Source organism: Thioalkalivibrio sp. ALJ12, from assembly GCF_000378305.1.
Classification (GTDB): Bacteria; Pseudomonadota; Gammaproteobacteria; order Ectothiorhodospirales; family Ectothiorhodospiraceae; genus Thioalkalivibrio.
The window spans coordinates 509,129-563,615 of the sequence record NZ_KB899538.1; the positions used below are offsets into that span (position 1 = coordinate 509,129).

Sequence of the window (54,487 nt, forward strand, 5' to 3'; positions counted from 1 at the left end):
CGCTCCTGTGGCTGTTGCCCCGTCAGTCATCGGTTCCCTGGGACTGGGCGTGTGCCCTCAGGGTCTCGACCAGATCGGCCGCGCTGGTCCCGTGAGGGTGAATCTCCAGCAAGTCGCCTTCGGGCCCGATCAGATAGGTCGATGAACTGTGGTCGATGATGTCGCCCATCGCCGAATCCGTTGCGCGGCGTTCGTAGAAGACACCATAGCGCTTAGCGGCGGGCTTCAAGTCTTCTTCGGATCCGGTGGCCGCGTGAATGTCGGCATGAAAATGGGCCACGTAATCGGCCAGGCGGTCCTCGGTATCTCGTTCCGGATCGACGCTGATAAACACACCGTTCACCTGGCCCTGCAACTCTTCCGGCAAGCGGTTCAGCGCCCCGCCAATCCACCCCAGGCTGGTCGGGCAGGCATCCGGGCAGCTCGTATAGCCGAAATACAGCCAGACGTACTGGTCCGTGTAATCGCCCAGGTCGAAGCGCTCCGCGTGCGTGGCGACCGGCAGCTCGATCGGTCCGCCCTGTACCTCGTCGGCGATGGGCAGTTGCGCATGACCTGCAAGATCGCGCGGCGGCGGCTCGCCCGGCTCCAGAGTGACATACACCAGCAGAGCACCTGCGGCGACCACCGCGAAGGCCCAGAAGAGACTGCTGACGGGGATACGGTTCATAAGGGGTTCATCAGTGATCGCGGGCAGTGACAAAGCGGAATTGTACGAAGGCGGCCTCGGATTTGCCTGCCGGCATCGCGGTGGCTGCCCAGGTCATGGATTCGGTGGTACAGAGCGGCAGCGTGGTCGTGCCGCGGTAGCGGCCATCACCCGTGTGTTCCAGGCGCGGGCGCTGGTAGCCCATATACATTTCGACTCCGGCCAGGTCCAGGTCCAGGGCCTCAGGGTTGTTCAGCGCGGTCTGCGCCGCGGCATCCAGCTGCAGGTCCAGCGTCAGCTCCCGCAGCATCGGTACCGGGCGCGGCGTGATCTCCAGGCGCACCTCGCCGCCCTGTGCCAGGGCGGTGCTGCAGGGGCCGGCATTCAGGTCGCAGGCCTGTGGCTGGACGATCGGCACCTCGGCGGCGCCACTGTCCAGGTAGCGTTCGGCCAGCATCCAGGCGCTCGCGAGTAGCAGCAGCGCGACCAGCCAGGCGGCGATTCGGTTGAAGCGATGGGCCAGCATGGGGGCTAGTGGGCGTCGTCCCAGTTGGCGCCGACGCCGACGTCTACGACCAGTTCCACGTCCAGGTCGGCGGCCCCGCTCATGGCCTTGCGCACCAGCGTGTTCAGGTCCTCCACCGCCGCGTCGGCCACCTCGAACACCAGTTCGTCGTGCACCTGCATGATCATGCGCGCGTCAATCCCGGTGTCCTCGAGGTCGTGCGCGACCCGTACCATCGCGCGCTTGATGATGTCGGCGGCCGTGCCCTGCATCGGGGCGTTGATCGCGACACGCTCGGACTGCTGGCGCCGCGCCCCGTTGCGGCTGTTGATCTCCGGCAGGTACAGGCGGCGGCCGAACAGGGTCTCGACGTAGCCGTTCTCGCGCCCGGAGGCGCGCGCCCGTTCCATGTAGTCGTGCACGCCGGGATAGCGGCTGAAGTAGCGGTCGATGTATTCGCGCGCCTCGCCCTGCTCGATGCCGAGGTTGCGCGCCAGGCCCCAGGCGGACATGCCGTAGATCAGGCCGAAGTTGATCGCCTTGGCCGCGCGGCGCTGATCGCCGGAGACCTGCTCCGGGTCCAGCCCGAAGACCTCGGCGGCGGTTGCGCGGTGGATGTCCTGACCCTCGGCAAAGGCCTTCAGCAGGCCGGCATCCTGCGACAGGTGAGCCATGATGCGCAGCTCGATCTGCGAGTAGTCTGCCGCCAGTAGCTGGTGGCCCTCATCCGCGATGAACGCGCGGCGGATGCGCCGGCCGGCCTCGGTGCGCACCGGGATGTTCTGCAGGTTCGGCTCCGAGGATGACAGCCGCCCGGTGGCCGCCCCCGCCTGGTGATAGGAAGTGTGCACCCGACCGGTCTCCGGGTGGATGCGCCGGGGCAGGGTCTCGGTGTAGGTGCTGCGCAGCTTGGACAGGCCGCGGTGCTCGAGGATCAGGCGCGGCAGGGCGTAGTCGTCCGCCATCTGCTCCAGCACGTCCTCGGCGGTGGAGGGCTGGCCCTTGGGTGTGCGCCGCAGTACCGGCAGGCCCAGGCGTTCGAACAGGATCTCCTGGATCTGTTTGGGCGAGCCGAGGTTGAACTCGCCGCCGGCCTCCTCGAAGGCCTCGCGCTCGATGCGCTCCATCTCGGCCAGCAGCTCCTGGCTCTGCTCGCCGAGCCGATCCGGGTCCACCTTTACGCCGACGCGTTCGATATCCGCCAGCACCGGGACCAGCGGCATCTCGATCTCGCGGTAGACAAACGCGGGGCCTTCGGCCGCCTGCAGACGTGGCTGGAACACCGCATCCAGCTGCAGGCAGATATCAGCGTCCTCGCCGGCGTAATCGGTGGCGATGCCGATATCCACCTCGGCGAACGGGATCTGCTTCGCCCCCTTGCCGGCCACGTCCTCGTAGTGCGTGGTCTTGTAGTCCAGGTGGCGCTCGGCCAGGGAGTCGAGGTCGTGGCGGTTGGCCCCGGCGTCCAGGCAGAACGACTCGAGCAGGGTGTCGTCGACGATCCCGCGCAGGGTGATGTCGTGATTGCCCAGCACGTTGCGGTCGTACTTCAGGTGATGGCCCAGCTTGCCGTGGCGCTCCGACTCCAGCCACGGTTTCAGGCGCTCGAGCGTCTCCGAGCGCGGCAGCTGCGGCTCGGCATCCGGCCCGGTGTGTGCCAGCGGCAGGTAGTACGCGGTGCCCGGCTCGAAGGCGAAGGACATGCCGACGATCTCGGCGCGCATCGCATCCAGGCTGGTGGTCTCGGTGTCGAAGGCGACTCGGTCGGCCTTGTCCAGACGCTCCAGCAGCTCGGCCAGTTCGGCCTCCTCGCGCAGCGTCCGGTAGTCGCCCTTCGCCTGCGACGGGCCCGGATTGCCGTCAGCGGCCTCGTCCTCGCTACCCTCCAGCTCCGCGCGCCAGCGGGTGAAGCCGTAGCGGCGCACCATCTCCAGCAGGCGCTCGTGATCCGGCTCGCGGATGTTCAGGTCGTTGGGGCCGGCATCCAGCTCGACATCGCGCTTGACCGTGATCAGTTCGCGCGAGGTGGGCAGGCGCTCGGCCGCGGCGCGCAGGTTCTCGCCGATCTTGCCGCCGATGTCGTCGGCCTGCTCGAGGATGGTGTCGAGATCGCCGTACTTCGCGATCCACTTGGCCGCGGTCTTGGGGCCGACCTTGTCCACGCCCGGGATGTTGTCGACGCTGTCGCCCATCAGCGCGAGGTAGTCGACGATCTGCTCCGGGGCCACGCCGAATTTTTCCTGTACGCCCTCGCGGTCCAGCGTGACCCCGCTCATGGTGTTGACCAGGGTGATGCGGTCATTCACCAGCTGGGCGAGGTCCTTGTCGCCGGTGGAGATCACCACGTCATGCCCGGCTGCGGCGGCCTGATCGGCCAGGGTCGCGATCACGTCGTCGGCCTCCACGCCCTCGACGCACAAAAGTGGCAGGCCCATCGCCCGCACGAGTTCGTGCAGCGGCTCGATCTGGGCGGCCAGCTCGTCCGGCATCGGCGGGCGGGTGGCCTTGTATTCCGGGTAGATGTCGTCGCGGAAGGTCTTGCCCTTCGCGTCGAACACCACCGCCATGTGTTCCGGGCCGTAGTCCGCGCGCAGCTTGCGCAGCATGTTCGCCACACCAATCATCGCCCCGGTCGGGGCGCCATCCGGCGCGGTCAGCGGCGGCAGGGCATGGAAGGCCCGAAACAGATACGACGAACCGTCGACCAGAACGAGGGGGGCTTGTGACATCAATGCGGTATCCGTGCGGAAGGTGCGCGCCATTCTACAGCCCCGTTTTGTGCCGCGACCATTTGTACCGACCCGGGGCGCCCGTTACGCTTGGCCTTCGACACGAGGAACCCTCCGCATGAACGACCGCGAACGCGCCGAACACCCCGGCCTGCGCCCGATTGACGACTCCGCTCTGACCCGCGAAAGCTGGAAGATCTTCCAGATCATGGCGGAGTTCGTGGAGGGCTTCGAGCGCCTGGCGCACATCAAGCCATCCGTGAGCATCTTTGGCTCCGCGCGCTTTCCACCCGGACATCCGCATTACCAGCTGGGCGAAGAAGTCGCCCGCCAGCTGTCGGATGCCGGCTTCGCGGTGGTGAGTGGCGGCGGCCCGGGCATCATGGAGGCTGCCAACAAGGGCGCCTTCGCCGGGCGCTCCCCCAGCATCGGCCTGAATATCCAGCTCCCCCACGAGCAAAGCGCCAACCCGTATCAGGACATCAGCCTGGGGTTTCGCCACTTCTTCTCGCGCAAGGTGATGTTCGTGAAATACGCCTCCGCCTATGTGGTCCTGCCGGGCGGTTTTGGCACGCTGGACGAACTGGCGGAGATTCTGACGCTGGTGCAGACCGGCAAGACCCGGCGCATCCCGATCGTGCTGGTCGGCTCCGAATTCTGGAAGGGGCTGCTGCACTGGTTCGACGACACTCTTGTGTCCGAAGGCACAATCGATGCCGAGGACCTGAAGCTATACTCGTTGGTGGATGCCCCGGAAGACGTGGTGGACGTGATCTTCGAGCATTACGAGGCGCGCAGCTTCGAGCCTTCCGCGGAAGAAAAGAAACGCATGATGGAGCTGTGAGCATGGCCGCTAAGTGCACCCATTATCCCGCCGCCCTCCTGGTCGGTCTGCTTCTCGCGCCGGCTCTGGCCATTGCCCAGCAGGAGCGCGAGTGGGACGATGCCCCGCCGCCGCCCGAGATGCCGGACGAGGCCGAGGCCGACCCCGCGCCGCCCGTGCTCGACGAACGCGCGCGCGAGCAGCGGGGCCTGGAAGAGGCTGACATTGTGATCATCGAACGCGACGGGGAGACCCGGCGCGAGTACCGCATGGGCGGGCAACTGGTGATGGTGGAGGTGATCCCCGCGGCCGGTCCCTCCTACTACCTGATCGACAGCACCGGCGACGGCCTGCTCGATCGCCGTCAGCGTGAGCTGGAACCCGATTTCGTACCGCCGTCCTGGGTGATTTTCCAATGGTAATGAACGAACACGACTGCCAGGCCTGTGCCGAGGCCTGCGGGGTGAGCATCGAGTTTCGCGAGGGCGAGGCCTTGCTGGCGGGGCAGCCCGTGCAGTGCCTGCGTCTGTCGGCGGATGCCGCCTCCGGTATCGAGGCGGCCCTGAAGGGTGCAGGCATCAGCCCGCTGGCCACCGCTGATGCCGACGGGACGCGGATTCTTTTCCTGGATCAAGGTCAGGCATTGCGCGAACCCCTGTCGGCCGAGGGCCCCGGAAGCCTCAACGCCCTGGGGGAGCGGGCCGCGAGCTGGCAGGCCCTGCACCCGGCGAGTGCGATGCCGGAGGCCACGGGCTATCGCCGCGGGGTGCTGCAGCAGCTATTGCGCGAACGCGCCGATGCCCTGGGCCAGACGCTGTTGGCCGACGAGCGGGAGACGCTGGACGCCGAACTCCACCACCAGAGCCTCTATCGTTTCGAGGATCTGCCGCTGGCCGGGAGCTACTGGCACTCGGTGCGGGTCTATTCGGAAGGGGCCGGGCTCGCGGATCTGGTGATGCCGCCGGCGCCGGTGCCCGCTTTCTGGCAGCTCGCGCGCATCGCATTGGCGATTGCGGTGGACGAGGCCGGCGAGATTCGAGCCGATGCCTACCGCGCGTTGCTTGCGGGCTACCATGCCAGACGCCCGTTGGCCGCGATCGAGCGCGGGGCCGCACCGACATTGCTGCGCCTGGCCGCACTGGACGACTGGATCGGTCGTCGCGAATCCGGCGCGACGGGCGAGGCCGAACGCCAGCGGCTCGTTGCGCTGCAGGGGCACGCCGCCCGTGTGCAGGGCATGTGGGTACGTGCCGCGTAGGTGGCTCGGGGGTTTCGGCCCAAGGAGATCGACGATGAACAAGGTCTGGGTGCTGTTTCTAGTCGCGATGTGCCTGCCGGCGCTCACCCAGGCCGAGGTCTATCGCTGGACTGACGACCAGGGCAATGTGCACTTTGGCGACCGTCCTCCCGAGGGCAGCGCCAGCGAGTCGGTCGATGTACGTGAGCCCATGCGCGGGGTGCCGCTCGAGGGTGCCCGAGAGATCCTTGAACGTCCGGTGCGGCCTCAGCAAGAGGAGGCCGATGCCAGTGGCTACGAACGCGTCGCGATTACGCAGCCGGAGGACGGGGCCGGCGTGCGTGCCAATGACGGCAATGTCACCGCCGAGGTGGCGCTGGAGCCCGCCCTGGATACCGAGGCCGGCCATCGCGTCGTCTGGCTGCTGAACGGCGAGGAGGCTGGCGACAGCACCGGCTCCAGTATCACCTTCGAGGGGCTCAACCGCGGCGAATACAGCCTGCAGGCGCGAGTAGAAGACGACGCCGGGCAGGAGCTCGCCAGCAGCGACACCATCCAGTTCAACGTGCTGCGCATCGCGATCCCGCGCGAACAGCAGCAACAACAGCGCCCGCAGCAATTCCCCCAGGGCGGCGCCCCGCAGGCCCCTCGGGCCCCCCAGGCCCCGCGCGCACCTCAGCCCCAGGTCCAGCAGATTCCGCAGAACTAGTCGGCCGCACCAACTCCGTGCGCATTCTGCCCCAATATGGTGCCGTATTTGCACTATAATGGGGCGGTGCTTGGTGATTGCCGCCACGGCCGCCTTGCCTGGGCGCTCTCCTGCCCGCGGATGATCCACCCTGTGCTGTGCCCCTGTTTGGCGCGATTCCTGCTTGAGGCCCGTTGATGAACAATCCTGTTGCCAAGCCCGCCCCAGCGCCATGGCCCTGGTGGGACGACCTGTCAACTGCCGTGCTGGTGACGGATGGCGAGCTGCGCCTGGTCAGCCTGAACAGTGCGGCCGAGGTCCTGCTGGGGCTTAGCCGCGAGCGTATCGTCGGCCACGGACTGGGGCAGTGCCTCAGGCTCGACCGCAGCCTGTCCAATCGGCTGCGGTCGGTGTTGTCACTCGATCAGCCGATTACCCTGCGCGCCCGACAGATGGAGCCACTGCGCGCCGAGCCCTTCCTGGCGGACATCACCATCACGCCTCTGCGCGGTGACGATGGCCGCGAGCCACAACTCTTGTTTGAACTTAACGCCATTGATCGCCATGAACGGATCAGTCGCGAGGAACAGCTGCAAAAGCAGCAGGCGATCACGCGTGCGGTGACCCGGGGGCTGGCCCACGAGATCAAGAACCCGCTGGGCGGCCTGCGCGGGGCGGCGCAGCTATTGGCCAGCGAGCTGGATGACGACGGGCTGAAGGAATACACCGGCATCATCATTCGCGAGGCGGACCGGCTGCGCAGCCTGGTCGATCGCATGCTGGGCCCGAACAACCTGCCCCGCCTCGAGGCCGTAAACCTCCACGAGGTGCTGGAGCACGTGCGCGGCCTGGTCAGTGTGCAACTGCCGCTGGGTCTGAAGATCCGCGGCGACTACGACCCGAGCATCCCGGATGTGCAGGCCGACCGCGACATGCTGGTGCAGGCCATCCTGAATCTGGTGCAGAACGCGGTGCAGGCGTTGAGCGAGGGCGGCGAGATCACCCTGGTCTCGCGCGTACTGCGCCAGTACACCATTTCCGGTCACCGCCACCGCCTGGTGGCACGCCTGAGCGTGCGCGACAACGGCCCGGGCATCCCGGAGGAGATCCGCGAGCGCATCTTCTTCCCGATGGTGACCGGCCGCGCCGCGGGCACCGGCCTGGGCCTGCCCATCGCCCAGAGCCTGATCCAGTTGCACAACGGACTCATTGAATGCCGTTCGCGACCGGGCAGCACCTCGTTCGACATCCTGCTGCCGATCGAACCCCAAAATGCCAAGGAGGCCGGCAACTGATGGACCCCATCGTCTGGATCATTGACGACGACGACTCGATCCGCTGGGTGCTGGATCGCGCCCTGCAGCGCGCCGGTATCAATGTGCGCGGGTTCGAGACGGCCGACGCGGCCTGGGCTGCGCTGGAGACTGACGAGGCCCCGGATACGGTGGTGGCCGACATCCGCATGCCGGGGCTGAACGGCCTCGATTTTCTCGCCCGTATGCAGACCCGCCCGGATCCGCCACCGGTCATCATCATGACGGCGTTTTCGGATCTCGAGAGCGCGGTCGGCGCTTACCAGACCGGGGCTTTCGAGTATCTGCCCAAGCCGTTCGATGTCGACGAGGCCGTGGCCCTTGTTCAGCGTGCGCTGGAGGCGCGGGCGACTGCGCAGCAAAATGCCGAGGGTGGCGCCAGGATCGAGGACACCCCCATCATCGGCGAGGCGCCGGCGATGCAGGAGATGTTCCGCGCGATCGGGCGTCTGTCGCGCAGCAATATCACCGTACTGATCAACGGCGAGTCCGGCACTGGCAAGGAGCTGGTCGCGAGGGCCCTGCACCAGCACAGCCCGCGGGCCGATCAGCCATTGATCGCGTTGAACACCGCCGCGATCCCGAAAGACCTGCTGGAGAGCGAGCTGTTCGGTCATGAGCGTGGCGCCTTTACCGGCGCCAGCCAGAGCCGCAAGGGCCGCTTTGAGCAGGCCGATGGCGGCACACTGTTCCTCGACGAGATCGGCGACATGCCGTTCGACCTGCAGACGCGTTTGCTGCGGGTGCTGGCGGACGGAACCTTCTATCGCGTCGGTGGGCATACCCCGATCCGGGTGGATGTGCGCATCATCGCCGCCACCCACCAGGACCTCGAGGAGCGCGTGCGCGCCGGGCTGTTCCGCGAGGATCTGTTCCATCGCCTGAACGTGATCCGTATCCATGTGCCGTCGTTGCGCGAGCGCCCGGAGGACATCCCGCTGCTGGTGCAGCACTTCATGGCCGAGGTGGCGTGCGAACTGGGGGTCGAGGCGAAGACCATGCGGCCGGAGGTGGTGCGCGAGCTGCAGCGTCTGCCCTGGCCGGGTAATGTTCGCCAGCTGGAGAACACCTGTCGCTGGCTGACGGTCATGGCCTCGGGACGTGAGGTGCACCTGGACGACCTTCCGGCCGAGCTGCATCAGGATGCGCCGCCCATGGAGACCCACGGAGGCCTGTCGGACGCGCAGATGGCCACGCCGCGTGACTGGACCAGCGAGCTGGCCCAGGTCGCTCGGCAGCACTGGCAACAGGGCGAGCGCGACCTGCTCGGCCGGGTTCTGCCACAACTGGAGCGTACGGTGATTCGCGAGGCGCTGAATGTGACCGGTGGGCATCGCCAGCAGGCCGCTGCCCTGCTGGGCTGGGGCCGCAACACCCTGACTCGCAAGATTCAGGAGCTGGGCATCGACGACGAGTAGGGCAGATCAGGTCGTGGGGTCTTCCGGGGCCGGGGCGGCGCAGGCGGAGATCGCGCTGTTGAGCTGCAGGCTCCCGGTCAGCTCGCTGACCTGCTGGATGCCGTGGCGATCCATGTAGTCGCGGATGCCGTCCAGGATCTTCGGCAGGCACAGCGGATCGTAGAACAGCCCGGTACCCACGCCCACGGTGCTGGCGCCCGCGATCAGGAATTCCAGCGCGTCGCGCGCATTCATCACGCCGCCCTGGCCGATGATCGGGACATTATGCGGTGCGGCCACCTGATAGACCTGCTGTACTTTCAGCAGCGCGATCGGCTTGATCGCCGGGCCGGAGAGTCCGCCCTGGTTGTTGCCGATCACCGCGCGGCGGTTTTCCACGTCGACGGCCATCCCCATCAGGGTGTTGATCACGGCAAACCCGTCGGTCCCGGCATCGATGCAGCGGCGGGCATTCTCGGCGATGTCGGTCTGGTTGGGCGACAGCTTGGTGATCAACGGCTTGGAGGTCACGGAGCGGCAGGCCTCGACCACGCGCGCCGACATCTCCGGGTCGTTGCCGAACGCCACGCCGCCTTCTTTCACGTTGGGGCAGGAGATATTGATCTCGATGGCATCGATCGGCGAGTCGTCGAAACGCCGGGTGACCTCGACGTACTCCTCGATCGTGGAGCCCGAGACGTTGGCGAAAAAGCGCGTCTCCTCGAAATCCAGTGCGGGCAGGATCTCGTCCACCACCCGGTCCACGCCCGGATTCTGCAGGCCGATCGCATTCAGCATGCCGTCGGGCGTCTCGTAGACGCGGTGCGGCGGGTTGCCCAGTCGCGCCTGGCCGGTCGTGCCCTTCAGGCAGATCGCACCCGCGTCGCGGTTGGAGAACCCGGCGACCCGGGTGTATTCCTCGCCAAAGCCGACACAGCCGGACAGCAGCACCAGCGGCGTGTTCAAATGCAGCCCGCAGAAATCAACGGCCAGCCGCGGATCGGTGCGCGAATCACTCATGCTTCACATCGTCCTTTATGAACCGGAAATCCCGCCGAACACGGGCAATATTATTCGTCTGGCGGCCAACACCGGGGCGGCGTTGCACCTGATCCATCCGCTCGGCTTCGAGCTGGATAGCGCCCGGGCGCGCCGCGCCGGGCTCGACTATCACGAGCTGGCCCGGGTGCAAGAGTATGACAGCCTCGAACGGTGGCGGGAATCGATCCGGCCGCAGCGCGAGTTCGCCCTGACCACGCGCGGGCAGGCCCGTTACGACCAGGCCGGGTTCCAGTCCGGTGATGCCCTGTTGTTTGGGCCGGAGACCCGCGGACTGCCCCAAGCGGTACTCGACGCACTGCCTCCCGAACAGCGATTGCGTCTGCCCATGCAGCCCGATAGCCGCAGCCTGAACCTCTCCAACGCGGTGGCCGTGGTCGTCTACGAGGCCTGGCGCCAACTCGGTTTTCCGGGCGGGGTCTAGGGTCCGATGTGCTGGGCAGGACGCCGTGCTTTGCTCTAAGCTCGAAGGCGTGGCTCACGGCTGCGGGACCCCCAGTTGGGTCTTCTGCGCGGCTCCAATAAGAAGGGGTTCGGGATTCATGGTTTCTGCTTTTCGATCGTTCTGCCTGCTGGCCGCCACCAGCCTCCTCGTCTCGCCGCTCGCCGCGGATGAACCCACCGGTTCTGACAACTGGTGGTGGGATGACGACTGGTGGGAAGACGGCGTGCTGTATTCCGATCTCGAGAATCACGAGGTCGAGATCGAGCGATTCGAGTATGAGCGCGACGGCGTGGACATCCCGGCGCTGGTGGCGCGCCCCGCCGATGGCGAGGCCTATCCCGCGATCCTCTGGGCCCATGGCCGGCGCGGGCTGGACGATCTGGCGATCCTGCATGTGAAGCGCCTGGCCGCGCGCGGCTTCGTGGTGATGGCGCCGGACATGTACACCGGCCGTTTCATGGAAAGCCATCCGCTGGATCATGACTACGAGCTGGAGGGCGACCTGAACAAGGGATTGGATGTCCTGCTCGAGCGTGACGACATCGTCGGTGACCGGGCCTGCCTGGTCTCCATCACGCGCGGGGGCTACAAGACGCTTAAGGTGGCCGTGACCTTTGAGCGGCAGGTCGAGGATGTTGCCTGCTGGGCCGGCTACTACCCGCACCTGCAGGACCCGAACCTCGGCGAGCCGCACCAGGTGTATCGCTACGCCAACGAGGTCAATCAGCTCGAGATCCCGATGATGATCCTGATCGGCGACGAAGAGCAGTATCAGCGCCACCGGACCGCGAAGATGGCCGCGGACGGTCTGGAAAGCCGCGGCGGTGATGTGACCTGGATCGAATATCCAGGCGTTGGCCGCGGCTTCGATTTTCGCAATGGCAGCAACCGCACCTTCGCCGACGATCTCGCCTCTCGTGACGCGATGATCCGGGTCACCCGCTTTGTGAACCAGCATCTGCGCGACTGAGTTCTCCCTCGACTTCCTCCCCTGGCCTGCGAGCCGGCACCACCGACCCATCGGGTTGGTGGTGCCGTTGTGCCTTCAGGTCCTCTCAGGTCAATAAGTCTTTGATAATACAATTAAACGTTTCCGTGCGGAGAGTGCGGAATTTGCTATCTTCGGGCCTTATGTCACTGAGATGCCCGGTCGTTGCGCGGCCGATTCACGGTTGGAACGCACTAAAGTCGCAGAAGGAGGACGAAGATGGCCAAGGTTCTGATCGCCCAGGGTGGAGGCCCGACGGCGGTAATCAATCAATCCATGGTGGGCGCAGTCCTGGAAGCCCGGAAATTTACCGACGTCGAGCTGGTATACGGGGCCTTCCACGGGGTCCGCGGGATCATCGACGAGGAGTTCCTGGACCTGACCCAGGAGACCACCCACAATCTGGAGATGGTCGCGCGGACGCCCTCCTCGGCGCTGGGCTCTACGCGTGACAAGCCGGATCTCGACTACTGCAAGGAGATCTTCAAGGTCCTGAAGGCCCACGAGATCACCTACTTCTTCTATATCGGTGGCAACGACTCCTCCGACACGGTGCGTATCGTCAGCGAGGAGGCGCGCAAGGCCAACTATCCGATGCGTTGCGTGCATATCCCGAAGACGATCGACAACGACCTGGTGGAGAACGACCATACGCCGGGCTTCCCGTCCGCAGCGCGTTTCGTGGCCCAGGCCTTCGTCGGCGCCAACCTCGACAACTATGCCCTGCCGGGAATCTATCTGGCGGTGGTCATGGGCCGCCATGCCGGGTTCCTGACCGCGGCCTCCGCCCTCGGGAAGAAATTCCCGGACGACGGGCCCCACCTGATCTACGTGCCCGAACGCGTATTCGAAGTCGACCGCTTCCTGTCGGACGTCAAGGCGACCATGGACCGTTACGGGCGCTGCGTGATCGCGGTCAGCGAGGGGATCCATGACGCGGACGGTGAGCCGATCGCGACCAAGCTCGCCAAGGACGTGGAGAAGGATGCCCACGGTAATGTTCAGCTCTCGGGCACCGGCGCCCTGGCCGACATGCTCTGTGGCGAGATCCGGGACAAGCTGGGGGTCAAGCGCGTACGCGGCGACACCTTCGGCTATCTGCAGCGTGCCTTTATTGGCTGTGTCTCGGACGTCGACCAGCGCGAGGCCCGGGAAGTGGGCGAGAAGGCCGTGCAGTTTGCGATGTGGCAGGGCCGCGACGGCTCGGTCGCGATCAAGCGTACCGGCTTTTATTCGGTGGACTACGAGTACGTGCCGCTGGAGGCCGTCGCTGGCAAGACCAAGGTCATGCCGGACGAGTTCATCGATGCCTCGGGCACCGACGTCACCGACGCCTTCCGGATGTATCTGCGTCCGCTGCTGGGCTCGGGCATGCCGGATGCCTACCGCCTGCGTCAGAACAAGGTGACCAAGGTGCTCGGTCGCTAATAGCAAGAAAGCCCCTGGTCCCGTGTCCGGGCCCAGGGGCGGCAGGCGCGGGGCCGTGGCCCCAATCAAGACGACCCGCTCGGAATACCAGGCGGGTCGTTTTTTAGCCCAGGGCCTTGAAGATCTGGTCGCGGATGTCTTCCACCGATCCGGTTCCCTTGATGTGGACGTATTGCGGCGCGTCGGGCTCGCCGCTGTCCGCCCACTTCGAGTAGAAGTCCACCAGCGGGCGCGTCTGGCTGTGGTAGGCCTCGAGGCGCTTGCGCACCGTTTCTTCGTTGTCGTCTTCGCGCTGGATCAGGTCCTCGCCGGTGACGTCGTCCTTGCCTTCGACCTTCGGCGGATTGAATTCGACGTGATAGGTGCGGCCGGAGCCCGGATGTACCCGCCGTCCGCTCATGCGGCGGATCACCTCTTCGTCGGGGACATCCACCTCCACGACAAAGTCGAGCGGCACGTTCTGCTCCTTCAGGGCCTCGGCCTGCGGGATGGTGCGCGGGAAGCCATCGAACAGGAAGCCGGTGTCGCAGCAATCGGGCTGCTCCACGCGTTCCTTCACCAGGCCCAGGATGATGTCGTCGGAGACCAGGCCGCCAGCATCCATGACCTCTTTGGCCTTCAGACCCAGTGGGGTGCCTGCCTTGACGGCTGCACGCAGCATATCGCCGGTGGAGATCTGCGGGATGTTGTACTTCTCGCAGATGTACTGGGCCTGGGTGCCCTTGCCGGCGCCAGGCGCCCCCAACAGAATCAGTCGCATGCTCTCGCTCCTATGAGGAGTGGGTGGTTGTGCTATGGTCGCTGCAGACACTCCCGATCCGCGCAAGTTACAGTACAGGGGTTGTGGTTGTCGGTACAACCCTGCCCATCCTTATGTGACACCCGCCCCCTGCAAGGAGTCACCGACCGTTATGCAAGCCGGCCCCCGCGAGATCACCACGCCGTTTCGGCCCATCCCCCTGGATATCCCGGAGGGCATGAAACCGAACGAGTTCTTCAACAGCACCGAGAACCTCGCCGACCTGGTGAACAACAACGGGCTGCTGGTCAATCCGGAAAACCTCCTGCTCTACCGCAAGGCGCTGGGGCACAGCAACGAGTTCGACTGCTCTATCATCTACAACACCTCGCAGACCATCCTCGACCCGATGGGGCGCCCGGTGCGGCGCACCCAGGTGCCGGAGCCGGTGCGGCATGTCTGGAACCGGATGAACGGAGTGATCATCGAGTACATGCTGGAGCAGTACCCGGACCCGGCCGAGGCCCTGGTGCTGGCGGGCGAGGCCAGCCTGGACGCGACCTGGCCGCTGACCGCGCCCGGGGTGCCCAGTATCCGCATGCTGCACAACCATTTCATCGTCTTTCCGATGGCGACGCTGGCTGAAGCGCCGCTGGCCGATCCCGGTAACCCCAACCTGACCGATGGCGGCCAGCACAGCCTGTTCCAGGCCTATATGCGCGATGTCTACCGGGCCTTCTTTACCCGCGCCCTGGACCTGCAGATCCTGCGGCCGGCGCCCGATCACGAGGCCCGACTCGCGCTGACCGGCTACCCGCACGGCCTCCCGAGCTGGGAGATCCAGGGTGGGGTCGAGGCGTTGAAGGACATCCGCTTCTGGCGCGAATACGACGCGGTCCTGCAGGGCTTTCTGGACTTCTACCGCACCTTCTTCTCGCAGGTCTCCACCCGCAATGCCCCGATGCCCGAGGGCGTGCACTTCCCCGATGCGGTGGAGGAGGTCCTGCTGTTCAACAACGATTTCCTCAAGACCGCCAAGAAGGTGCGCGATCGCTGCTTCACCGACGCCAAGTACGCCCATGCGATCCGTTGGCAGCCGGCCTTCAAGCAGCTGATTTACCGCAACGACGAGGGCCGCTTGATCGTCACGATCAGTCAGAATTCGATCGGCAACGCGATCACTGAGCTGCTGGGGGTGGTGGTCAACCGGGTACCGGACGCGGAGGCCTACGAGCACGTCGAACCGGCCCTGGTCGAGAAGTTGCTGGAGGTGCGCCGCCGCCTGGTAGAGCTCGATCTGGGTGAGGGGATCACGACCGAGGGCTGGTCGGCGGTCTGATCGGAGCGATTTGGGGCTGGGCCCCGAACCTGGATGGGCCGGGAGCGGTCAGGCCGCCCCCGGCTGTGTCCTCAGGCCACCGACTGGTAGTAGATGTTCTGCGGGTGGTTGGCCTGGGCGAAGAAGAACCAGCGCTCGGCGACCATGCCCAGATACTGGATCACGAACGCGGCGATCAGCAGGTTGGCCGGGTCGATGCGGGCGACCAGCACGACCAGCAGCAGGATCGCCGGGACCACGAATGCACCCAGCAGGAAGATCCACTTCATCCCGCGCAGGAACGCGGCCGACATGTGGTGGAAGAATTCCCGCGTATTGAATGACCCGCCCATGAAGCCCTGGGACTTCTGCTGGATCTTCGGGTGCTTCACCCCGATCGCGGTCTGCAGCGTGGACTTCGACTTGATACGGGAGTTGCGCACCAGCGATGCGCTGCGGGTACCCAGTCCCAGAAGCGTCAGGACGATCGCGACCGTCGCCAGGAAGGCGACCAGCGGGACACCGGCCCAGGCCGCATAGGCGGCCGCCAGGGTGAAGCCGTTGGCGGCCCCCAGCACGGTGTAGTTGACCACGGTCAGCGGGGAGTGCCATTCCTGCAGGAACTTGATGCAGGCGTAGATCATCGCGGTCGTTACATACAGCACGATGGCCAGCAGCGCCCCGATGGCGCCAAGCACGACGGTCAGCAGGACGGGGACATCCCCGGCCAGCGTACCCAGGGCCGGGTTGAACCCGAACGCATGGGCCGCGCCGTACAGGAACACGACGCCCATGAACGCCGGGAGTACGATCACCTCGCGCGAGAGCCAAGAGGTGCGCCACTTGGTGGCGGTGCGCCAGGCGCGTTCCGGCCGCCCCAGGTGAAAGAACGAGGCGATCAGCCCCAGCACCAGGAAGGCCAGCGCGAGCGCGGAGCCCAGGGCCAGGAAGTCCGAACCCGGGGGCGGCAGCACGCCCAGCAGGCTCAGTGCCTCGGCACCGAACAGGCCGAGAAACAGGCCCTGGCCGGCGCCGATCAGGGTGGTGAGGAAAATGACCGAGAAGGCTGGATGCATAGTGTCTTCGTCCCTGTTTACCAGCTGGTGACGTCGTCGAGCGAGGGTTCGTCCTGCCCGGGCTTCGGCAACTGACTGTCGATCTTCAGCGGGTTGTCCGCGCGTTCGACCTCGTCTTCGCGGATGGTGAGCTGGGTCTTGCGCCGCGGCAGGTAGTGGTTGGCCGGCTTGGACCCCCATTCCGGCATCAGCTGGTAACCACCGGCCTCGCGGATGGCCTTCGAGACGACCGACTCGGGGTCATGGATATCGCCGTAGAGCCGCGCATTGGTCGGGCAGGCCCGCACGCAGGCCGGCTTGCGATCCCATTCCGGCAGCTCCTCGTTGTAGATGCGGTCCACGCACAGGGTGCACTTGGTCATCACCTTGCGTTCGGCATCCACCTCGCGCACGCCATAGGGGCAGGCCCAGGAGCAGTACTTACAGCCGATGCACTTGTCGTAATCGACCAGCACGATGCCGTCCGACTCGCGCTTGTAGGACGCCCCGGTCGGGCAGACCGGCACGCAGGGCGGCTCTTCGCAGTGCAGGCAGGACTTTGGAAAGTGCACCGTCTCGGTGTTCGGGTATTCACCCACCTCGAAACTTTGCACCCGGTTGAAGAAGGTGCCGGTGGGGTCCGCGTCGTAGGGGTTCTGGTCGACCAGTGGGCCGGCATCGCCGGAGGTGTTCCATTCCTTGCAACTGGTCACGCAGGCGTGGCAACCCACGCAGACGTTGAGATCGATGACGAGGGCGAGTTGGGTCATTTCTTGCCTCCTATGCCCGCAAAGAAGTTCAAAACACGTGCCCGTGTGGACTGGCCGGGGTACGGTTTGAGCGGCTTGAACTGGGGAGAGGTCTCCTGCGGCTCCCCTTCTTCGGCCTTGTAGATTCGTACGCGGACGTCATACCAGGCCGCCTGACCAGTCACCGGATCGGAGTTCGAGATCGGGCCGCTCTGCCCCGGCAGCTCCTCGGAGATCAGGTGGTTCAGCAGAAAGCCCTTGCGTGACTCGTTGGCGCCCGGGGTCAGGTTCCAGGCCCCCGCGGCCTTGCCGATCGCATTCCAGGTCCAGACGGTGCCGGGCTCGACAGCCTCCGAGTACTTGGCCATGCAGCGCACCCGGCCCCAGGGGCTTTCCGCCCAGATCCAGTCCTCGTCTTCGATGCCGGCGGCCCGCGCGGTGCGCGCGTTCACGTACAGCAGGTTGTGGGCGTGGATCTGGCGCAGCCAGGCGTTCTGGGAGTCCCAGGAGTGGTACATCGCCATCGGCCGCTGGGTGACGGCCGCCAGCGGGTAGGTGTGCTTGTCCGTGGACTGGTGTTCCAGCGGGTCATAGTAGAAGGGCAGCGGGTCGAAGAAGGTCTCGACGCGCTTGGCCAGGTGCGCCGGCGCCTTGCGCGTGGGCCCCTTGCCCTGGGCGGCGGCGCGGAACTTCATCAGCACCTCGGAGTAGAGGTGGATCAGCACGGGCTCGCCATAGCGCGTGATGCGGTTGCGCTGCGACCACTCCAGATAGCCCTTGTTCCAGTTACGCATGTACTGGTAGCTGCGCGGCAGTTCGTACTGGAAGACGCAGTTGTTCTTCGCGTACATCTCCCACTGGTTGGGGTTGGGTTCGCCACGCAGGGACTTTTCGCCGCCCTTGCCGCGCCAGCCGGCCAGGAAACCGATGCCGGAGCCCGGCTCGGTCTCGTAGTTGACCACGAAGTCCGGGTAGTCGCGGAACTTGCGATCGCCCTTCTCGTTCACGAAGGCCGGTAGCTTCAGGCGCGACCCGAGCTCGATCAGTACATCCTGGAAGGGCTTGCACTCGCCCTTGGGCGGCACCACCGGGATGCGCACCGAGTCCACCGGGCCGGTGAACTCGGAGATCGGGCGATCCAGCATCGACATTACGTCGTGGCGTTCCAGATAGGTGGTATCCGGCAGCACCAGGTCGGCAAACGCGGTCATCTCGGACTGGAAGGCATCCGCCACGACCAGGAACGGGATCTTGTATTCCCCGTTGTCGTCCTTGTCGTTCAACATCTTGCGGACCTCTTCCGTGTTCATGGTCGAGTTCCACGCCATGTTGGCCATGAAGATCAGCAGGGTGTCGATCGGGTAGGGGTCGCCGCGCCAGGCATTGGTGATCGCGTTGTGCATCATGCCGTGCACGGCCAGCGGGTACTCCCAGGAGAAGGCCTTGTCGAGTCTCACCGGCTCGCCCTTGTCGTCCACGAACAGGTCGTCCGGGCTGGCCGGCCAGCCGAGCACCATGCCGTCCAGCGGCTTGCCGGGCTGAACGCCCTCCGGCCCCTTCGGCGTGCGGGCGCAAGGCGGGATCGGACGCGGGAACGGGGCCTTGTGGCGGAAGCCACCGGGGCGATCGATCGTGCCCAGCAGCGACATCAGGATCGACAGCGAACGGATGGTGTGGAAGCCGTTCGAGTGTGCGGCCAGCCCGCGCATCGCATGGAAGGAGACCGGGTTGCCGGTCACCGACTCGTGCTCCACACCCCAGGAATCGGTCCAGGCGATCGGCAGCTCGATGCGCTGATCGCGCGCGGTCACGCCCATCTCGTGGGCCAGGCGGCGGATATCCTTGGCCGCTATGCCGGTGACGCGCTCGGCCCATTCCGGGGTGTACTCCGCGACCCGGTCCTGCAGCAGCTGGAACGAGGGCTTCGCCCGTGTCCCGTCGTCGAGTGTGAATTCTCCGAGCAGGTAGGGGTCGGCGCCCGGGGTGTGGGTGGCGACCGGGCGCCCGGTCTTGCGATCCCACCAGAGCTGGTTCTGCGCGTCGTAGCAGCCTTCTTCCGGCGGATCCTCGGTGCGCAGGAACATGCCGAACTCGTCCTGGTCCTCGTCCATGTTCACCAGCTGGCCGGCATTGCTGTAGCGGACCAGGAAGTCGCGGTCGTACAGGCCCTTGTTGATGATCTCGTGGATCAGGGCCAGCAGCAGGGCGCCATCGGTCCCCGGACGGATCGGGACCCATTCGTCGGCGATCGCGGAGTAGCCGGTGCGCACCGGATTGATGGAGATAAAGCGCCCGCCCTGGCGCTTGAACTTGGAGATCGCCACCTTCAGCGGGTTGGAGTGGTGGTCCTCCGCGGTGCCGATCATCACGAACAGCTTCGAGCGTTCCAGGTCGGGACCACCGAACTCCCAGAACGAGCCGCCGATCGTGTAGATCATGCCGGCGGCCATGTTCACCGAGCAGAAACCGCCGTGCGCGGCGTAGTTGGGGGTGCCGAACTGCTTGGCGAACAGCCCGGTCAGGGCCTGCATCTGGTCACGCCCGGTGAACAGCGCGAAGCGCTTCGGGTCGGTCTCGCGGATGTGCCCGAGGCGCTCGGCGAGGATCTCGAAGGTCTCCTCCCAGGAGATCGGCTCGAACTCGCCGTCGCCCCGCTCGGCGCCGGGCTTGCGCCGCAGGGGCTGGGTCAGCCGCGCCGGGGAGTGCTGTTTCATGATCCCGGAGGCGCCCTTGGCGCAGATCACGCCCTCGTTGATCGGGTGCTCGGGGTTGCCGTCGATGTACCGTACCTCCCCGTCGCGCAGGTGCACCCGGATGCCGCAGCGGCAGGCGCACATGTAACAGGTGGTGTTCTTGATTTCGTGCGACGGGGTCTGTGCCATAAATCGTCAACGCCTTGTAAGTTAGACAATCGCGATATACTGCAATACCCCTTACTTCGGTCGGGGTTACCCCCACTATGCAGTTCCGGGGTGCCCACCACAAGGGAGTCAAAGATGGATTCTGCGTGCCCGTTCGGATGCCTCGAATTGGGCCCGGGGGCAGGGCGGGGCGCAGCAGTGTTATCGTCCCGGCACTGGAATTTGGCAACAGAGGCCTGCGAACCCATGAAGGTATGCATTGTTTCCGACAGCCATGACCGCGGCCCGATGCTGGCCCGCGCGATCGAGGCCGGTATTGTCGAGGGCGCCGAGGCGGTCATCCACTGTGGCGACGTGATCGGCGGCAATACGCTGCGGGCCTCGCTGAAGCTGGGTGTGCCGATACACGCGGTGCATGGCAACAACCTGGGGGACCCGGTCGCGATCTCGCGCATCGCCCATCAGTCCAACGGCCTGCTGCACTACTACGGGCTGGATGCCACGATCACCCTGGGGGGGCGCCGCATCTTCGTCACGCACTACCCCCATTACGCCCATGCGATGGCATGCACGGGTGACTACGACCTGGTCTGCTGCGGCCACAGCCACGAGACCGAGATCCGTCAGCAGCCGCATGTGCAGGATGGCTCCACTTGGGTCGTGAATCCCGGCACGGTCGCGGGTCTCGGCGCGCCCGAGGCGACCTGGGCGCTGGGGGATCTCGACCGCATGTCGTTCGAGATCCGGCCAACGCCGGAAGAGGCAGCAGCCGGAATCGAGTGACCCATCGGGGTTCCCTGGCGCCTCCCCGGCGCTGCGCCGCCCCGCGGTTTCGTCAGACGGGACCCGCTTGTCAGCGCGCCCATCTCAGGGCATCGTCTAGGTTCCCACCCTGGATGGAGAAATGCGATGACCGCAGAATTCCCGCACAAGCCCCTGCCATCGAGCAAGGCAGCTCCCGGAACCGGGCTTCAGCAGGTAACCGACGAGGAACCGCGGGTTACGCTGGCCTCCTCCGCGTTGTGTGTGCTGACCGACTTCCGCCGAGTGCCGGTGGCCACAATTGGTCCCGACGCGACCCTCGGTCAGGCGACGGAGCAGATGATTGCCAGGGGTGTGCGGTTGCTGATCGTGGTCGACGACGCGCGGCAGGTGCGCGGGTTGATTACGGCTCGCGATACGCAGGGGGAGCGCCCGATCCAGATGGTGAATGAGCGTGGTCTGCGGCATGAGGACCTCCGGGTCCGTGACCTGATGGCGCCCCTGGATGATGTGGATCTTCTGGACATGCAACGGGTGATGCAGGCGGACGTTGGCGACATCATCGCAACCCTGAAGGACTGGGGGCGTCAGCATGCGCTCGTGGGCCAGACGGATCCGGCGACCGGCGAGACCCGCATCCGGGGCATGTTCTCGGCCACGCAGATTGGCCGCCAACTGGGCGTGTCGGTGCAGACCTTTGATGTCGCGCGGACCTTCGCCGAGATCCAGGCGGCATTGTCGAAGACCTACTGAGAACGCAAAAAGGTGGCGGGATCTCCCGCCACCTTTTCTGTTTCCGGGCTTTGACGCAGTCGAGCCCGGTTACTGATTGATGCTCTGGTAGTAGTCCATCAGGATCTCGGCCACCTCCGGGCGGGAAAACTCGGGCGGGGGTGCCTCGCCGCGGCCCAGCATCTCGCGCACCTTGGTGCCGGACAGGAGCACGAAGTCCTCCTTCGTGTGGTCGGGCGCATCACACATCATGACCACGCGGCCGAGCTTCTTCGAGAAGGCGGTGTGGTCCGCTCGGAAGATCTCGATCTCCAGTGCGTCGCTCGGGACCTCCGTGTCGAAGATGGTCTGGGCGTCGAACGGTCCGTAGTAGTCCCCAACCCCGGCGTGATCGCGCCCGATGATGAAGTGGGTCGCCCCCATGTTCTGCCGGAACAGCGCATGGAGCACGGCCTCCCGCGGCCCGGCATAAAGCATGTCGAAGCCGTACCCGGTGATCATCACGGTGTTCGGGGGGAAGTAGATCTCGGCCATCTTGCGAATGGCGGCGTCGCGCACCGGGGCCGGGATATCGCCGGGCTTCAGCTTGCCCAGCAGCATGTGGATCACCAGGCCATCGGCGCCCAGCTGGTCCAGTGCCATGCGGCATAGCTCCTCGTGAGCGCGGTGCATCGGGTTGCGGGTCTGGAAGGCCACCACCTTGTTCCAGCCGCGTTCCGCGATCTCGTTGCGGATCTCGACCGCAGTGCGGAAGGTGTCGGGGAAGTCATCCTGGAAATAGGAGAAGTGGAGCACCTGGATAGGGCCCGACACGCAGACGCGGCCCTCGCTGTTGAAGGCGGCCACCCCGGGGTGTTCCATGTCGGTCGTGCCGTAGACCTTCTGCGTCATGGTCTCCATCTGTTCGGGGGTGAACTCCTCGATGGCCTCGACTTCCTGGATGGCGAGTACCGGGTTCCCCTCCATGTTGGGATCGCGCAGGGCAATTCGCTTGGCCCCGCGGATGGCGTCGGCATTCTCCAACAGGTTTACCACCGGGACCGGGAAAAACAGGCCGCTGGTGGTCCGCATGTTCTCCGCGCAGCCCATTGCGTCTGCGACATTCATGAAGCCGGTCAGGGGTGTGAAATAGCCCCCTCCCATCATCACGGCGTTGCCGGCGGCCGCAGAGCTGATCACCACGGAGGGGAGGCTTTCGGCCTCTTTCAACAAGGCATGGTGTTGTTCGGGGTCGTAGACAAACAGGGGCTTCAGGGTGTCTGCACCGTGCGGTTTGATCATGGGGCTTTATCTCCTGCCGACGCTGGATGTGGACTGCATGGATTGGGCGGATTATCCCGCCGAGTGTCGTGCTCGGGCCGTACGTGGCCAGCCGGTCTGGTCGCCGGCCGTGCTGCAAGTCGACCCTGAACGTAGCACAAGATAGTCCATAAAGCGCCGGGTTACTTGACCCCTTGTCGGCCGCGTCTGGAGCGGCGCGGTTCATCAATCGGCTGCCGTTCGGTCCCAATGCGGGTTTCGTGGTTGATTAAAGGTTCTTGTGCTGGTCGCCACATTACTTTCCAGTCGCGCGACCGGCTTGTGGCGCGCAAAGCCCGTGAAAGCAGCTCCATAGATTAGCGTTTCCCTAAATAAGCATATGACCCCATACATTGAACTTATGTCTCGGCAAGCAAGTTTGATTTGAAGCACAAGATGGAGTTGGCACAGACTCGGTGGGCCAATTGGACACTCTGAGGAGGCCTGACGCCGTGATCACTAGTAATCCCTTTGCCGAACTGGCTGCGTTTATTCCACCAGCCGCAATGCAGTGGTATGTCGTGCTCATGGTCATTCTCGTGGCCGGCGGCACGATCCTCGACATGATGCACAAGAGGAGTGCCAAGTACTTTTTCGAGAACGCCAAGAAAGCCGAGAAGAATGCGAGCCGAAGCGTGAGCGGTGGCGAGAAATTCTCGCTGGCGATGCAGACCATCGGGAAAGAGGTCATCACCTCCGGCGAATTCAAGAATCCGACGCGTCGTGCCTCCCACCTCTTCACCATGTGGGGCTTTATCGTTTTCGTCGTCTCCTCCGCCGTGCTGATCTTTGGCTACGCGGCCGAGCCGGCCGCCGGCGTGTGGCCGCTCCTGTGGCACCTGGGCGCCTTGTCGCTCGCCTTTGGCGGCTACTGGTTCTGGTTTTTCATTCGTGTCGATGTCAATTCCGAAGGCCGTCGCTGGTACCAGCTGGTCCGCGCGGACCTGTTCATCGTGTCGCTGCTGGCGATGTCGACGTTCGCCATTCTGTGGTCGCTGACCCAGGGCGCAGGTGCCCTCGGCTGGCTCTTCTTCGTGCTCTTCCTCGCGGCTACCACGACCCTGTTCGCAACCGTCTACTGGTCGAAATTCGCGCACATGTTCTTCAAGCCCGCCGCGGCCTACCAGAAGCGCCTTACCCGGGCCGACGGCTCCGCCGAGAACCTTCCGACCCTTACGCGTGATGACCCCGAGCAGCAGCAGCGCCATTCCATGGAGTTGCTGCGCGACGCGCCGATGGAGATGGGGAAGGGTATCCAGCGTGAAGCGCCCAACCACTACTAAAGCCATTTACCCGAACATCAGCATCGATCGAGGACTACCATGCCAACTTTCGTATACATGACCCGTTGCGATGGCTGTGGATACTGCGTGGATATCTGCCCGTCAGACATCATGCATATCGACGAAACCACCCGTCGTGCCTACAACATCGAGCCCAATATGTGCTGGGAGTGCTTCTCCTGCGTGAAAGCCTGCCCGCACCACGCCATTGACGTGCGCGGCTATGCGGACTTCGCGCCGCTTGGGCACAGCGTACGCGTCGACCGCGACGAAGAGCGGGGAACTATCGCCTGGAAGATCAAGTTCCGCGATGGTCGCGAAAAGGAGTTCCTGTCGCCCATTACCACCAAACCCTGGGGCAAGCACATCCCGCAGCTGGCCGACGTTCCTGCGCCGGACAAGTCGATGAGGGACAGCCAGCTGCTGTTCAACGAGCCCAAGTACATCCGTATGGATGAGGGGGATCTGCACACGCTTGAGGCCGCCGGTCTCAAACTGAAAGAAGGGGTGTACTACTGATGGCCTACAAGACAATCGTCGAAGACAACATCGACATCTTGGTTTGTGGCGCCGGCCTGGGCGGCACGGGCGCCGCCTGGGAAGCCCGGTTCTGGGGCCAGGACAAGAAGGTCGTGATTGCGGAGAAGGCCAACATCGACCGCTCCGGCGCCGTGGCCCAGGGCCTGTACGCGATCAACTGCTACATGGGCACCCGCTGGGGCGAGAACAACCCCGAGGACCATGTTCGCTACGCGCGTATCGACCTGATGGGCATGGTGCGCGAGGATCTGCTGTTCGACATGGCGCGCCACGTGGATTCCACCGTGCACCAGTTCGAGGAATGGGGTCTCCCGCTGATGCGCGACCCGAAGACGGGCGCCTACCAGCGGGAAGGCCGCTGGCAGATCATGATCCACGGCGAGTCCTACAAGCCGATCGTGGCCGAGGCCGCCAAGAAGTCGGCCGATACGATCTACAACCGCATCTGCGTCACCCATCTGCTGATGGACGAGTCCAAGGAGAACCGGGTGGCCGGCGCCGTGGGCTTCAATGTGCGCACCGGCAACTATCACGTCTTCAAGTCGAAGACGGTAATCGTTGCTGCCGGCGGCGCATCGATGATCTTCAAGCCGCGCTCGGTCGGTGAAGGGGCGGGCCGTGTCTGGTACGCGCCCTGGTCTTCCGGCTCGGCCTACGGTCTGCTGATCAATGCCGGTGCCAAGATGACCCAGATGGAAAACCGCATCGTGCTGGCCCGCTTCAAGGATGGTTACGGCCCGGTCGGTGCCTACTTCCTGCATCTGAAGACCCGCACGCAGAACTGCAACGGCGAAGAGTACGAGTCCAAGTGGTGGCCGCAGCTGCAGGAGATGGTCGGCAAGGAGTACCTGGATCCGGAGGTCTCCCACCGGACCCATCGCCCGATCCCGACGTGCCTGCGCAACCACGCGTTCCTCAACGAGGTGAATGCCGGCCGTGGCCCGATCCACATGGTCACCATGGAGGCCTTCCAGGATCCGCATCTTGAAGAGGTGGGCTGGGAGAACTTCCTGGGTATGACCGTCGGCCAGGCCGTGCTCTGGGCCGCCACCGACGTGGACCCCAAGAACGAGAACCCCGAGCTGACCACCTCGGAGCCCTACGTGATGGGCTCGCATGCCACGGGCTGTGGAGCCTGGTGCTCCGGTCCGGAAGATGTTTCCCCGCCCGAGTACTTCTGGGGCTACAACCGCATGACCAGCGTCGAAGGCCTGTTTGGTGCCGGCGACGCCGTGGGCGGGACGCCACATGCGTTCTCCTCCGGTTCCTTCACCGAGGGCCGGCTGGCCGCGAAGGCTGCCTGCAAGTACATCGACGATGGCAAGGCCGACGGCATCCGCGTCTCCGATTCGCAGATCAACAAGCGCAAAGAGGAGATCTACAAGCCGCTCGAGCACTACAAGATCTATAGCAACGAGGTTGTGGCCGGTTCGGTCAATCCGAACTTCATCAACCCGCGCCAGGGTCTTGACCGCCTGCAGAAGCTGATGGACGAATACTGCGGCGGCGTGACGGTCAGCTACATGACCAACGAGAAGCTGCTCAATATCGGCCTGAAGAAGATGCACATCCTCGAAGAGGATCTGGACAAGCTGGCGGCGGAGGACATCCACGAGCTGCTGCGTGCCTGGGAGCTGAAGCACCGCGTGCGCACGGCCGAGAGCGTCTTCCAACACACGCTGTTCCGCAAGGAAACCCGCTGGCCGGGTTACTACTACCGAGGCGACTACATGAAGCTCGACGACAAGAACTGGCATCACCTGACCGTCTCTCGTCGTGACCCGAAGACGGGCGAGTACACCATGGAGAAGGCGCCGTGCTATCACCTGGTCGACAAGGACGAGGCCCCGGCCGAACCCGAGAAGGCGGAAGCCTAGGGTGCTAACGTGACGGGGTCGGGTGCGGCCCCGTCACCACGGCTGGCAAGCAGCGATGGCCAACGCGTTCGCGCGTTGGTCTTCTCTTTCAACCGTCACCCCCGGGGGTTTCAACATGACCAGTGCAGCTGAAGCACAGCCAATGCCGGAGACCTCGATGAACATCATCGATCACTCCGACGAGGAGATCCTGGAGATCGCCCATCCCATGTGGAGCGATCTGATCAAGTACTCGAACAAGGGCCAGTACGGCAAGTTCGTCCGCCGGTTCTCCTACCACCTGCTGTTCGGCCTTAACGAGGTCGAGGTGGGCAAGCAGTTCGCCCAGAGCGAGCTGACCCGCAACCTGAAAGATGACTGGGATTACCTCGGCATCATTCGCCGCGGCGAACATGTCACGGTCCTGTATCGGGTGCGCAGCACGAAGAAAGAAGGGGAGTGGCTCGGCCGCATGGTCCTCGGCTACGAGGAAGGCGAAGTGCGAATCTTCGGTGCGTCCATTTTCTAAGACAGCGGGACTTTGAATGACAGATGTAATCAAGGACAACAAGTACGTCGAGCTGAATTACCAGGTCATCGACGAGAAATCCGGCCAGGTCCTGACCGAGGTGGAGTTCCCCCTGGGATACGTGCACGGCGTCAATGAGGTCCTGTCGCCCAAGGTGATGGGCGAGCTTGAGGGCAAGGCGCAGGGCGAAACCATCGAGGTCCCCATCGATTGCAATGCGCTGTACGGCCCGCGCGACGAGTCCCTGGTGATCACGGAAGCGATCGAAAACGTGCCGGAGGAGTACCGCGAGCTCGGTACGGCGATCCTGATGGAAAACGATCGTGGCCAGACCAAGAATTTTCTGGTTACGCGGCTCGACGACAAGACGATCACCATTGATGGCAATAACCCGCTGTGTGGTCGGCAGGTGATTTTCAAACTGAATGTGTTGTTGGTGCGTGATGCCACTGCGGACGAAATCGAGCATGGTGGCAAGGTGGAGTCGGGCCCGGAAATCGACAGCGGACGAGCGGTGCCCATCGAGTGATGGGGCCGGTTTGCCCGGCCTTTCAGTATGTCTGGGGGCGAGACGTTAATGTCCCATCCCCTCTTTTTCATCGAAGCGAGGTGAATGAACCATGAGCCAGGATACCGAGAAGAAACACCCGCAGGTCCCGGACGGCAAGTCCCGTTACCTGGTGACCCGCCAGATGCCGCCCAACGAAAAGGGCTTCGTCGGTTACGAGACGATCTGGGAGTCTTTCCAGAAAGAGGCGGAATACCAGACGCCGAAGCGCCCCTGAAGCCGGGAGTAGTCGATAGCCGCCCCTTCGATACCGGGGGCGCTGCCCTGCCGTCCGCTTGCGATCGTCATCGCCGGCGGACGTTTTTGTTTTGGTAGGCCCCGGACGGACGGGCCGACGTTCGGAACCCGGGCCCGCCTCTTACGAGGGGGCGCGTTCCGGTCCCTCCGGCGGCGCCTGCAACTCCGACGGTCGACCCGGCTGGGCCATGCGGTCCGGATTGGCCCAGCGCATCAGGGCGAGGGCCAGCAGGATGGTGGGGATGCCAATGAGCGCGGAGCTGGCAAAGAACCAGAACCAGCCCAGGTGCTCGGCGAATACGCCGGTAAATCCGGCCAGGAACTGACCCGGGAGGGTCATGATCGAGCTGAACAGGGCGTACTGGGTCGCGGTGTAGGCCGAGTTGGTCAGGCTGGAGAGATAGGCGATGAACACCGATATCGCCATCCCGCCGGAGAGATTGTCGGCCATGATTGCGAACACCAGACCGTAGGTTTCCGGGCCCAGGGTCGCCAGCCAGGAGAAGGTCAGGTTGGTAGCCGGCGCCAGGATGGCGGTGGCGATCAGCATGCGCATGATCCCGAAACGCACGACCAGCAGTCCGCCCAGGGCGGCCCCCGTCAGCGTCATCGCCAGCCCGAAGGCCGCGGCGATGTTGGCGATCTCGTCCTTGGTGAAGCCCAGGTCGAGATAGAACGGGTTGGCCATCACCCCCATGAAGATGTCGCTGATGCGGAAGATCGCGATGAACGCGATCACCAGCAGGGCGATTCGTCCGAAGCGCTGCCAGAACTCCACGAACGGGCATACCACTGCGCCGATGAACCAGGCCTTGAAGTCCCGCCAGAGGCCGGTGTCGGCGGTGTTGTTGATGTAATGCACCACGCGTTCTTCGAGCCGGGCGGTCTGCGCGTCGCGGGTGGCCACCTCGGGTTCGCGCACGATCAGGGTGCATACGACCCCGACCAGCATCAGCGCCGCCATCGCCATATAGGACAGGCTCCAGCTGCCGGCGGCCGCAATATGCAGCGCCCCCGCCCCGGCCGTCAGCAATGCCACGCGATAGCCAAAGACATAGGCTGCGGCCATCGCGCCCTGGCGCTCCTGGCTGACCGCCTCGATGCGGTAGGCGTCGATCGCGATGTCCTGGGTCGCGGCACCAAAGGCGGTCAGTACCGCCCAGACCGCGACCAGCCAGAGCTGTTCGGTGGGGTCGGTAAAGGCGATTCCGAACAGCCCCAGCATGATGGTCGCCTGCGCCGCCAGCATCCAGGCCCGCCGTCGCCCGAAGATCCGGGTCAGCAGCGGTAGCCGCATCCGGTCCACGATGGGAGCCCACAGCACCTTGATGCTGTAGGCCATGCCCACCCAGGAGAGGAAACCGATGGAGGCCAGTTCGACCCCGAGGTCGCGCAGCCAGGCGGTGAAGGTGCCGCCGGTCAGCAGTAGCGGGAGTCCGGCGGCAAAACCGAGGAACAGCATGCCCACCACCCGCGGGTGGCGGTAGACGGCCAGCGCCTCGCGCCAGTCGCGGTTTGGCCGGTTCTGCGACTCGGCAGCCGTGCTCACGAAGAGGCCCGCGAACGACGATCAGGGGGTGTAGTCATAGTCGATCCAGAACGGGGCGTGATCGGAGTAGCGGTCGTCCGTATGGATGTACGGGGCCCGCGCGGTCTCCGCGATGCCGGGGGTGGCAATCTGGTAGTCGATGCGCCAGCCCACGTTCTTCGCCCAGGCCTGGCCGCGATTGGACCACCAGGTGTACTGCTCGGGTCGGTCGTCCAGCCGCCGGAATACATCCACCATCCCGATCTCGTCGAACAGGTGATCCAGCCAGGCCCGCTCCTCGGGCAGGAAGCCCGAGTTCTTCTGATTGGATTTCCAGTTGCGCAGGTCGATCTCCTTGTGGGCGATGTTCCAGTCGCCGCAGATCACCCACTCGCGCCCGTCCTGCATGCGCTCCGCCAGCCAGGGCCGGAAGAAGTCCAGAAACCGCCACTTCGAATCCTGCCGGTGGTCCCCCGAGGAACCCGAGGGCAGGTAGAGCGACACCACGGACAGGTCCCCGAAGCGCATCTCCACGTAGCGGCCCTCGTTGTCCGCCTCCTCGAAGCCAATGCGCGTGATCACCTCGTCCGGCTGACGCCGGCTGTACAGGGCCACGCCACTGTAGCCGGGCTTGACCGCATCCACATAGGCGCAGTGGTAGCCGGGGGGATGGAAAGGCTCGCCCTGAATCTGGTGAATCTGGGCCTTGGTCTCCTGGATGCAGACCACGTCGGCCTCGGTCGTCGGGAGCCAGTCGAAGAAGCCCTTTCGGGCGGCGGCACGGATGCCGTTGGCGTTCATCGAGAGTATGCGCATGGCCGGGAACGATACCGGCGCGCGCGCGTGCAGGAAAGGGCTGGCATGATGAATCCAGCCCCGCCTGTGTCAGAATACGGCGTTTTCCGACCGGAGCCCCACGATGACCGCCCATGCCTTTCTCGACTATGCCCTGGAACGCGATGTCCTGCGCTTTGGCGAGTTCACACTGAAGTCGGGGCGGGTAAGCCCGTATTTCTTCAATGCCGGCCTGTTCAACCGCGGCTCCGATCTCGTACGCCTGGGCGAGTTCTATGCACAGGCGATCGTCGATTCCGGCGTCTCCTTCGACCTGGTCTTTGGTCCGGCGTACAAGGGCATCCCGCTGGCTGCGGCCGTCACCGAGGCGCTGTACCGCGACCACGAGATGGACCGGCCCTGGGCCTTCAACCGCAAGGAGGCCAAGGACCATGGCGAGGGCGGCAACATTGTGGGGGCACCGCTGGCCGGGCGTGTGCTGATTGTGGACGACGTGATCACCGCCGGCACTGCCATCCGCGAATCGGTGGAGCTGATCCGCGCGGCGGGCGCCACGCCGGTGGCGGTGGCCATTGCCCTGGATCGCGAAGAGCGCGGCCGCGGCGAGCGTTCGGCAATCCAGGAGGTCGAGGACGAGTTGGGCCTGGAGGTCGTGCGCGTGGCTCGGCTGGGGGACCTGGTGCAGATGCTGGAGCAGACCGGCCGCGCCCCTGAGCACCTCGAGGCCCTGCGCGCCTACCGCGCCGAATACGGGGTCTGACCGGCTCAGGAAGCGCCTTCTTCCGAGCGTCCCAGACGCTCCAGGCGGCGCTGCAGTTCCAGAGCCCGCAAGCGGTATCCGCGTGCGGCCTCGAATTCGGGGTCGAGCTCCAGCGCCTTGTCCCACAGGGCAATCGCCTCGTCCAGGTCCTGGTTGCGATAACGCTGGATGGCGGCCGAATGCAGCTCGTCCTTGCGCTGTTCGCGCAGTTCCTCGCGCGCCTCCCGGGCCTTGGCGCGCCCGGAGTCGGCCTCCAACGCCCGGTCGTAGGCGGCCAGCGCGGCCTCGGGGTCACCCGCATCCCGTGCCGCGTGCCCGCGCTGCTCCCAGTAGCGGCCGTCCACCGCGCGTTCCAGCTCGTCGAGTCGTTGCCCCCGAAGGCCATTGCCGGCCTGTGCGCGCGCCTGCCGGACACCGTCGCGCGCCTCTCCGTAACGCCCCGCCTCCAGGTCGGCCTCGATCGCGCGCAGGTAGGCCTCTTCGTCGTCCCGTCCCCCAAGGGCCGCCAATTGCTCGTCGAGCCTCTCCGCATTGGCGGCGGGGGCCTCGCGCGCGGCGGTCTCCGGTATGCGCAGGCGCTGGCCGGCCAGTAGCCGCGATGGGCGCTCGATGTCGTTGTAACGCGCGAGGATCAGGAAGCGATTGGCATCGCCCAGGTACTGCCGGGCCAGCTGGCCCAGTGTCTCGCCCGGCTCTACCGTATGCGTAAAGTAGGCCGAGCCCAGTTCCTCGCGCGGGTCCGCATCCAGCTGCGCGCGCAGGCTGCGCGCGACCCGGTGACCGGACTCGCCCTCCAGGAATCGGTCCAGCGCCGGGTCCGCCCGTTCGATGTCCCCTTCCTGCAGGGCCTCGATGATCTCCGCGATGGTCAGGTCTTCCGCCGCCACGGGGCCTTCTGCAGAGGCCTCTTCGGACACCTCGGGCGCCTCGGTGGCCGGTTCATCTCCTTCGACTCCCAGCATTGCACAGCCGGTCAGCAGGGCGACGAGGGGCAATGCTGCCCCGACAGCAAGACGCGTCATGTTCAGTCCAGAGGCCAGAAGAGGATTGCAAGGACGGCGAGCAGGAGCAGGGCCCCCAGCAGTAGCGGCCGGATGGCGGCACGCAGGTGGCGCCGAGCCGGGGTGGTCATGGCCTGTGCACGCCAGGCGGCGATGGCCACATTGTCGCCATGCACGCCGCCGCGCTGTGCCGCGCGGGCGGCCGTCTGCGTACAGGCGGCCTGAAGATCCGGCTGACTCATCCATTGAGCACTTTCCTCGGGGTCCAGCTGTTCCCAGTACCCATCGGAGCACAGCAGGAAGCGGCTATCGGGCGTTAGCGAGGCCTCGCCATGTTTCACCCGGATCGGATCGACCACGCCCAGGGCCTGCAGGAGCTGGTTCTGTTCCGGGTGGGTTGCCATGTCTTCTTCGCGGATCTCGCCGGCATCCGCCAGCGCCTGCACCCGCGTGTGGTCCCGCGTGCGGGCGATCAGGCGCTCCCCCTCGAAGTGATACAGACGGCTGTCGCCGCAGTGGGCCCACCAGGCCCGCTCCGGCCCGACATACAGCGCCACCAGCGTGGTCCCGGATTGTTCGCCGGGTGCCGCGCCGGGGTTGTGCAGGGCGGCCTGGGCCTCGCGAAAGAGGCGCTCCAGGAGTGCCGCCGGGTCCTCCGGGCGACCGTCGCAGTCGTGCCACAGGCGCTCGGCGGTGGCGATGGCCATCCGGGCTGCCTGAGCGCCGTCCGCGTGCCCGCCCATGCCGTCCGCGACGACCAGCAACGCGCACCGGGTATTCGGGCAGGTCCATACACCGGCTGCGTCCTGCTGCTCGCGCCGCCCGCCGATTTCCTTGGCTACCGCGGTCTCCATCCCCTGTCCCCGCACCTGGCTCCGAGACCATCATGGCCCAGGCGACGGGTCGCTGTCAGCGCGCGAGGGCGTTTACCCGGTGGCGCCGATCCAGAAGTCGATGGAGCGGCCGAGGAAGTCGTCCCAGGTCATGTAGTGGGAGCCGTCGCAGGAGAAAGTCAGGCTGACCATGCCGTTGAACAGGTTCACCGAGGCCGAGCGCAGGTAGATGGTCTCGTCGGCAAAGCGCAGGGCCTTGAGCCCTTCGAGCACGCGGCCCACGGACTCTTTCGGGATCAGCGCTTCCTCCGGGTAAGGCTCGTGGGGAAAGGCGAGGCAGACATCGGGGTCGGCCAGGGATTCATGGGTCAGGATGCGGTAGCGGTAGGGGTCCTCCGTAGTCCAGAGCGTCGCCCGCGAGCTGGAGAAGTGGAACACGCCCTGGAATACGCCGCGCTCGGTGAACAGCTCTTCCAGGATGGCCAGCGCGGTGTCGATGTGCTGGTCCATCAGGCTCTCGGTGCGGCTCTGCAGGAACAGGGTACCGCGGATGGACGGGTCGCCCTTGATCTGGCGCCACTCGTTCGGTTCCTCGTAGAGATCCTCCGACAGATCCGGCAGGTTGCGCAGGTCGAAATCCGCGCCGAGGAACCCGAGCGCCGTGCCGTTCTCGTCGCGCACCAGCTGTAGCGAGGTGAGCGAAGGGCGGCGTCCGAGCAGGCTGATGTAGGCCTCCGACAGCAGGAAGCCCTCGGCTGGCACCGCCTCCTTCATGTAGGGGCGCTGCGAGCGGTCGCGACCGAAGTGCTCCGGCAGCACGCCGCTGCGCGAGATGTTGTCGGATAGCTGGATGCCCTCGGTGTTCAGGGCATAGACAAACGTGGCTTCCGGGATCTGCCGGATCGCCTCTTCCAGGATCGAATCCAGTGCCTCGCGTCGCGGCCAGGCCTTGCTTATACGGGCTGCGATTTCGGCCAGCGGCTCCTGTAGCCGGGCTTCCAGATATTCGCGCTGGTGCTCGATGGCTTTTTTCAGTTCCGTCATGGTGCGCTGTCGTCTCTTTTCGGTGCGGCGTGATTATCTCTGATCGCACATGTCGCTGTCGTGAAGCCCTCGGCATGGGGCACTCCTGACCCCTCTCGTGGTCCCAGCAGGAACCGTGCCGAATAAGGGGTGTCCGATGGCCGCCAGCGTTGTCCAGAGTTCGGGCCTGCGCCCCGCCTGCCGTGAGGACCTGGGGGCGATCAATCAGCTGGTCGCCGAGGCGATCGAGGACTGGCCCTTGCCGGAGCGGGTACGCCGGCTGGCACTGCCGGCCTATCGCTACACCGAGGCCGATCTGATGTTCCTGGACGCCGTCGTGCGGGAGGAGGCCGGACAGGTGGTCGGTGTGGCGACCTGGGAATCGGTAGGTGCCCGCGACCTGCCCGAGGGCGTGACGGCGGGTCTGTTGCTGCACGGCCTGTACGTGGCCCGCACCGCCCGTGGTACGGGTGTCGGACGGCAACTGGTAGTGGCCTGCCAGGAGGCCGCCCGCGCTGCGGATGTAGACGGGGTGCTGGTCAAGGCGCAGACGTCGGCGGCCGGCTTTTTCGCCCGGGTCGGCTTCCAGTCGGTGCCGGTACGCGACCGGGACCGGGACTTCGAGCAGCGCTACTGGTGGCCGATCGAAGCCGGCGCATGAACGCGCGGGGCGCCTGGATCAGTCCTGGCGGTTGTCACGGCTTCGGCGGCGCAGCCACCAGCCGACAATGCCCCCGCCGACCATAGCGAGCAATACCAGTCCTGCCACATGTTCCGGGGCGCTCAGGTAGTGCAGCAGAGAGAAGCCGTCGCCATGGCCGTGCCCCGGGTGGGCGAGGGCGGGGCTGTTGGCGAGCGCGAGGAATGCGGGAATCAACGGGCGCATCGACATCGTGGGTTTCTCCTGACTGAACCGTGAGTTTCACCATAACGTCCGGCGGGCGCCGCCGTCATGCCCGTCATCCCGTGTCTCTGTCAGACTCCATCGGGCCCGTGTCTCTGTCAGACTCCATCGGGCGGTTTCAGTGGTCCCTCAGCAGATGCGGGGCAACTGCTCGCCGGCTGGCAGGATCACCCGGCGTTCCACGCCGGTCGCGAGGCGTCGGATGACCGCGGGCTCGCCCGCCTCGGCCTGGCCGATGGCGACGGCACCGGCCGTCTCCGGTCGTGATCGCAGTACGCTCAGGGCGTGTTCGGCCGCGGGTTCCGGCACGGCGGCCAGGAAGCGGCCCTCCGAGGCGCTGTGCAGCGGGTCCAGCCCGAGGATCTCGCAGGCCCCGCGCACGTCCTCGCGCACCGGGATGGCTGCGTCGTCCAGCACCAGGCGGCAGCCGGAGGCGTCCGCCAGTTCCTGCAGCGCAGCCACTGTGCCGCCGCGGGTGGGGTCGCGCAGGGCATGCACGGGCACGTCGGCTGCCAGCAGCGCGGCCACTGCCCCGGCGACCGGGGCGCTGTCGCTGGGGATCGGCGGGTCCAGTCCCAGGCCCTCGCGCGCGGCCAGGATGGCGACGCCATGTCGGCCCAGGTCCCCGCTGGCCAGCAGCACGTCACCGGGCCGGATCGCGTCCGGTGCGATCCGCACCCCCTCCGGCACGATGCCCACCCCGCTGGTGTTGAGGTAGGCCCCGTCGCCGCGCCCGGCCTCGACCACCTTGGTATCGCCGGCCACCACCTGCACACCACATTCTTCGGCAGCCGCGCTTACGGAGGCGAGGATGCGCCGCAGATCCTCCAGCGGGAGCCCCTCCTCGAGGATCAGCCCCAGCGTCAGCCACAGCGGCCGCGCCCCGGCCATCGCCAGGTCGTTGACCGTGCCGTGTACCGCGAGGCGGCCGATGTCGCCGCCGGGGAAGAACAGCGGCCGCACCACGAAGCTGTCGGTGGTCAGCGCCAGGCGTCCGTCCGGTGCGTCGAGCACGGCCGCATCGGGGGCGCCGCGGGCCGGGCTGCCCAGCGCCGGCAGGATCACCTCGTCCAGCAGCTTCGCCTGCAGCCGACCCCCGCCCCCATGCGCGAGGCGGACCACCTCCGTGGTCATGCCCCGCCCCGGTAGTGCAGGTAGGCGGCACAGGCCCCTTCGGAGGACACCATCGGCGCGCCCAGCGGGGTGTTCGGGGTGCACTCGCGGCCGAAGGCCGGGCAGTCGGTCGGGCGGCGCAGCCCGCGCAGCACCTCGCCGGCGATGCAGGGCCCGTCCGCGCCGGTCGCGGGGGAGGCGATCCCGAAACGCGCGACGGCATCGAAGCCGGCGTAGGCCGGACGCAGGCCCAGCCCGCTGGCGGGCAGGCGGCCCATGCCGCGCCACTCGCGTTCCACCGGCTCGAACACACGGCTGACCGCATCGCGTGCGGCCGCGTTGCCGTCGTCGCGGGCGGCCCGGTCGTAGCGGTTCTCGACCCGGGCCTCGTCGCGTTCCAGCTGCTCCACACAGGCCCGGATGCCGGCCAGCAGGTCCACCGGCTCGAAGCCCGTCACCACGATGGGCACCCGGAAATGCTCGGCGATCGCCTGATAGGCCGCCGCCCCCTCCACGGTGCAGACATGCCCGGCGGCCAGAAAGCCCTGGATGCGGTGGGCCGGGTCCGTCAGCAGGGCCTCCATCGCCGGCGGCACCAGCGAGTGCGAGACCAGCAGCGACAGGTTGGACAGCCCCAGGGCCTCGGCCTGCAGTACCGTGATCGCGGCGGCCGGGGCGGTGGTCTCGAAGCCCACCGCCAGCAGCACCACCTCGCGCTGCGGGTGTTCGCGCGCCAGCGCGACCGCATCCAGCGGCGAGTAGATCACGCGCACGTCCCCGCCGGCCGCGCGCGCGGCGTTCAGGTCGCCCAGCGCACCGGGCACGCGCAGCATATCGCCGAAGGTGCACAGCATCACCTCCCGGCGGCGGGTCAGCAGTACGGCCTGGTCCAGGGTCTCGGTCGGGGTCACGCAGACCGGGCAGCCGGGCCCGTGGAGCAGCTCGACCGTATCCGCCAGCAGGTCGTCCAGCCCGTGGCGCAGGATCGCGTGGGTCTGGCCGCCGCAGACCTCCATCAGCGTCCAGCGCCGGGTGCAGGCCGCGCGGATCGCCTCCGCCTGCTGCAGGATCAGCGCCGGGTCGCGGTATTCGTCCAGGTGCCTCACGGGCCCTCCGGGGTGGGCGGCTCGTGTTCGGGGATCGCGCGCAGCGCCGCCAGGGTGCGTTCGGCCGCGGCCTCGTCGATGGTGGCGATCGCGATGCCGGCATGCACCAGCACGTAGTCGCCGGGCCCGGCCTCCGGGGTGCAGGCGAGCGATACCGTGCGCGCAACCCCGCCGAATCGGACCTGCGCCTGGCGGAACAGCGGGTCGTCGCCCTCCACCGCGTCGATAAGGCCGGGGATCGCAAGGCACATGGGTCAGTCTCCTCCTTCCGGTCGGGCCGGGTGTGCGGCGTGGCGCGCGACCACCGCCTGGCCCAGCGCCAGTCCGCCATCGTTGGGCGGCACGGCCCGTGGCCACAGCGGGCGAAAGCCGGCGTCGCACAGGGCCGCCACGCAGCATTGCAGTAGATGCCGATTCTGGAAGCATCCGCCGGTCAATGCCACGGTCTCGCGCCCGCCCGCCCGGGCAGCCGCGACCGCGAACCGCGCCAGTGCGCTATGCAGCCGTGCGGCGATCGCCCCGGGGGTGGCACCGGCCGCCTGCGCGGCCAGCAGGGCGGCGATCAGCGGGGCCCAGTCCGCCTGCCAGGGCATGGCGTTATCCAGCACCAGATCCGGGGCATCCGCTGCTCTCGGTGAGGCCTCCGCCGCCTGCTGCACGAGCATCGCGGCCTGCCCCTCGAAGCCGGCACCGGTGCGCAGCCCGGTCAGGGCCGCCACCGCATCGAACAGCCGCCCGACGCTGCTGGTCCAGGGCGCATTGACCCCGCGATCCAGGGCGCGGAGCAGGGGTGCCCACTCGGCATCGCTAAACAGCGCCCGGACCGGGCTGGCCGCCAGGGCCGCCGTATCGCCCGCGAAGTGCGCATGCAGCAGCCCGAGCAGCGCGCGTCGCGGCTCGCGGATCGCGGCCTCGCTCCCCGGCAGGCGGAACGGGCGCAGGTGACCCAGACGCTGCCAGTCGCCATCGGCGCCCACGGTCAGGCACTCGCCCCCCCAGAGCGTCCCGTCGGCACCCAGCCCCGCGCCGTCCCAGATCAGCGCCAGAGCCGGGGCCTGCACCCCGTGCTCGGCCAGGCAGGCCGCGGCATGGGCGTGGTGGTGCTGCACGGGGAAGACCGGCACGCCCGTGCCCTCGGCGAGCGTGGTGGAGGCATAGTCCGGGTGCCGGTCGCAGGCGATGCGTTCGATCTGCACGCCGCAGAGCCCGGCCAGCGCGCGGGCCTCGCTGTCGAGGCGGCGCAGGGCCGCATCGCTGTCGAGGTCGCCGACATGGGCGCCGACCACGGCCTCGCGGTCCAGGGCCAGCGCCGGTGCCGCCTTCAGGTGGCCGCCCAGCGCCAGCGTGACCGGGCCGGGCTGCGGCAGCGGGATGCGCAGGGGCAGGGCTCCCCGTCCCAGGCGCAGGCACTGCGGCTGCCCGGCCGCGATCTGGAACACGCTGTCGTCCAGCGGCCGCGCAATCGGCCGGTCGTGGTCGAGGATGGCATCCGCGATCACGCCCAGCCGGGCCACCGCTTCCTCGCCGTCGATACAAAGCGGCTCGCCACTGCGGTTGCCGGAGGTGCAGACCAGCGGGGTGCCCAGCGCGTACAGCAGTAGGTGGTGCAAAGGTGTGGCTGCCCGCATCAGGCCGAGGCGATTCAGCCCCGGGGCGATGTTCCCGGCCAGTGGCGCGCCCGGCTCGCGATCCACCAGCACGATCGGGGCCTCCGGGCTGTCCAGCAGTGCCCGTTCCGCTTCGGATACATGGGCCAGACGGTCCAGCCAGCCGCCATCCGGCAGCAGCACCGCCAGCGGCTTTTCCGGGCGCTGCTTGCGCGCGCGCAGGCGGGCAACCGCGGACTCGCGGGTGGCGTCCGTCAGCAGCTGGAATCCGCCCGGGCCCTTCAGGGCCAGAATCTGCCCCTCGCGCAGGGTGGCCACGGCGGCATCCAGTGCCGCATCACCGGTGGCCTGTTCGGTACCGTCCGGCGCGCGCTGCACGGGCCGCGGCCCGCAGTCCGGGCAGGCCATCGCCTCGGCATGGAAGCGCCGATCCCCCGGGTTCTCGAACTCCGCCCGACAGGCCGGGCACAGCGGGAAGTCAGCCAGGGTGGTGTGGACACGATCCCAGGGCAGCGCGGTCGTGATGCTCCAGCGCGGGCCGCAGGCAGTGCAGGCGATGAACGGATAGCGGTAGCGCCGCGATCCCGGATCGCGGATCTCGGCCAGGCAGTCAGGGCAGGGGGCACGGTCCGGGGCCAGGGCGGGGGCACCGCCCCGGTTCGGCCCCGCGGTGACCCGGAAACTGGTCGCGCCAGTCGGGATTACGGGGCTGACAGAGATGCCATCGATCCGCGCGGCCACCGGCGCCTCCTGCACCAGTGCCGTACGAAACGCATCCAGGCTGGCCGCGTCCCCCTCGGCCTCGATCACCACGCCCGCGGGCGTGTTGCCGACCGTCCCGGTCAGCGCCAGGCGTTTTGCCAGCGCCGCGACGAATGGCCGGAATCCCACGCCCTGCACCCGGCCGGTGACGACCAGGCGCCAGTGCTCCCGCGCCGGGGTGCGTGTCGTGGCCGTGTTCACGCCACGTCCAGGCTCCGCAGCAGGATCTGTTGCGCCTCGGGGTGGGTCTCGTCATCCGAGGTCTCCACCTCCAGCTCGGCGCCCTCGGCCAGCGTGCCGCGGGTGCCATCCTCGAAGTGCTCGCGGAAGTGCTCCGGCGTGATGTGCGACAGCGCGCCCAGCCACACCCGCACCCGGGTCACCCGCTCGGCGTTATTGTCCGCCGCCACATGCTCGATCTTGCGCATCAGGTCGGCCATCAACGAAAACTCGTGCATCTCGACTCCTTGGGAAACACGGATTAATGGACACACTCGCGCTCGAGTCGCTTTTGCGTGCGAACAAGGCGCGGTGACTGCTGTGCAGTCATTCTGCACAAGGGAACCGCAACAGTGTGTCCATTAATCAGTGTTTCCCTTGGGTTCGGTGCGCCAGCGCAGTCGGTGTCAACCTCAAGCTTCCTCCAACCCGGGGGTGCGCTCAACCGCACAGGCGCGGATGTTTTCCGGGACTGAATTTTCGCTGTCCCGTATGGCGTCTCTGGTGCGCCTGCCCGTCGTGCGCGAGGCTGTGCATCCAGGTCACAGACCCCTTCCGCCGGAGACGCCCATGCACATCCACCTCGATACCCCGGACCTGATGACCCGCGTGCGCCTCGAATCCCGCTGGCGCTCGGCCGGGGCCACGGTCACCAGTGGCGATGGGGCCGAGCGCCCCGATCTGGTGGTGGTCGACCTGGCGACCCGCGACGTGGACACCGTGGCCAACTGGCGCGAACGCTGTCCCGATGCCTCCATCCTGGCCTTTGGCCCCCACGTCGAAGGCGCGATGCTGAAGGCCGCGCGCCAGGCGGGAGCCGACGCGGTCGTGGTGAGAGGCAAGGTCGCCGACCGCGTGAGCCAGCGGATCGAGGAAGCCATGTCGTAGCCGCCTCATGCCCCGCCAGCAGAGCAGCCAAAGGCCTGGCAGGGTACCGTGGTTCTGGACGCGCCCTTCAGGGCACGTATCCTGCAGGGGCTCCAAGCGGGATGCCGGCGCCTTCCCAGCCAGCGGACGGGCAGGTTGCCCGAGAACCTCGGCCTTGTTCCGTCCCCGATGACGGCCCGTTGCATACAACGAAACAAAGGGAGCTATTGATGGGCCTGGGTGTGGGACTGGTGGTGCTGGCGGCCTTCTTCTGGGGGCTGTCCGGCGGGATTGGCGGCATCCTCATGGCCGAGGGATGGGATGCCTTTGTGGTCTCGTTCTACCGCGGGGCCATTGGTCTCTTGTTTGTGCTGGTGTGGCTGGCCTGGCGCCCGGGTGGCAGCGGGCTGGGGAGTGGCCGGATGTGGTTCTGGTCGGCCGTGGCCGGTCTGGGCGTGGCCGGTAACTTCGCGTTCTACTTTCTCAGCATCGCGCATGGCAGTGTGGCGGTTGCCGCCACGCTGATGTACTGCGCCCCGGTGTTTGTCTACATCATCTCTTTCGCTCTGAAGCTGGAAACCCCCACCACGCTCAAGCTGGTGGCCATCGCGATGGTCATGGTCGGCATCGTCCTGCTCACCCAGATCTACGACACCGGAGCCGGCGGCGTGACGCTCATCGGTGCCGGTGCCGGCCTGCTGGCGGGCCTGTCCTACGCGATCTTCATTTTTGGCTTCAAGTACGCGGGCCAGCATGGCAGCCCGCAGGCGATCCTTACGATTGCCTTCGGCGTGCTGGTGATCCTGCTGATGCTGCCGGGCGACAACACGCAGATGGCCGCAGTCCTGACTACCACGGACTGGCCGCTGTTCGCCGCGCTGGGCGTGTTTGGAGCGGGCCTGTCGTTCGCGTTCTACATCAACGGGCTCCGGACGACCGCGCCCGCCGTGGCCTCTATCGTGGCGATGATCGAGCCGGTCACCGCCACGCTGTTCGGGGTCGTGATCCTGCACGAAAGCCTGGCAATCGTTCAGATCATCGGGATGGCCCTCATCCTCGTCACGGTCACCGCCCTCAGCGTCTCCTCCCGCGCGACCCCGCCCGCGCCCGAACGGGACCGCGTCTCGGAGTGAGTCCGCTTCCGCGCCCCACGGGCGCCTCCAGGGTTCCCGCAGACGCCCATCGGCCCGAGAGTCGGTCAAGCGGGTGGCGCGACAGCCGCGCAGCCCCGGCATGGGGCGGTCGGGATTGTTTTCCTGCTGCTCCGCGCCTAAATTCGTGTGAATCTGACCATCAGGATACGACCCAATGAACGGAAGTCTCGACGAGAAGCTTGAACCCATTTATCAGGAAGTCCTGCACCGCAACCCGGGCGAGACGGAGTTCCACCAGTCGGTACACGGCGTGCTGGATACGCTGGGCCCGGTCCTGGTGAAGTACCCGGAATTCGCCGAGCTGAAGATCATTCAGCGGATCTGCGAGCCCGAGCGCCAGATCATCTTTCGTGTCCCCTGGCAGGACGACCGCGGCGAGCTGCACATCAATCGTGCGTTCCGCGTGCAGTTCAACAGTGCCCTGGGGCCGTACAAGGGAGGCATTCGTTTTCACCCGTCGGTATACCTGGGGATCATCAAGTTTCTGGGCTTCTCGCAGGTGTTCAAGAATGCCCTGTCCGGACTGCCGATCGGTGGCGGCAAGGGTGGCAGCGACTTCGACCCCAAGGGCCGCTCCGACGCGGAGATCATGCGCTTTTGCCAGAGCCTGATGACCGAGATGTACCGCCACCTGGGCGAATACACAGACGTCCCCGCGGGCGACATCGGTGTGGGCCAGCGCGAGGTTGGCTACATGTTCGGGCAGTACAAGCGCCTGACCAACCGCTTCGAGTCCGGCGTATTCACCGGCAAGGGTCTGGACTGGGGCGGCAGCCGTGCTCGCACCGAGGCCACCGGCTACGGGGCCGTATTCTTCACCGAGGACATGCTCAAGGCCCGCAATGACTCGCTGGACGGCAAACGCATGGTGATCTCCGGGGCCGGCAACGTGGCCATCTATGCGACCCAGAAGGCCCAGCAACTGGGCGCCCGGGTGGTTGCCTGTTCCGACTCGCGTGGGGTGCTGCTCGATGAGAACGGTCTGGACCTGGAGCTGGTCCGCCAGATCAAGGAACGCGAGCGTGGCCCGATCAGTGCTTATGCCGAGCGCAAGAAGAGCGCGAAGTACACCGAGAACGGCTGTATCTGGGATATCCCCTGCGAAGTGGCCCTGCCCTGTGCCACGCAGAACGAACTGACCGGCAAGAATGCCAAGACGCTGGTCGAGAACGGCTGCATTGCGGTGGCCGAGGGCGCCAACATGCCGGTCACGCCGGAGGGCATTCAGACCTTCCGCGAGGCCGGAATAGCCTTCGGGCCCGGCAAGGCGGCCAACGCCGGCGGTGTGGCCACCAGCGCCCTGGAGATGCAGCAAAACGCCAGCCGGGATTCGTGGACCTTCGAACACACCGAGGCCCGCCTGCAGGAGATCATGTCCAACATCCACCGGACCTGCTACGAGACGGCCGAGGAGTACGGCGCACCCGGCAACTACACGGTGGGTGCCAACATCGCCGGTTTCGTCAAGGTGGCGCGCGCCATGGAGGCGCTGGGTCACATCTGAGCCAGGGAATGCCAGTACCGCCCGGGGCTTCACGCCGCGGAGTCCTGTTGCGGTCGTGAGGGGTGCGCCGAGCCGTCCGAGCGGGCACGCGCGATTAATTCAGTGTCTCCCCCGGGTCCGTCCTCGGTCGAATGGCTGTGGCCTTCTCAATCGACCTCGTCGTTCGGAGCCCATTCCTCCGCTTCGCCCGCATGATGAAATTATTCGCCTGGCCAGTGCCCTAAGCCTTAGCTATACAAGAGTAATTACTCATACAGCGAGGTCAGGGCCATGGACATCAAATCAGCCATGCACCGCGGAGTGGAGTGGTGCGCTCCGGACACGTCCATCATCGAAATCGCAAAGCTCCTGCGCGAGAAGGATATTGGCGCAGTCCCGATTGGCGAGAACGATCGCCTGATCGGCATGCTGACCGATCGCGACATCGTCTGCCGTGGCATCGCCGAGGGCAAAGAGATGGCGTCCCTAACGGCGCGTGATGTCATGACAGCGGGGGTCATCTACTGCTTCGAGGACGATGACCTCGAACACGCCGTACACCTTATGGAAGAGCGCCAGATCCGCCGTCTGCCGGTTATGAACAAGGACAAGCGGATGGTGGGCATGCTGTCCCTCGGAGACATTTCCCACTCGGCCACCCACGAGCTTTGCGGCGAGTTTGCGGCTGCGGTTTCCGCACACCATTAGGGAAACCTGGGGTGCCAACCCCACAAGCCATTGCCAGCAGGCGCCCGGCCGCCCGTTGTTGACGAAAACGGGCGCGCCCGATGCTGCGGTTCCGTTGTGCTGGCGGATCCTCTTGGGCTACCGCCTGCCAGGCCCGTGAGCCCGGGTCCGGCCTCTCGTTCGCAGGGCATCGTGGAGCCCCATTGCAACGCCGAAACCGCGCCTCCAAGCGCCTGAACGTCGTCGTGGCTGTGCATTCTCGTCCCCGTTCAGCCGGTTGCCGAACTCCAACCCCGGTTCGTCCGGTTAGCGGTTCCTGCGACACTGGAGCAAAAGGCCCCGAAGGCCATGTCGGGGCCATTCGCGAGGGGGTTCGCTGGTGACGCCACTGTTCCACCCCCATCTGGTCAACGGACCCTGCGGCGACCCGGCGCTCTATATCGACTGCCTGTTCCAGCGCCGCGCGCTGTTGTTCGACCTTGGCGAGATGAGTCGCCTGCCTCCGCGCCGGGTCCTGCGCCTGTCGGACGTGTTCGTCTCGCATGCCCATATGGACCATTTCATCGGCTTCGACACCCTGTTACGGCTGCTACTGGGCCGCGATGCGCACCTGCGGCTGTACGGACCGCCGGGTCTGATCGAACGTGCCGGCCACCACCTGCAGGGTTACACCTGGAATCTGCTGCACCACTACGCGACCGAACTGGTGTTCGAGGTAACCGAGTTCGGCGCCGATGGTCGCCATGCCCGCGCACGGTTTCGTTCCGGCGACAGCTTTCGCCGCGAGGACGCCACTCCGCCGGCACCCGACGATGGCGTACTGCTCGACGAACCCGGCTTCCGCATCCGTGCGGTGCACCTGGATCACGGCATCCCCTGTCTCGGTTTTGTGCTGGAGGAGAAGACCCACATCAACGTCTGGCGCAACCGACTCGAGGCCCTCGGCCTGCCGACCGGTCCGTGGCTCGCGCACCTGAAGCGCCTGGTGCGGGAGCAGGCGGCGGACGACACCCTGGTGGAGGTCGCCTGGCACGACCGCCACGGCGAGCACCGGCGCGAACTCCCGCTCGGGCGCCTGCGCCGGGAGGTACTGCAAGAGACTCGCGGGCAGAAGATCGTCTACGTGACCGATGTCGCCTTCCACGAGGCCAACCGCCGCGCCATTGTGGAACTGGCCCGGGACGCGGACCTGTTCTACATCGAGGCCCCGTTCCTCCACGCCGCGGGACAGCGTGCCGCCACCACGGCCCATCTGACCGCGCGTCAGGCGGGTCAGCTGGCCCGCGAGGCCGGTGCGCGGCGGGTCATCCCGTTCCACTTCTCCCCTCGCCACAGCGGCGATGAATCCCTGCTGGAGGCCGAAATCCTCGCCGCGTTCGAGGGACGCTGACAGCGCCCCGGGCTCCAGACTGTCGCCGGCAGGTCACCTTGACCCGCCATTTGGCCACCATAGCCGGCCCTCCAAGGTCCTGAGCGGTCTCCATATCGCGTCTTTCGCCAGCACGTTCAATCAGTTCGAGTGCTGTGACCCTGCTCTGTTGGTGCACGGAGGTTGCCCGTGCATGGCCGCCGCGAGGTCGTCGGTGATTCGGGAGACGGCTGAGGCAATGGACTCGCGGACCTCGTGCGAGAGATCGGCGGCGTCCTTGAGGTACGTCGGTTCGATGCCGTGGACGATGAGGGTGTCCGGCAGCTCGCCCAGGGAGCGGGCCAATTCGACGGCCTCGGCGAGGCCGATGCCGTGGGAGGAGTAGCGGGCGCCGCGCGGCAGCGGCTCGCGGGCGTCCAGGCGGTGGAGTGTGCCGGGGGCGGCGCCGGTGACGATGGCGTCCACGAGGATCACCGGATCATGGCCCTGCCACAGCTCCATCAGTTCGGCGGGTTCGCCGTGGCTTTTCGCGGTGGCGAGGCCCGGGGTGTCGACCAGCGCGTCCACCACCGCGTGGCCGATGCCGTCGTCGCCGCGCCAGGGGTTGCCGATGCCGATGACCAGCGGCCCCTTGTGCGCGCGATCCATGCCCCCGCTCACTGGCGCTCGACGGTGAGGTCGAGGAAGTGGGTGGCGCAGGAGATGCAGGGGTCGTAGTTGCGGATGGCGACCTCGCAGTGGTGGCGCAGTTCGTCGTCCGGCAGGTGGAGGTGGGTCTGCACCAGTTCGCGCAGGTCGGCCTCGATGGTGGGCTGGTTGACCGAGGTGGGCGGGACGATCTTGGCGTCGGTGATGAGGCCGGCTTCGTCGATGCTGTAGCGGTGGTAGCAGATGCCGCGCGGGGCCTCGGTGGCGGCGAAGCCGGTGCCGGCACGCGGGGTGACCGGCAGCGCGGGTTCGGCCGGCGCGGCCCGGTAGCCGTCGACCAGGCGCAGGGCCTCCTCGAAGGCGAGCACGATCTCGATCATGCGCACCTGGATGCTGCGGAACGGGTTGCGGCAGGCCGCGCCCAGCCCGGCGCGTTCGGCCAGTTCGGCGGCGCGCGGGGTGAGGCGCTCGCGGTTCAGCGCGAAGCGCGCCAGCGGACCCATGAACACCGGTTCGCCGCTGTCGGAGCGGTGGCTGTGCAGGGCGTTGGAGTGGGCGACGTGTTCCTCGGTGAAGACGTCGTCGTAGTCGCGGATGGCGGCGTCCAGACCGCTGCCGGAGCCGAGCCGGCCGTGGGTGATCGGGTATTCGTCCGGGTGCACCAGCGACACGAACTCGTAGTCGCGCTCCAGGTTCGGGTAGTCGAGGGTGGCGAGGAATTCGGCGACCTCGCCGGCAGCCTCCAGGCCCCAGGCGAGTTCGTCGCGCAGGCCGCGTACCTCGTCCGGGGTCGGGGTGCGGTAAAAGCCGCCCACCCGCAGGTTGACCGGGTGGATCTCGCGCCCGCCCAAAAGGCGCAGGATGGAGTTGCCGATCTTCTTGATGCGCAGGCCGTTGCGCACCATGTCGGGGTGGTCCTTCGCGGCGGTGACCGCGTCGGGATAGCCAAGGAAGTCCGGCAGGTGGAGCATGAACACATGCAGGGCGTGGCTCTCGATCCATTCGCCGCAGTAGGCCAGCCGGCGCAGGTCCTGCAGCACGCCGTCCACGGTCACGCCGCAGACGTCCTCCATCGCCAGCGAGGCGCCCAGCTGGTAGGCGATCGGGCAGATGCCGCAGATGCGCGCGGTGATGTCCGGGGCCTCGCGGAAGTCGCGCCCGCGCAGGAAGCCCTCGAAGAAGCGCGGGGCCTCGAAGATCGACAGCTTCACCTCCTCCACGCGGTCGCCCTCGGTGCGCACGTACATCGCGCCCTCGCCCTCCACGCGGGCGAGGTAGTCGACTTCGATGGTGCGGGTCTCGCTCATGGTCCGTTTCCTGATTCTTCGCGCTCGCTCTCCTCGCGGAAGGCGTCGGCGCCGGCATTGAAGGTGCGGTAGAAGCGCACGCGGGTGGCGCGCTCCATGCCGAGGGCCTCCAGCTGCCCGGACAGGCCGGGCGCGTTGGGCGTCTCCTTGGGGCCGAAGCAGCCGTAGCAGCCGCGGTGACAGCCGGGGCACAGCGCGCCGCAACCGGCGTGGGTGACCGGGCCGAGGCACGGCGTGCCGTGGGCGACCATCACGCAGACCTGCCCCGCCCGCTTGCACTCCTCGCAGACGCTGGCGCTGGAGACCTGCGGGCGACGGCCGTAGAGGAACGCGCTGATGACCTCCAGCAGCTGGTACTTGTCGATCGGGCAGCCGCGTAGTTCGAAGTCCACCGGCACGTGCTGGCTGATCGCATCCGAGGTGGCCAGGGTCTCGATGTATTCCGGGTGGGCGTAGACCTGGCGGGTAAATTCCTCGACGTCCGCGAAATTGCGCAGGGCCTGGATGCCGCCGGTGGTGGCGCAGGCGCCGATGGTCACCAGGAACTTCGAGGCCCGGCGGATCTCGCGGATCTCCTTGGCCGCCTCCGGCGTGGTGATCGAGCCCTCCACCAGCGTCAGGTCCCAGGGCCCGTCGATGCGAGTGCGCGTGGCCTCGGGAAAGTGTGCGAGCTGAATCCGGTCGGTCACCGCCAGCAGCTCGTCCTCGCAGTCGAGCAGCGAGAGTTGGCAGCCATCGCAGGAGGCGAACTTGAACACCGCCAGGGTGGGTTGTTCCCGTCTCATAGCTCGCGTATCCGGAAGGCCGGCTCCATCACCGGGTAGGGAAACACGGGTCCGTCGCGGCAGACGAACTGCGACCCGATCTGGCAGTGCCCGCAAAAGCCCACCGCACAGCGCATGTTGCGCTCCATGGAGACGTAGATGTCCTCCGGCTTCAGGCCGCGGCGCTCCAGCGAGGCGGCGGCGAAGCGCATCATCACCTCCGGGCCGCAGACCATCGCGACCGTGTTTCGTCGGTCGAAGCCGCCGCGGTCGATCAGCTGCGTGACCACGCCGACATCGCCACGCCAGGCCGCGGTGGCGCGATCCACCGTCACGCGCAGGTCGAAGTCGCCGCGCGCGGCCCAGGCATCCAGCTCGTCGCGGAAGATCATGTCCCCCGGGGCACGCGCGCCGTAGCAGACCACCACCCGGCCGAAGTCCGCGCGCCGTTCGAGCGCCGCATGGATCACCGGCCGCAGCGGGGCCAGACCGATGCCGCCGGCAACCAGCACCAGGTCGCGGCCTCGGGCCTGCTCCACCGGCCACGCGGTACCGAACGGGCCGCGCAGGCCGACCACCGCGCCAGGCCCCAGATCCTGCATCGTGCGGGTCACGCTACCCACCGCGCGGGTGGTGTGCACGATGCCGCCGTCCGCGGTGATCGCGGACACCGAGATCGGCACCTCGCCCACGCCGAACAGGTAGAGCATGTTGAACTGCCCGGGGGTCGGCAGCGGCCCCGGCTCCACCCCCGGTTCGGGGTACAGCGTCCAGCTGAACACCTCGTTGCTGGCGACATCCGGCCGCACCGAACGGATGCGCCAGGGCTGCGGCGCCATCGCCTGTTCCGGCAGGGCGCTGTCGGTGCGGGGCTGCAGGGTCTCAGGTGCCATGCCCGGGCCCTCCGTGGCTGTAGATGTCCAGCGCCTGCAATCGCGCGGCCTGCAGCCGCTGCACGATCAGCGCGGAGAAGTGTTTCATCAGCATGTAGCCGAAGGCCGGATCGGCCTCCATGTGTTCGCGCAGCACGCCGGCATCAAAGCGCAGGGTATGCAGCTCGGTCAGGGCGCGGGCGTCGTAACTGGCACGATACGGCGGCAGCAGCCACGACCAGCCGAGGATGTCCCCGGGCCCCAGGGTCTGAAAGGTCACGCAGCCTTCGCGCAGCGGGCTCTCCAGCGCGACCTGGCCCTCGCGGATCAGCCAGAAGGTCTCCGTCGGCTCGTGGTCGCGCATCAGCCGCGTGTCCGCCGGGTAGCTGAGCTTCGCGGCGCAGGCCGCCAGCAGGCGCAGATGCATCGGGTCGAAGTCCTCGAAGAACGGCTGCTGTTCGAGGATGGCCAGCAGTTCCTTCATGGCGAGTCCCCCGCATCACGGCGCACCGCGGTCACCTCCTCGGTGATGTCGATCCCCACCGGGCACCAGGTGATGCAGCGTCCGCAGCCGACGCAGCCGGAAGTGCCGAACTGGTCGTGCCAGGTGGCCAGCTTGTGGGTGATCCACTGGCGGTAGCGCGCGGCCACCGAGTCGCGGTGCGGCCCGCCGACCAGGTGCGAGTGCTCCTGGTTGAAACAGGAATCCCAGCGCCGCACGCGCTCGGTGCGCTGGCCCTCCAGATCGGGCACCTCCTCGACCTGCGAGCAGAAGCAGGTGGGGCAGACCAGCGTACAGTTGGAGCAGGACAGGCAGCGCTCGGCCGTCTCCTCCCAGCGCGGGTGCTCGAAGGCTCGGTTCAGCACCTCGCGCGCGTCGCCGGGCATCTGCCGGCCCATCTTGTCTGGGGCCTCGGCCCAGACGCGTTCGGCCGCCGCCTGTTCGGCAGCGCTGGCGGGGCGCGGTTCCAGCCGCTCGAACATCGCGCGTCCCGCCTCGCTCCCGGCCTCGACGACCAGGAAGTGCGTGGCGCCGTCGATCACCTCGGTCAGGGCCAGGTCGAAGCCCTCCCGCGCGCGCGGCCCGGTGTCCATCGAGGCGCAGAAGCAAGTGCCGCCGGGTTCCGCGCAGTGGGCCGCGACCATGAACACATCCTGGCGCCGCGCCGCATAGCCGCGATCCTGCACCGCCTGGCCGAGGAATACCCGGTCCTGCACCTCGATCGCCGCCAGCTCGCAGGCGCGCATGCCGATGAACGCGCGCGGCGGAACGTCGGATTTGCCCGGCTCGGTCACGAAGCTGCCGTCCGGCTGGCGGGTCAGCCGGAACAGGGTCTCCTCGGGCGGGAACAGGTACTTCTTCCAGGAGTGCGGCCCGACCACATAGCCGAACAGGGCCGCGTCGTCACGCGCGCGCAGGCGGTAGTGGCCGGGGGCGTGCTCGTCGGTCCAGCCCGCCGGCAGGTCGTCGAGACCGTGCACGCGATCGTAGACGATCGCCCCGTCGCGCCGCGTCGGACCCACCACCTCGTAGCCGTCGCCGGCCAGCAGGCGGATCAGCGTATCCACGACTTGTGGTGCGATCACGTGCATGGGTCATCCTCGAACGCTCGCCGCAACCTGCATCGACCTTCGTTCGATGGGCGACCGTGGCTGAAATTATAGTGCGCCAACCCTGGATCGTGATCCATCCCGAAGGGGCCCCTTCCCGGTTATGCTGGGACGGAATCCAGACAACACCCGGGAGAACCGATGAAGGTCGCCGTCTTTAGTATCCAGCAGCATGATCGCGAGTCCCTGGTACCCGCTCTGGTGTCCGCCGGAATGGTGCCGGTGGTGTACGCCGAGCGCCTGACTGCGGAGACGGTGCACCTGGCGCGGGGCGCGGATGCGGTCTGCGTGTTCACCAACGACGACCTGCACCGGCGGGTGATCGACGGGCTGGCGGACCAGGGTGTCCATGTGGTGGCGCTGCGCTGCTCCGGCTACGACAACCTGGATGTCGCGCGGGCCCGCGAGCGCGGGGTGCGCGTGGGGCGGGTGCCGGCCTACTCGCCGAACGCGATCGCGGAGCATGCGGTCGCCCTGCTGATGACCCTGAACCGTCAGGTGCACCGGGCCTGGGACCGGACTCGGCGCGGCGATTTTCGCCTTGACCACCTGACGGGCTTCGATCTCGTCGGGCGCACCGTGGGGGTGGTCGGCACTGGACGCATCGGCCAGGCCTTCGCGCGGATCATGCTCGGCTTTGGCTGCCGCGTCCTCGCGCACGACCCCTACCCGAATGCGGAACTGCAGGCGGCGGGGGTGGAGTATCGGGACCTGGATACGCTGCTGGCCGAGTCCTGGGTGCTGAGCCTGAGCTGTCCGATGACGCCGGAGAACCGGCACATGATCAATGCCGACACCCTGGCGCGGATGCCGCGCGGGGCCTTTCTGATCAATACAGCGCGCGGGGCGCTGGTGGATACCAATGCCGCCGAGGTCGCGCTGGACTCGGGTCAGCTGGGCGGATTTGCGCTGGACGTCTACGAGGCCGAGGCGGGGCTGTTCTTCCACGACTGGTCGCTGGCCGGTCTGCCGGACCGGCGTCTGGCGCGGCTGATGCAGCGCGACGATGTGCTGGTCACCGGCCACCAGGCATTCCTGACCCACGAGGCGCTTACCAACATCGCCGACACCACCGTGGCCAACCTGACCACCCTGCACCGGGATCCGGACGCGCAGCCCGAAGGCCGCGTCGTCTGATTCGACTGCGGCTCGCCCCGGGATTCACAAACACCCCGGGGCGAGTCGACTTCCACGCTTTTCTAGAACAAGGCGCTTTCGGCCTCTTGGTAGGCCAGATTCGCGTTGCGTGGCGCCAGGTCGTCGAAATCGGCCAGGTCCTGCCAGGGCGAAGCATCGAAGGAGCGGATGGCCGATTGCATGTCGGTGCCCATGTCCGCCGCCTCAAACATGTGGTCCCACAGCGCGCGCAGGTAATCGTGGGTTGCGTGGTCGAAGGTCGACAGTGCGCCCGGTTTCCCGTGGCCCGGGATGAATTTCGCATCTGCGTACTCATCCTGCAGGAGTTCGTAGGCCTCCAGCCAGCCCTCCATGCTGCCGTCGGGCAGGATGGCCAGCAGACGGCCGCCGTAGAGAACGTCGCCGGCAAACACGACGTTGTCGGGCTCGACCACCGCGATCAGGCTGCCGTGGGTGTGGGCGCTGCCCACATGACGAACCGTCAGCGTGACACCGCCCAGGTCCAGTTCCTCGCGATCTTCGACCATCACGTTCGGTGGTTCGGGATGTTCGGCGGAGCCTTCCGGCCGATCGAGCGCGTTCTCGAGCTGCATGGCGAACATCGAGGCGCTGCCCTGCATGCGGTCGATGGCCTCGGGAGCGGCCAGGATGTCGGCTCCCGCCTCGCGGAAGACGTCATTGCCCATGAAGCGGTGCGGCTGTGAGTTGGTGTTGATCATGTAGCGCACCGGCTTGTCCGTCGTGGCGCGGATATGCTCCAGCATCTCTTTGGCCATCTCCGGGGTATGGCCGGAATCGATCACGGCCACAGCATCTTCGCCGACCACGTAGCCGAGGTTCATGCGAAACCCCTGGTTCTCGGTGTCCGGCCCGCCGTACGGCCCGATCCAGGCATGGGCATGATCCGAGACGGCCTCGGGTTCTGGCAGGACCGGGGTCTCGCTGGCCGCAAGAGCCGGACCCAGCGCGAATGCCGCCAGGGCCAGGACCGACAGGCCCCCTTTTCGTCCTTGTTTCAGCATGTCAGGTACTCCTAGAGCAGAAGCTGATACCCCGCACCGAGGGCGGCACAGACAGCGATCAGCGGGATGATCCCGACCCGAAAGCGGGCAAGGGCGATAAAGGCAGCGATGCCCAGCAGCGCGGAGAACCATTCGAAGGCCCCCTCGAATCCGTCCGGCCACAAGACGTGCCAGGTAAAGAAGACCGCGAGATTGACGATCACCCCGACCACCGCAGCGGTGATGCCCGTCAGCGGCCCGGTAAAGTGCAGGTCCCCGCGGGTGCGCTCGACCAGCGGTGCGCCGACCAGGATGAACAGGAACGACGGCAGGAAGGTAAAGAAGGTCGCGACCAGCGCACCCAGCAGGGCGGCCAGAACGACTTGATCCGGCCCGAGAAAGGCCTGCGTCCAGCCACCGATGAAGCCAACAAAGGTGACCACCATGATGAGCGGCCCGGGCGTGCCCTCGCCCAGCGCGATCCCGTCGATCATCTGCGTCGGGCTCAGCCAGCCATAGGTCTCCACCCCGCCCTGATAGACATAGGGCAGTACCGCATACGCCCCGCCGAAGGTGACCAGCGCGGTCTGGGTGAAGAACTGCCCCATTCGGGTCAGCGTGGCGTCCCAGCCGAACACCGCGAGCAACGCGCCGAATACGGCGGCCCACAGGCCCAGACCCACCACCAGAAATCGGACGACCCGCAGCCAGCGAAACTGCATCCAGGGGGCGGGCGGCGTGTCGTCGTCCACCACCGCCGGGCCGCGGGCCTCGTGGGCGCCCTCACCGTGGGATTCGCCGCCACGAAAGCGCTCCGGCCACACACGGCTGCCCAGCCAGCCGAGGATGCCGGCGGCAATGATGATGTACGGAAACGGGATATTGAGCGCGAAGATGGCCAGGAAGGCCGCGATCGCCATCAACCACAGCAGGCCATTGTTGAGTACCCGTCCGCCGATGCGCCAGCCCGCGTAGACGATGATCGCGACCACCGCCGGCTTGATGCCATAGAACACGGCCTCCACCGCCGGTACATCGCCAAAGGCCAGGTACACCCAGGACAAACCGATCATCAGGAACAGCGAAGGCAGGATAAACAGCAGCCCGGCCATCAGGCCGCCGAAGGTGCCGTGCAGCAGCCAGCCGAGATAGGTCGCCAGCTGCTGCGCCTCGGGCCCCGGCAGCACCATCGTGTAGTTCAGCGCATGCAGAAAGCGGTTCTCGGAGACCCAGCGTCGGCGCTCCACCAGTTCCTCGTGCATCATCCCGATCTGCCCGGCGGCACCGCCAAAACTGATGAAGCCGAGCTTCAGCCAGTAGCGAAAGGCCTCGGCCCGAGTGGGCGGGTCGGGTCGTTGTGCCGAGGAGTGTCGGGGATCGGTCATCTGGGGTCGCGTCCGGATTGTTGCTCAAAGGCCTGGCGGAGGTCGTGCAGCACCGGTGTTACCCGGGCCAGCAGGGCATCGTCGTCCGTGCACTGCTGTTTGGCCCCGGTCAGGATGCTTTCGAAGCCCGCCGCCTCGGGGATGGGGCGGCCCCCGACATCCAGGAAATGCACCATCTCGGCGAGCCCGGCCAGACCGCTGTCGCGCTCCAGGCCGAAGGCGGCCAGCAGTACCTCGAACGTGACGCGGTCGCCGACGTGGGTGAAGGCGGCCCCGTCGAAGTCGAAGCCCAGGGCCTCGGTCGGGCAGTCGGCCGGGGTGGGAATCCAGACGAAGCGGGCTTCCGGGTCGATGAATTCGCGGATCAGCCAGGCACTGGCGACCCGGTCCACCCACATGGCCGCGCGCGTGGCCCACAGCCGGCCCCGGTAGTCCGCCAAGTCCAGCCGGGGGATTCCGGAATCCGGTGCGGGTGAAGGTTCGTCCGGCGAAAGCATCGACTGGGCCGCGGATTCGAGCCGGGCCAGCTGGGCCTCCAGTGGCCCGCGTCCGGGGCCCGGGAAGTAGTCCGTGCGGCGCAGCTGCTCCGCCTCGCGATGGACCTGGCGCAGGCGCTTGAGCAGTTCGGCCTCGCCCAGCCCAGGCAGCTGGCCCAGGAGGGTTTCGGCGCTGGTCTGCAGCGTGCGGTACTCGGCCTCGCGGTCGAACAGGCTGCGGTAATGCGCCTGCTCCTCGGCGCTGGCCGCCACCGGCAGGTGGTAG

55 protein-coding genes (1 of these 55 only partly in view) are annotated in these 54,487 nt (G+C 66.7%); 26 read left to right on the forward strand and 29 right to left on the reverse strand.

All coding sequences use genetic code 11. From position 1 onward, the window contains the following. Positions 1-22 precede the first annotated feature (22 nt). Genes F467_RS0102430 through polA form a run of 3 tightly spaced genes read right to left on the reverse strand, consistent with a single transcriptional unit; the run spans position 23 to position 3,883 of the window. Complete coding sequence (locus F467_RS0102430) at positions 23-670, reverse strand: SCO family protein (RefSeq protein WP_018139782.1); 648 nt, start codon at positions 668-670, stop codon at positions 23-25. Between the two features lie 10 nt (positions 671-680). Further along, entirely contained in the window at positions 681-1,175 is a 495-nt protein-coding gene (locus F467_RS0102435; RefSeq protein ID WP_018139783.1) for a hypothetical protein, read from the reverse strand. Positions 1,176-1,180: 5 nt separating this feature from the next. Beyond that, a complete protein-coding gene (polA, locus tag F467_RS0102440) occupies positions 1,181-3,883 on the reverse strand; it encodes a DNA polymerase I (RefSeq protein WP_026182239.1) in 2,703 nt (900 codons plus the stop codon). Positions 3,884-4,001: 118 nt separating this feature from the next. On the opposite strand from polA, the gene F467_RS0102445 reads away from it, so the two are divergent. The 6 genes from F467_RS0102445 (at position 4,002) to ntrC (ending at position 9,362) form a co-directional block, all read left to right on the forward strand. Beyond that, entirely contained in the window at positions 4,002-4,727 is a 726-nt protein-coding gene (locus F467_RS0102445) for a TIGR00730 family Rossman fold protein (protein ID WP_012981461.1), read from the forward strand. A 2-nt stretch (positions 4,728-4,729) separates the two neighbouring features. Then, positions 4,730-5,128: a DUF2782 domain-containing protein gene (locus tag F467_RS0102450; RefSeq protein WP_012981462.1), complete on the forward strand. Its 399-nt coding sequence runs from the start codon at positions 4,730-4,732 to the stop codon at positions 5,126-5,128. Continuing rightward, positions 5,128-5,964 carry a hypothetical protein gene (locus F467_RS0102455; protein WP_018139785.1) on the forward strand — a complete coding sequence of 279 codons (837 nt, stop codon included), beginning with the start codon at positions 5,128-5,130 and terminating at the stop codon, positions 5,962-5,964. The genes F467_RS0102450 and F467_RS0102455 overlap by 1 nt, the downstream gene beginning before the upstream one ends. Before the next feature lie 34 nt (positions 5,965-5,998). Next, positions 5,999-6,652, forward strand: a complete 654-nt coding sequence (locus F467_RS0102460; protein ID WP_012981464.1) for a DUF4124 domain-containing protein — start codon at positions 5,999-6,001, stop codon at positions 6,650-6,652. A gap of 176 nt (positions 6,653-6,828) precedes the next feature. Beyond that, entirely contained in the window at positions 6,829-7,926 is a 1,098-nt protein-coding gene (gene glnL / locus F467_RS0102465; RefSeq protein ID WP_012981465.1) for a nitrogen regulation protein NR(II), read from the forward strand. Continuing rightward, positions 7,926-9,362 (forward strand): nitrogen regulation protein NR(I), encoded by a 1,437-nt coding sequence (gene ntrC / locus F467_RS0102470; protein WP_012981466.1) that lies wholly within the window; start codon positions 7,926-7,928, stop codon positions 9,360-9,362. The genes glnL and ntrC overlap by 1 nt, the downstream gene beginning before the upstream one ends. 6 nt (positions 9,363-9,368) lie before the next feature. Here ntrC and F467_RS0102475 read toward each other — a convergent pair whose 3' ends face one another. Next, on the reverse strand, positions 9,369-10,361 hold the full coding sequence (locus F467_RS0102475; RefSeq protein ID WP_018139787.1) for a dihydroorotate dehydrogenase: 993 nt from the start codon (positions 10,359-10,361) through the stop codon (positions 9,369-9,371). Between F467_RS0102475 and F467_RS0102480 the strand changes: the two genes are divergently transcribed. The 3 genes from F467_RS0102480 to F467_RS0102490 all read left to right on the forward strand — a co-directional run bounded on the left by F467_RS0102480 (position 10,360) and on the right by F467_RS0102490 (position 13,261). Continuing rightward, entirely contained in the window at positions 10,360-10,824 is a 465-nt protein-coding gene (locus tag F467_RS0102480) for a tRNA (cytidine(34)-2'-O)-methyltransferase (RefSeq protein ID WP_012981468.1), read from the forward strand. The two genes, F467_RS0102475 and F467_RS0102480, sit on opposite strands and share 2 nt — an antisense overlap. 118 nt (positions 10,825-10,942) lie before the next feature. After that, the gene (locus F467_RS0102485; protein WP_012981469.1) at positions 10,943-11,815 is read left to right on the forward strand and encodes a dienelactone hydrolase family protein; all 873 of its coding nucleotides are present in this window, start codon (positions 10,943-10,945) and stop codon (positions 11,813-11,815) included. A 237-nt stretch (positions 11,816-12,052) separates the two neighbouring features. Further along, complete coding sequence (locus F467_RS0102490) at positions 12,053-13,261, forward strand: 6-phosphofructokinase (protein WP_012981470.1); 1,209 nt, start codon at positions 12,053-12,055, stop codon at positions 13,259-13,261. Positions 13,262-13,364: 103 nt separating this feature from the next. Here the strand turns inward: F467_RS0102490 and adk are convergent, their stop codons facing one another. Continuing rightward, positions 13,365-14,021 carry an adenylate kinase gene (gene adk / locus F467_RS0102495; protein ID WP_012981471.1) on the reverse strand — a complete coding sequence of 219 codons (657 nt, stop codon included), beginning with the start codon at positions 14,019-14,021 and terminating at the stop codon, positions 13,365-13,367. 151 nt (positions 14,022-14,172) lie between these two features. Here adk and F467_RS0102500 point away from each other — a divergent pair, with 151 nt between their 5' ends. After that, positions 14,173-15,339 carry a hypothetical protein gene (locus F467_RS0102500; protein ID WP_018139788.1) on the forward strand — a complete coding sequence of 389 codons (1,167 nt, stop codon included), beginning with the start codon at positions 14,173-14,175 and terminating at the stop codon, positions 15,337-15,339. 71 nt (positions 15,340-15,410) lie between these two features. Here the strand turns inward: F467_RS0102500 and F467_RS0102505 are convergent, their stop codons facing one another. From F467_RS0102505 to F467_RS0102515, 3 genes are read right to left on the reverse strand one after another with little or no spacing between them, the layout of a single operon-like run. Beyond that, positions 15,411-16,394, reverse strand: coding sequence for a DmsC/YnfH family molybdoenzyme membrane anchor subunit (locus F467_RS0102505; RefSeq protein ID WP_018139789.1), 984 nt, complete (start codon positions 16,392-16,394; stop codon positions 15,411-15,413). 17 nt (positions 16,395-16,411) lie between these two features. Then, positions 16,412-17,143 carry a 4Fe-4S dicluster domain-containing protein gene (locus tag F467_RS0102510; protein WP_012981474.1) on the reverse strand — a complete coding sequence of 244 codons (732 nt, stop codon included), beginning with the start codon at positions 17,141-17,143 and terminating at the stop codon, positions 16,412-16,414. Beyond that, on the reverse strand, positions 17,140-20,004 hold the full coding sequence (locus F467_RS0102515) for a molybdopterin oxidoreductase family protein (RefSeq protein WP_018139790.1): 2,865 nt from the start codon (positions 20,002-20,004) through the stop codon (positions 17,140-17,142). Before F467_RS0102515 ends, F467_RS0102510 begins: the two co-directional genes overlap by 4 nt. Before the next feature lie 225 nt (positions 20,005-20,229). On the opposite strand from F467_RS0102515, the gene F467_RS0102520 reads away from it, so the two are divergent. Both F467_RS0102520 and F467_RS0102525 read left to right on the forward strand, forming a co-directional pair. Beyond that, positions 20,230-20,766: a metallophosphoesterase family protein gene (locus tag F467_RS0102520; RefSeq protein WP_012981476.1), complete on the forward strand. Its 537-nt coding sequence runs from the start codon at positions 20,230-20,232 to the stop codon at positions 20,764-20,766. A gap of 126 nt (positions 20,767-20,892) precedes the next feature. Next, on the forward strand, positions 20,893-21,498 hold the full coding sequence (locus tag F467_RS0102525) for a CBS domain-containing protein (protein ID WP_012981477.1): 606 nt from the start codon (positions 20,893-20,895) through the stop codon (positions 21,496-21,498). A 69-nt stretch (positions 21,499-21,567) separates the two neighbouring features. Here F467_RS0102525 and sat read toward each other — a convergent pair whose 3' ends face one another. Beyond that, positions 21,568-22,758: a sulfate adenylyltransferase gene (gene sat / locus F467_RS0102530; RefSeq protein WP_018139791.1), complete on the reverse strand. Its 1,191-nt coding sequence runs from the start codon at positions 22,756-22,758 to the stop codon at positions 21,568-21,570. 524 nt (positions 22,759-23,282) lie between these two features. Between sat and F467_RS0102535 the strand changes: the two genes are divergently transcribed. From F467_RS0102535 to F467_RS13720, 6 genes are all read left to right on the forward strand, one after another. Beyond that, the gene (locus tag F467_RS0102535) at positions 23,283-24,059 is read left to right on the forward strand and encodes a hypothetical protein (RefSeq protein WP_018139792.1); all 777 of its coding nucleotides are present in this window, start codon (positions 23,283-23,285) and stop codon (positions 24,057-24,059) included. A gap of 39 nt (positions 24,060-24,098) precedes the next feature. Beyond that, on the forward strand, positions 24,099-24,578 hold the full coding sequence (gene aprB / locus F467_RS0102540) for an adenylyl-sulfate reductase subunit beta (RefSeq protein ID WP_038038494.1): 480 nt from the start codon (positions 24,099-24,101) through the stop codon (positions 24,576-24,578). Then, positions 24,578-26,476 (forward strand): adenylyl-sulfate reductase subunit alpha, encoded by a 1,899-nt coding sequence (gene aprA, locus F467_RS0102545; RefSeq protein ID WP_018139794.1) that lies wholly within the window; start codon positions 24,578-24,580, stop codon positions 26,474-26,476. Before aprB ends, aprA begins: the two co-directional genes overlap by 1 nt. A gap of 157 nt (positions 26,477-26,633) precedes the next feature. Further along, positions 26,634-26,984 (forward strand): hypothetical protein, encoded by a 351-nt coding sequence (locus tag F467_RS0102550; protein WP_018139795.1) that lies wholly within the window; start codon positions 26,634-26,636, stop codon positions 26,982-26,984. Between the two features lie 16 nt (positions 26,985-27,000). Beyond that, a complete protein-coding gene (locus F467_RS0102555; RefSeq protein WP_018139796.1) occupies positions 27,001-27,513 on the forward strand; it encodes a peptidylprolyl isomerase in 513 nt (170 codons plus the stop codon). 91 nt (positions 27,514-27,604) lie between these two features. Continuing rightward, a complete protein-coding gene (locus F467_RS13720; RefSeq protein ID WP_018139797.1) occupies positions 27,605-27,769 on the forward strand; it encodes a hypothetical protein in 165 nt (54 codons plus the stop codon). A gap of 141 nt (positions 27,770-27,910) precedes the next feature. Here F467_RS13720 and F467_RS0102565 read toward each other — a convergent pair whose 3' ends face one another. Continuing rightward, entirely contained in the window at positions 27,911-29,338 is a 1,428-nt protein-coding gene (locus F467_RS0102565; RefSeq protein WP_018139798.1) for an AmpG family muropeptide MFS transporter, read from the reverse strand. A 21-nt stretch (positions 29,339-29,359) separates the two neighbouring features. Then, on the reverse strand, positions 29,360-30,133 hold the full coding sequence (locus tag F467_RS0102570) for an exodeoxyribonuclease III (protein WP_018862862.1): 774 nt from the start codon (positions 30,131-30,133) through the stop codon (positions 29,360-29,362). A 103-nt stretch (positions 30,134-30,236) separates the two neighbouring features. Here F467_RS0102570 and pyrE point away from each other — a divergent pair, with 103 nt between their 5' ends. Continuing rightward, positions 30,237-30,872, forward strand: coding sequence for an orotate phosphoribosyltransferase (gene pyrE / locus F467_RS0102575; RefSeq protein ID WP_018139800.1), 636 nt, complete (start codon positions 30,237-30,239; stop codon positions 30,870-30,872). A 5-nt stretch (positions 30,873-30,877) separates the two neighbouring features. Here pyrE and F467_RS0102580 read toward each other — a convergent pair whose 3' ends face one another. From F467_RS0102580 to F467_RS0102590, 3 genes are all read right to left on the reverse strand, one after another. Continuing rightward, complete coding sequence (locus F467_RS0102580) at positions 30,878-31,894, reverse strand: LysM domain-containing protein (protein ID WP_038038491.1); 1,017 nt, start codon at positions 31,892-31,894, stop codon at positions 30,878-30,880. A 2-nt stretch (positions 31,895-31,896) separates the two neighbouring features. Then, positions 31,897-32,727, reverse strand: a complete 831-nt coding sequence (locus tag F467_RS0102585) for a PP2C family serine/threonine-protein phosphatase (RefSeq protein WP_018139802.1) — start codon at positions 32,725-32,727, stop codon at positions 31,897-31,899. 72 nt (positions 32,728-32,799) lie between these two features. Then, the gene (locus F467_RS0102590) at positions 32,800-33,750 is read right to left on the reverse strand and encodes a PDC sensor domain-containing protein (RefSeq protein WP_018139803.1); all 951 of its coding nucleotides are present in this window, start codon (positions 33,748-33,750) and stop codon (positions 32,800-32,802) included. A 136-nt stretch (positions 33,751-33,886) separates the two neighbouring features. On the opposite strand from F467_RS0102590, the gene F467_RS0102595 reads away from it, so the two are divergent. After that, complete coding sequence (locus F467_RS0102595) at positions 33,887-34,390, forward strand: GNAT family N-acetyltransferase (RefSeq protein ID WP_018139804.1); 504 nt, start codon at positions 33,887-33,889, stop codon at positions 34,388-34,390. 18 nt (positions 34,391-34,408) lie between these two features. Here F467_RS0102595 and F467_RS0102600 read toward each other — a convergent pair whose 3' ends face one another. From F467_RS0102600 to F467_RS0102625, 6 genes are all read right to left on the reverse strand, one after another. Beyond that, positions 34,409-34,621 (reverse strand): hypothetical protein, encoded by a 213-nt coding sequence (locus F467_RS0102600; RefSeq protein ID WP_018139805.1) that lies wholly within the window; start codon positions 34,619-34,621, stop codon positions 34,409-34,411. A gap of 141 nt (positions 34,622-34,762) precedes the next feature. Then, the gene (gene hypE, locus F467_RS0102605) at positions 34,763-35,767 is read right to left on the reverse strand and encodes a hydrogenase expression/formation protein HypE (RefSeq protein ID WP_018139806.1); all 1,005 of its coding nucleotides are present in this window, start codon (positions 35,765-35,767) and stop codon (positions 34,763-34,765) included. Then, the gene (gene hypD / locus F467_RS0102610; RefSeq protein ID WP_018139807.1) at positions 35,764-36,852 is read right to left on the reverse strand and encodes a hydrogenase formation protein HypD; all 1,089 of its coding nucleotides are present in this window, start codon (positions 36,850-36,852) and stop codon (positions 35,764-35,766) included. Before hypD ends, hypE begins: the two co-directional genes overlap by 4 nt. Next, positions 36,849-37,103, reverse strand: a complete 255-nt coding sequence (locus tag F467_RS0102615; RefSeq protein WP_018139808.1) for a HypC/HybG/HupF family hydrogenase formation chaperone — start codon at positions 37,101-37,103, stop codon at positions 36,849-36,851. The genes hypD and F467_RS0102615 overlap by 4 nt, the downstream gene beginning before the upstream one ends. A gap of 3 nt (positions 37,104-37,106) precedes the next feature. Then, positions 37,107-39,422, reverse strand: coding sequence for a carbamoyltransferase HypF (hypF, locus tag F467_RS0102620; RefSeq protein ID WP_018139809.1), 2,316 nt, complete (start codon positions 39,420-39,422; stop codon positions 37,107-37,109). Then, the gene (locus F467_RS0102625; protein ID WP_018139810.1) at positions 39,419-39,679 is read right to left on the reverse strand and encodes a hydrogenase maturation nickel metallochaperone HypA; all 261 of its coding nucleotides are present in this window, start codon (positions 39,677-39,679) and stop codon (positions 39,419-39,421) included. Before F467_RS0102625 ends, hypF begins: the two co-directional genes overlap by 4 nt. Before the next feature lie 331 nt (positions 39,680-40,010). Between F467_RS0102625 and F467_RS0102630 the strand changes: the two genes are divergently transcribed. The 5 genes from F467_RS0102630 (at position 40,011) to F467_RS0102650 (ending at position 45,021) form a co-directional block, all read left to right on the forward strand. Continuing rightward, positions 40,011-40,328: a hypothetical protein gene (locus tag F467_RS0102630; protein ID WP_018139811.1), complete on the forward strand. Its 318-nt coding sequence runs from the start codon at positions 40,011-40,013 to the stop codon at positions 40,326-40,328. A gap of 209 nt (positions 40,329-40,537) precedes the next feature. Further along, on the forward strand, positions 40,538-41,440 hold the full coding sequence (locus F467_RS0102635) for a DMT family transporter (protein ID WP_018139812.1): 903 nt from the start codon (positions 40,538-40,540) through the stop codon (positions 41,438-41,440). Between the two features lie 175 nt (positions 41,441-41,615). Next, the gene (gdhA, locus tag F467_RS0102640; RefSeq protein ID WP_018139813.1) at positions 41,616-42,965 is read left to right on the forward strand and encodes an NADP-specific glutamate dehydrogenase; all 1,350 of its coding nucleotides are present in this window, start codon (positions 41,616-41,618) and stop codon (positions 42,963-42,965) included. A 270-nt stretch (positions 42,966-43,235) separates the two neighbouring features. Further along, positions 43,236-43,652: a CBS domain-containing protein gene (locus F467_RS0102645; RefSeq protein WP_018139814.1), complete on the forward strand. Its 417-nt coding sequence runs from the start codon at positions 43,236-43,238 to the stop codon at positions 43,650-43,652. 358 nt (positions 43,653-44,010) lie between these two features. Beyond that, positions 44,011-45,021 carry an MBL fold metallo-hydrolase gene (locus tag F467_RS0102650; RefSeq protein WP_018139815.1) on the forward strand — a complete coding sequence of 337 codons (1,011 nt, stop codon included), beginning with the start codon at positions 44,011-44,013 and terminating at the stop codon, positions 45,019-45,021. A gap of 120 nt (positions 45,022-45,141) precedes the next feature. Here the strand turns inward: F467_RS0102650 and F467_RS0102655 are convergent, their stop codons facing one another. The 6 genes from F467_RS0102655 to F467_RS0102680 are packed head-to-tail and all read right to left on the reverse strand — an operon-like array spanning position 45,142 to position 50,184. Beyond that, on the reverse strand, positions 45,142-45,648 hold the full coding sequence (locus tag F467_RS0102655) for a hydrogenase maturation protease (protein ID WP_018139816.1): 507 nt from the start codon (positions 45,646-45,648) through the stop codon (positions 45,142-45,144). An 8-nt stretch (positions 45,649-45,656) separates the two neighbouring features. Beyond that, positions 45,657-46,955 carry a Ni/Fe hydrogenase subunit alpha gene (locus F467_RS0102660; RefSeq protein ID WP_018139817.1) on the reverse strand — a complete coding sequence of 433 codons (1,299 nt, stop codon included), beginning with the start codon at positions 46,953-46,955 and terminating at the stop codon, positions 45,657-45,659. Next, positions 46,952-47,740, reverse strand: a complete 789-nt coding sequence (locus F467_RS0102665) for an oxidoreductase (RefSeq protein ID WP_018139818.1) — start codon at positions 47,738-47,740, stop codon at positions 46,952-46,954. Before F467_RS0102665 ends, F467_RS0102660 begins: the two co-directional genes overlap by 4 nt. Next, complete coding sequence (locus F467_RS0102670; protein WP_018139819.1) at positions 47,737-48,612, reverse strand: FAD/NAD(P)-binding protein; 876 nt, start codon at positions 48,610-48,612, stop codon at positions 47,737-47,739. Before F467_RS0102670 ends, F467_RS0102665 begins: the two co-directional genes overlap by 4 nt. After that, complete coding sequence (locus F467_RS0102675) at positions 48,602-49,075, reverse strand: cyclic nucleotide-binding domain-containing protein (protein WP_018139820.1); 474 nt, start codon at positions 49,073-49,075, stop codon at positions 48,602-48,604. Before F467_RS0102675 ends, F467_RS0102670 begins: the two co-directional genes overlap by 11 nt. Next, a complete protein-coding gene (locus F467_RS0102680; protein ID WP_018139821.1) occupies positions 49,072-50,184 on the reverse strand; it encodes a sulfite reductase subunit A in 1,113 nt (370 codons plus the stop codon). Before F467_RS0102680 ends, F467_RS0102675 begins: the two co-directional genes overlap by 4 nt. A gap of 159 nt (positions 50,185-50,343) precedes the next feature. Between F467_RS0102680 and F467_RS0102685 the strand changes: the two genes are divergently transcribed. Continuing rightward, positions 50,344-51,339: a 2-hydroxyacid dehydrogenase gene (locus tag F467_RS0102685; protein ID WP_018139822.1), complete on the forward strand. Its 996-nt coding sequence runs from the start codon at positions 50,344-50,346 to the stop codon at positions 51,337-51,339. A gap of 62 nt (positions 51,340-51,401) precedes the next feature. Here F467_RS0102685 and F467_RS0102690 read toward each other — a convergent pair whose 3' ends face one another. The 3 genes in view from F467_RS0102690 to F467_RS0102700 are tightly spaced (at most 11 nt apart) and all read right to left on the reverse strand, a layout consistent with a single transcriptional unit that may run on beyond the window. Next, the gene (locus F467_RS0102690; RefSeq protein WP_018139823.1) at positions 51,402-52,361 is read right to left on the reverse strand and encodes an MBL fold metallo-hydrolase; all 960 of its coding nucleotides are present in this window, start codon (positions 52,359-52,361) and stop codon (positions 51,402-51,404) included. Positions 52,362-52,372: 11 nt separating this feature from the next. Then, positions 52,373-53,725: a chromate efflux transporter gene (gene chrA / locus F467_RS0102695; protein WP_018139824.1), complete on the reverse strand. Its 1,353-nt coding sequence runs from the start codon at positions 53,723-53,725 to the stop codon at positions 52,373-52,375. Further along, positions 53,722-54,487, reverse strand: partial view of a chromate resistance protein ChrB domain-containing protein gene (locus F467_RS0102700; protein WP_018139825.1) — the 3' portion only. The gene runs 206 nt beyond the window's last position; only the last 766 of its 972 coding nucleotides appear in the window; the start codon falls outside the window, past its right edge — the gene reads right to left on this strand; the stop codon is at positions 53,722-53,724. The genes chrA and F467_RS0102700 overlap by 4 nt, the downstream gene beginning before the upstream one ends.

What these genes read in the sequence shown, in the direction of transcription:
- glnL (WP_012981465.1), top strand. Translation starts at nt 6,829, where the DNA reads ATGAACAATCCTGTTGCCAAGCCCGCCCCAGCGCCATGGCCCTGGTGG.
- F467_RS0102460 (WP_012981464.1), top strand. Translation starts at nt 5,999, where the DNA reads ATGAACAAGGTCTGGGTGCTGTTTCTAGTCGCGATGTGCCTGCCGGCG.
- ntrC (WP_012981466.1), top strand. Translation starts at nt 7,926, where the DNA reads ATGGACCCCATCGTCTGGATCATTGACGACGACGACTCGATCCGCTGG.
- F467_RS0102600 (WP_018139805.1), bottom strand. Translation starts at nt 34,621, where the DNA reads ATGTCGATGCGCCCGTTGATTCCCGCATTCCTCGCGCTCGCCAACAGC.
- F467_RS0102480 (WP_012981468.1), top strand. Translation starts at nt 10,360, where the DNA reads ATGCTTCACATCGTCCTTTATGAACCGGAAATCCCGCCGAACACGGGC.
- F467_RS0102445 (WP_012981461.1), top strand. Translation starts at nt 4,002, where the DNA reads ATGAACGACCGCGAACGCGCCGAACACCCCGGCCTGCGCCCGATTGAC.
- F467_RS0102550 (WP_018139795.1), top strand. Translation starts at nt 26,634, where the DNA reads ATGAACATCATCGATCACTCCGACGAGGAGATCCTGGAGATCGCCCAT.
- F467_RS0102430 (WP_018139782.1), bottom strand. Translation starts at nt 670, where the DNA reads ATGAACCGTATCCCCGTCAGCAGTCTCTTCTGGGCCTTCGCGGTGGTC.
- F467_RS0102510 (WP_012981474.1), bottom strand. Translation starts at nt 17,143, where the DNA reads ATGACCCAACTCGCCCTCGTCATCGATCTCAACGTCTGCGTGGGTTGC.
- sat (WP_018139791.1), bottom strand. Translation starts at nt 22,758, where the DNA reads ATGATCAAACCGCACGGTGCAGACACCCTGAAGCCCCTGTTTGTCTAC.
- adk (WP_012981471.1), bottom strand. Translation starts at nt 14,021, where the DNA reads ATGCGACTGATTCTGTTGGGGGCGCCTGGCGCCGGCAAGGGCACCCAG.
- F467_RS0102520 (WP_012981476.1), top strand. Translation starts at nt 20,230, where the DNA reads ATGAAGGTATGCATTGTTTCCGACAGCCATGACCGCGGCCCGATGCTG.
- F467_RS0102555 (WP_018139796.1), top strand. Translation starts at nt 27,001, where the DNA reads ATGACAGATGTAATCAAGGACAACAAGTACGTCGAGCTGAATTACCAG.
- F467_RS0102490 (WP_012981470.1), top strand. Translation starts at nt 12,053, where the DNA reads ATGGCCAAGGTTCTGATCGCCCAGGGTGGAGGCCCGACGGCGGTAATC.
- F467_RS0102535 (WP_018139792.1), top strand. Translation starts at nt 23,283, where the DNA reads ATGCAGTGGTATGTCGTGCTCATGGTCATTCTCGTGGCCGGCGGCACG.
- F467_RS0102435 (WP_018139783.1), bottom strand. Translation starts at nt 1,175, where the DNA reads ATGCTGGCCCATCGCTTCAACCGAATCGCCGCCTGGCTGGTCGCGCTG.
- F467_RS0102690 (WP_018139823.1), bottom strand. Translation starts at nt 52,361, where the DNA reads ATGCTGAAACAAGGACGAAAAGGGGGCCTGTCGGTCCTGGCCCTGGCG.
- F467_RS0102675 (WP_018139820.1), bottom strand. Translation starts at nt 49,075, where the DNA reads ATGAAGGAACTGCTGGCCATCCTCGAACAGCAGCCGTTCTTCGAGGAC.
- F467_RS0102450 (WP_012981462.1), top strand. Translation starts at nt 4,730, where the DNA reads ATGGCCGCTAAGTGCACCCATTATCCCGCCGCCCTCCTGGTCGGTCTG.
- F467_RS0102615 (WP_018139808.1), bottom strand. Translation starts at nt 37,103, where the DNA reads ATGTGCCTTGCGATCCCCGGCCTTATCGACGCGGTGGAGGGCGACGAC.
- F467_RS0102485 (WP_012981469.1), top strand. Translation starts at nt 10,943, where the DNA reads ATGGTTTCTGCTTTTCGATCGTTCTGCCTGCTGGCCGCCACCAGCCTC.
- F467_RS0102505 (WP_018139789.1), bottom strand. Translation starts at nt 16,394, where the DNA reads ATGCATCCAGCCTTCTCGGTCATTTTCCTCACCACCCTGATCGGCGCC.
- pyrE (WP_018139800.1), top strand. Translation starts at nt 30,237, where the DNA reads ATGACCGCCCATGCCTTTCTCGACTATGCCCTGGAACGCGATGTCCTG.
- F467_RS0102645 (WP_018139814.1), top strand. Translation starts at nt 43,236, where the DNA reads ATGGACATCAAATCAGCCATGCACCGCGGAGTGGAGTGGTGCGCTCCG.
- chrA (WP_018139824.1), bottom strand. Translation starts at nt 53,725, where the DNA reads ATGACCGATCCCCGACACTCCTCGGCACAACGACCCGACCCGCCCACT.
- gdhA (WP_018139813.1), top strand. Translation starts at nt 41,616, where the DNA reads ATGAACGGAAGTCTCGACGAGAAGCTTGAACCCATTTATCAGGAAGTC.
- F467_RS0102670 (WP_018139819.1), bottom strand. Translation starts at nt 48,612, where the DNA reads ATGGCACCTGAGACCCTGCAGCCCCGCACCGACAGCGCCCTGCCGGAA.
- F467_RS0102455 (WP_018139785.1), top strand. Translation starts at nt 5,128, where the DNA reads ATGAACGAACACGACTGCCAGGCCTGTGCCGAGGCCTGCGGGGTGAGC.
- F467_RS0102685 (WP_018139822.1), top strand. Translation starts at nt 50,344, where the DNA reads ATGAAGGTCGCCGTCTTTAGTATCCAGCAGCATGATCGCGAGTCCCTG.
- F467_RS0102525 (WP_012981477.1), top strand. Translation starts at nt 20,893, where the DNA reads ATGACCGCAGAATTCCCGCACAAGCCCCTGCCATCGAGCAAGGCAGCT.
- F467_RS13720 (WP_018139797.1), top strand. Translation starts at nt 27,605, where the DNA reads ATGAGCCAGGATACCGAGAAGAAACACCCGCAGGTCCCGGACGGCAAG.
- F467_RS0102665 (WP_018139818.1), bottom strand. Translation starts at nt 47,740, where the DNA reads ATGAGACGGGAACAACCCACCCTGGCGGTGTTCAAGTTCGCCTCCTGC.
- F467_RS0102625 (WP_018139810.1), bottom strand. Translation starts at nt 39,679, where the DNA reads ATGCACGAGTTTTCGTTGATGGCCGACCTGATGCGCAAGATCGAGCAT.
- F467_RS0102635 (WP_018139812.1), top strand. Translation starts at nt 40,538, where the DNA reads ATGGGCCTGGGTGTGGGACTGGTGGTGCTGGCGGCCTTCTTCTGGGGG.
- F467_RS0102680 (WP_018139821.1), bottom strand. Translation starts at nt 50,184, where the DNA reads ATGCACGTGATCGCACCACAAGTCGTGGATACGCTGATCCGCCTGCTG.
- aprA (WP_018139794.1), top strand. Translation starts at nt 24,578, where the DNA reads ATGGCCTACAAGACAATCGTCGAAGACAACATCGACATCTTGGTTTGT.
- F467_RS0102515 (WP_018139790.1), bottom strand. Translation starts at nt 20,004, where the DNA reads ATGGCACAGACCCCGTCGCACGAAATCAAGAACACCACCTGTTACATG.
- aprB (WP_038038494.1), top strand. Translation starts at nt 24,099, where the DNA reads ATGCCAACTTTCGTATACATGACCCGTTGCGATGGCTGTGGATACTGC.
- F467_RS0102585 (WP_018139802.1), bottom strand. Translation starts at nt 32,727, where the DNA reads ATGGAGACCGCGGTAGCCAAGGAAATCGGCGGGCGGCGCGAGCAGCAG.
- F467_RS0102475 (WP_018139787.1), bottom strand. Translation starts at nt 10,361, where the DNA reads ATGAGTGATTCGCGCACCGATCCGCGGCTGGCCGTTGATTTCTGCGGG.
- F467_RS0102655 (WP_018139816.1), bottom strand. Translation starts at nt 45,648, where the DNA reads ATGGATCGCGCGCACAAGGGGCCGCTGGTCATCGGCATCGGCAACCCC.
- F467_RS0102630 (WP_018139811.1), top strand. Translation starts at nt 40,011, where the DNA reads ATGCACATCCACCTCGATACCCCGGACCTGATGACCCGCGTGCGCCTC.
- F467_RS0102570 (WP_018862862.1), bottom strand. Translation starts at nt 30,133, where the DNA reads ATGCGCATACTCTCGATGAACGCCAACGGCATCCGTGCCGCCGCCCGA.
- F467_RS0102580 (WP_038038491.1), bottom strand. Translation starts at nt 31,894, where the DNA reads ATGACGCGTCTTGCTGTCGGGGCAGCATTGCCCCTCGTCGCCCTGCTG.
- polA (WP_026182239.1), bottom strand. Translation starts at nt 3,883, where the DNA reads ATGTCACAAGCCCCCCTCGTTCTGGTCGACGGTTCGTCGTATCTGTTT.
- F467_RS0102595 (WP_018139804.1), top strand. Translation starts at nt 33,887, where the DNA reads ATGGCCGCCAGCGTTGTCCAGAGTTCGGGCCTGCGCCCCGCCTGCCGT.
- hypE (WP_018139806.1), bottom strand. Translation starts at nt 35,767, where the DNA reads ATGACCACGGAGGTGGTCCGCCTCGCGCATGGGGGCGGGGGTCGGCTG.
- F467_RS0102590 (WP_018139803.1), bottom strand. Translation starts at nt 33,750, where the DNA reads ATGACGGAACTGAAAAAAGCCATCGAGCACCAGCGCGAATATCTGGAA.
- F467_RS0102500 (WP_018139788.1), top strand. Translation starts at nt 14,173, where the DNA reads ATGCAAGCCGGCCCCCGCGAGATCACCACGCCGTTTCGGCCCATCCCC.
- F467_RS0102660 (WP_018139817.1), bottom strand. Translation starts at nt 46,955, where the DNA reads ATGAGCGAGACCCGCACCATCGAAGTCGACTACCTCGCCCGCGTGGAG.